A 55,892-nucleotide genomic window follows, 5' to 3' on the forward strand; every position below is an offset into this window, starting at 1 on the left:
GTTCGCCGATCTACCCCCGCTGACCACCCGCTCAGGGCCCCGCCTACAGACAGGACCGCCCAATGGCACTCGCCACCGCAACCATCCGCTTCAACCTCTCCGACCTGCTCGGCGAGACGTTCGATGCGCGCCGCACGAAGGTGTGGCTCACGACGAACATCCCGAACGACACCATCGTGGACAAGTCTTCCGGCAAGCAGGTCCACCTCGGTGGCGGGCGGATCACGCTCAACCCTGACGGGACCGGCGAGGCTGTCGTGCCCGTGCCTGGCCCCGACTCCAGTCCCGCGACGTGGCAGACCAGCATCCACATCACCTACATGGACCCCGCGAAGATCCAGAACACGTGGAAGGTGCGCGTCTTCGGCCCCTTCACGATCGCGGGTGACGCCCACCTCGCGGACCTGATCGAGGAGCAGGAGATCCCGCCCGACTTCGGGGCTGCCGGGTTCATTGCGCAGGTCGAGGCGATCCGTGACGAGACGGCGCAGATCAGCGGGCTCGAGACGGTGGAGCAGGCTGTCGACCTCGCGCTGCCCGCCAAGCTCGCGCCCATCGAGGCCGAGTTGGGTGGGCGGCTGTCGCAGGCCGCACTAACTGCCACGTTTGTCCGCTTCGTCGACCTCGCCGGACAGCCCCTTCCGGCCGGGAACGTCGTCATCAAGGTCGACACCGCCAACGGCAACGAGATCAACGACATCATCTGGGAAGCGAGCATCTGATGGCCTACATGAAGGACGCCAGTGGGCGCCGACTCGACACGATCGAGATCCCCAGCGCCTTCGAAGTGGCCCGCCCTCTGCGCAACGTCGCATCCCGAGGGTCGATCATCGACACGCGCTCCAACGGGGTCATCACGTCCCAGACCAGTCGAACCCGCCACGTCATCCGGGGTGGCGCCGCGCTGGTCCGCCTGGTGTACGCGAACTGGTACCTCCCTTCCGGGTCCTCCGAGCGGCCGATGGGCAACAGCTACGACGTCAAGGCGTCCATCGAGAACCCCGAGGCCAACGGCGGTCGCCCCACTGGCGACGTCGTGATCCCCGTCTTCTTCAACGGCAAGCGCACCGCGACCGTCGAGAACAACAGCATGATCATCTCGGACCCCGTGCTCATCAACGCCCCCAGCGACTGGGCGATCTTCGTCCGGTCCCTCGCCACCGTCTCGGCAGGGGGGTACTTCCCCACGAACTACGCCACGAACACCTCCGGCGTCCCGCAGGCCGACACCTCCGGCGTGGCTGAAGGCTTCGTCAACGACGCTGACGCCGTGGACTCCGGCACCATCAGCGCCGCCACCGGGTTCGTCTTCGGCCCAGTCGGCGTCCTCGTTGAAGCGACCGGCGACACCCAGCTCAACGGCACCGTCGTCATCGGCGACTCGATCGCGCGAGGCACCGGCATCATCAACCCCGTGGGCTCGTTCCTCGCGCAGTCCGCGATCAACGCCGGGCTGCCCGTCATCCGCGCCGCAGTCGGGGGCGAGTCGTTCGTCTACGCCAAGCGGGTCGTGAACATCTACCGCCGCATGGCCCTGGCTCGCTTCGCCCAGCACGCACTCGTCAACATGGGCATCAACGACATCAACACCGGCTCGACGCTGCCGGCCCTCAAGGCCGACGCGATCATCTTCTGGAGACTGCTGGCCGCGCAGGGACTCAAGGTCCACCAGGCCACCATCCTCCCCGCGCCGGGTGCCTCGACGGACGGCTATATCACCGCAAGCGGGCAGTCCATCGTCAACCCCACCCGCGAGGCGGTGCGCACCGGATTCAACACCTGGCTCCGCTCCGGCCAAGCCGAGACCGACGCGGCAGGCGCCCTCACCTCGGTCATCGACGCTGCCGCGCAGATCGAGGTCAACTCCGCCAACGTCCTCACGCTCAACGGCGGCTTCTGGAAGGCGGGCGGTCCCGTCTCCGACACGGGCACCGCCACGGGAGTCACCGCGGCAGCCCTGACCGACACTGGCAAAGCGTGGACTACCAACGAGCACCAGGGGAAGGTCATGCGCATCACGAGCGCCACGACCGGGGACGGGCAGATCGCCCGGATCACCTCGAACACGGCCACCACCCTGTCGCTCAACCCGGCCTTCGCCACGGTGCCCACCGGGGCCGTGAACTACCAGATCGCGCCCGCGTACTGCTGGGACCACCTGCACCCCACCGAGTCCGCGCACGTGCTCATCACCGCCGGGCTCGACCTGTCCGGGCTGCGCGCGATGTAGGAACGCCCACCAATGACCGGCCCCGGCCCTCGCTCACGCAGCGGGGCCGGGGCCTTCCGTCATTTCGCGCGGGTCCACGCCAAGCGCCGCGGCCATCCCCAACGCTTGACGGCGCCACCGATGTAACGCGCCAGGATCTCGTGCCCCTCGCCGTTCGGGTGCAGCTTGTCCGAGCCGATGTGCCGCGCGTTCTTTCCCGTCATCACGCGCGACACGTCCAGGTAGCGGACTCCCGCCCTCTTCGCCACGGCCTCGATGACGTCGCCCACCGCGTCCACGTCCGGGTCACCTGCCTTGAAGGGTGACAGCAACAGGATGTCCGTCGTCGGCATCGCCTGCCGGAACTCCGCGACCACCTCGCGCACCGCCGCCCGCAACTTCGGGGCCGGAACCTGCTGGTCGTTGATGCCGCCCGCGAGGATCACCAAGTCGGCCTTGTAGGTCCTGACCAGATCAGGGGCGCGCTCAGTGAACGGCAAGTGGTCGTCCTTGGCGCCCACGTATCCCGTCGCGCCCTGCGCCTCGGAGTAGACGAGCCAACCGAACTGCTCCGCCATCACGTCCGGCCACGTCGGTGACCCCTCGTTCATGGGGCTCCCGGCGACGAACGAGTCACCCATCACGAAGACCACGGTCGGGTCCGGCTCTGGGGGGCGGGGCTTGATAGGCGCGCGCTGGCTCTCGGCTGCGTTCGCGTCGATCCGGTCCTGCCACTGCACGTACCCAGCGCCCGTGCCGGCGAGCGCGGCAATAGCCGCGACCACTGCCACGACCGACCCCGCGCGCTGCCGACTGCGTTGCGTCCCCCTGCGCCTGCGCTTCACGGCGTCAGGCTAGCGCGAGAGTCGCACTTGGGGGCGAGCTCGCCCAATCTGCTCGATCCGCACGGCCACACTCGCCCCGCCACCCCGCTCACCCAGCGGCGGTGGCGGGGCGATTCGTGCGTTCGGGGGAGGTGGGGGCGCGTGTGTGGTTGGGGGTGGTGAGTGCACGGGGAGGGGTTGCAGGTCACCGCCCGGCGCCGCCCGATGGGTACCGCTGGCCGGGCATGGGTACGCCGTACCCACGGCAGCGTCTCGCCTTGCCGTTGCTTTCCACTAGCGGCAACTCATACGGCACTTACCTTGCGTTTCCGCAGGTCAGCGAGCACTATCGCACGAGTTCGAGTCTCGTCGTCCGCTCCACGCACCACATGAGCCGCTGGTCGGCCCGGACACCGGGCTCCGGCGGCTCACTGCATTTCGCCTGGCCCACGAATTACACGGTTGTCATTCTCTCGGCGTGTCGCTCTCGTGTTTCTCGTGTGACTGGTGGGAGACTTGACGACTTTTGGGGTCATTGGGGACAGTGGGGCAGTTCCACCTTCCCCCTGCGTTAGGCCTTCCCCCATGTCCCGCCGCACTTCCCTCGCCAGTCCCCGCCGCGGTCTCGTCATCGTCGCCTCCACCCTGACGCTCGCCCTCGCCCTGGTCCCCCTCCTCCCCGACGGCCAGGGCGACCGAGGCGCGATCGCCGCCGCAGCAGCGCCCGCGTCGCCGGCCGCGGCCGACGCCCTGGTCGCGGGGTCGGGCACGGTGACCCCGCAGATGCAGGCGGAGATCGATCGGGTGGTGTCGGCAGGCACGGCCAGCGCCCGCCGCAGCGGCAAGCTCGCACCCGAGCAGCTCGCCGCCGACGCGGTGCGGTGCGCGCAGTTCGAGGGACAGCGCTACTGCCTGAACACCGGCTGGACCACCGAGACCGAGCGCCAGGTCCAGGCCCGCGTCGCGGCCTCGGCGCGCACCGTCGTCAGCCGCGCCGCGCGGGGCCGGAAGCCGGAGAGCACCGGCGACCTCGACGCCCTCGCTCTCGCCCGTCGCGTCGCCTCGATGAGCCCCGCCGCCCGCGCCCGCGCCGAGCGCCGCGAGCTCGTGGCGGCGGCACGCTCGGTCGCCAAGGTCGTGCTGCTGCGCCACCAGGTCCAGGGCGCCCCGCTGCCCGCCGGTTTCCTGGCCCGCCACCCCGAGGTGACCCCCAGCACCGCACCCGGCGTCTCGGCCCGGACCACCGCCGCCGCCGGCCGGACCAAGGGCATCGCGGACTACCCCGACCGGGCGGTCGTGCTGCGCAACCGAGACACCGCCGAGCAGACCACGACGTACTGGTGCGGCCCGGCCAGCATGCAGATGATCGCCTGGGGCTGGGGCAACTACCGCGGCCAGGGCGCTTGGGCGAGCCGGCTCGGCACCACCCGCAGCGGCACGGCCATCACCGAGATGGTCCGCGTCACGAACGCCGCGACCGGCTGGGACCGCGCCGACCGCGCCGGCACCTACGTGACCCTCAGCATCGCCGGGTGGTCCTTCGAGCAGTGGGCGCTGCTGCAGATGCGCCACATCGCCGACTACCGCGCGCCGGTGATCCTGCACCCGGTGCTGCGCAAGCAGTACTTCCCCTACCTCGACGACGACGCCTCGGGGCACTTCCAGGTGGGCCGCGGCTACCGCAAGGGCAGCGGACCGATCAAGCTGGGCTACTTCGAGCCGTGGAACCAGCAGCGCTTCGACCCCTCCGAGCCCTTCCTGCGCCGAGTGCAGTGGCGCCACGCCTACCGCAGCTACCGGGCCAACCAGGCGCACTTCCAGCAGAACATCGGCGTCTGATGCGGGCTCGTCGCGCCACGGCGCTGGCCGCGCTGCTGCTGGTCGTCGGCGCCTGCGGCAGCGACTCCGACCCCGCCTCTGACCCTGCCCCCACCTCCGACCCGGCCCCCGACTCGGGCTCGGTCTCCGGGCCCAGCGACGACACCGTCGGCTCCAGCGCCTCCGGGCCCAGCGGCGGCACCGCCGCGGAGCCGGCGACCGCACGAGCGAGCACCGACCTCCTCGACTGGGAGCCGGTCGGCGGATCGATGGAGGACGTGGTGACCACGGGCGGCGACTGGACGCTACGGGTGAACCGGGGCGGGACCCAGGCGAGCCTGCAGGGCCCGAAGCCCACCACGATCCCCGCCGGCAAGGGCCGGCGGATCAGCGAGGCGCTGCTCGACGAGCGGTACGCCGTCGTGGTCGCCCAGGACAAGCTCGAGGAGCGGGCGGCGGTGGCCACGGTGATCGAGCTCGACACCGGTCGGCGCACCGTCCTCGACGACCGCTCCACCCCGCCGACCGTCAACGGCGGCACCTGGGCCCTGGGTCCGGGCGTGACCGGCGGCAGCACGCTCGCGCACGCGACGTACGGCGAGGGCGGCAGCTACTGCCTGGCCCGCGTCGACCTCGGCTCCGGCGACTCGGAGTCGGCCTGGTGCGCCCCGAAGCGGCACGGCTTCACCAACGCCCGGATCACCCCGGCCGGCACCAGCCTGCTCTCCTTCGACGACTCCCGGCCCTCCTGCTTCACGGTGCTCGAGCTGAGCGACCAGGAGGCGACGCCGTTCCCCGACGTGACCGACTGCAAGGGCTGGGACGGGCTGCTCCTCGAGGACGGGCGCGCCTGGTCGGTGGTTCCGAAGGCCAACCAGATCGAGTCGGCGCACTTCTACGCCAGCAACGCGCGGGGCCACTTCGACCTCGGCGCGGGCACCTCCGGCAGCCTGACCTGGTGCGCCGGCGCGGCGTACTTCGCCCAGGACCCGCAGCGCGACGGCGACCCGGCGCGGTTGATGCGCTGGGACGGCGACGAGCTGAGCGTCGTCTACGAGACGCCCGGCGAGCCGGGCCTGGTCGGCGAGCCCCGCTGCGGGGGCGACCGGCTCACGCTCAGCGCGCTCAGCGAGGGCGGCGACGAGCAGGTCAGCGCGCCCGTCGGTTGAGCCGCTCGTAGGCTCTGGGGCGTGGAGTTCACCGGTTTCCCCGTCGCCGCCCTCGACTACTTCGACGACCTGGAGATGGACAACACCCGGTCGTTCTGGGAGAAGCACAAGCAGGTCTACCTCGACTGCGTGCGCGCGCCGATGGTCGCGCTGTGCGCGGCGCTGGCCCCGGAGTTCGGGGAGGCCAAGGTGTTCCGGCCCTACCGCGACGTGCGCTTCGCCAAGGACAAGACGCCCTACAAGGAACATCAGGGCGCCTTCGTCGCGGTCGGCGAGGCCACCGGCTGGTACGTCCAGCTCTCGGCGCGCGGGGTCTTCAGCGAGGCCGGCTTCTACCGCGCCTCACCCGACCGGCTCGCCGCGATCCGCGCCGCGATGGCCGACGAGCGCACCGGCAGCGAGCTGGCCCGACTGCTCGACGAGCTGCGCGGCCAGGGATTCGAGGTGGGCGGCGACCGGCTCAAGACGTCCCCGCGCGGGTACGACGCCAGCCACCCGCGCATCGAGCTGCTGCGCCACCGCAGCCTCGCAGTGGTGCACCACTACGGCTTCGACGACGTCATCCACTCCCCCGACCTCGTCGACGCGGTCCGCGCGGACTGGCAGGCGCTGCGCCCGCTGGTCGAGTGGCTCACCGCGGCCGCGCGCGACTGAGCCGGCTCACTCCTTGCGGGCGGTGGCCATCGACCGCTCGGGCTCCCAGAAGGCCCGCATCGACGCCACCTGACCCGCGTCGTCGACGGTGTAGACCATCACCAGGTCGGTGTCGACGACCGTGCCGTCGGCGAACCGGGCGGTGATCGTGCCGACGTTCGCGCAGGTGGCGCCGTTGGCGTGGGAGTCGTGGATGGTGAACGTGAACCGCTGGACCGGGGCGATCGCCTTGTCCCAGAAGGCGCGCATCCCCGCGTGCCCCCGGTGTCCGGCGCCCTCGGGGTCGAACCACGACGGCCCGACCGGGTCCTCCACCACGGCGTCCTCGCGGTACGCCGCCAGCCACTCCTCCAGGTCGCCGTGGCAGGCCGCGGAGTACGAGCGCTGTGAGGCGCGCCGGGCCGGGTGCTCGCCGTCGGGCGCGTTCCAGATGACGTCGTCGGAGGTGATCATGGGGGCATCGTAGAGGACGGCTGAAACGTGTTCTAGTTCCGGCGCTCGCTCGCGACCCCTGCCGCGGTCAGTGCGGCTGCCAGGCGTCCTCGTCGGCGGTACGGGTAGTCACCGCGTCGGGCAGCGCGCGGTCGGCGAGGTGCTGGATGCTGACCTGCTCGAAGACGTCGCGCAGCGAGCGGCGGGCGGCGATCCAGACGTGCTGGAGGACCTCGGCGGACTCGTTGTAGCTGACCGCCTCGGGGCGCAGCCCGTACACCGAGACCAGCGGACCGTCGACGGCGCGGATCACGTCGGCGACCGACACGCTCTGCGCGGGGCGGGCCAGCCGCCAGCCGCCGGACTGGCCGCGCTGCGACACCACGATCCCGGAGCGGCGCAGGTCCGCCAGGATGGCCTGCAGGAAGCCGTGCGGGATGTCCTGGAGGCGGCCGATCTCCTCAGCGCTCACCGGCACCCCGTCGGTGCGCCCTGCCATCTCGATGAGGGCACGCAAGGCGTAGTCGGACTTGGCGGAGACGCGCATGGGGCCAGTCTGTCAGATTTGTCGAGAGGTCCACTCGACTCAGTGGCTCTGGGACCCCGCGGCGCTGCCTCACACCGAGGCGAGCGCCTCCTCTACCGGCTCGGCCTGGCGGGCCAGGCGCTCCTGACGCACCGCCCACACGATGCCGGCCACCCAGGCCACGAACAGGACGACGGCCAGGGCGACGACCTGCTGGCCGGAGGCACCCAGCGTCTCGGCGATCGTCTTGGAGTTGGTGAGGATGATCAGGCCGCCAGCCGCGACGCCGAGCACGCGCGCCGCCAGCTTGCGCACCAGCCAGGCCGCGACGGGCGCCGCCACCACGCCACCGGCGAGCAGCGCGCCGGCGATCGTCCAGTCGATCCCCGAGGAGCCCAGCGCCAGGATGAAGCCCAGCGAGCCGCCCACGGCGACCACGAACTCGGAGGTGTCGATCGAGCCGACCACCTTGCGGGGCTCGAGCCGGCCCGAGGAGAGCAGCGTGGTGGTGCCCACCGGACCCCAGCCGCCGCCGCCGATGGCGTCCAGCGCTCCGCCGACCAGGCCCATCGGAGCCAGGAAGCCCGCGGAGGGGCGGCTCTTGAACTGCGGCCGGCGCCCGCCCAGCGCCAGGAAGCGCCAGATCACGTAAACGCCGAGCACGAGCAGGATGCCGGCCACCCAGGGCTTGGCCGTCCCGCCGTCGATGTTGGACAGGAACGTCGCCCCGGCGAAGGCCCCGACGAAGCCGGGGAAGGCCAGGATCGACACGGTGCGCCAGTCGACGTTGCCGAGCTTGTGGTGGGAGAACCCCGAGACCAGCGAGGTGCCGATCTCGGAGAAGTGCACGGCGGCGGACGCGGCCGCGGGGGCGACCCCGGCCGCGAGCAGCAGCGTGGACGAGGTGACTCCGTACGCCATCCCGAGCGAGCCGTCGATCAACTGAGCCAGCAGGCCCACGAAGGCCAGGACGATCAGCTTGCGCATTGCGGTTCCATCCGGTCTGACGAGGCGTCGACTTCGTCGCTTAAGTACATCGAGTTCATTTCCTTACTGTCTTAGTAGAGTTACTTCCGCCTGGGTTGTCAAATGAGCGCGCCCACCGCCGCCCGACTAGGCTGGTGGCATCGGTCGCGCGCCCCGACCCCTGCTCCCGTGCGTCCGTCCACACGCCCTTGACAACCCCACGGACCGCGAAGGCCCCCGCTTGCTCACGATCGTCGGCGTCCACTTCCTCGTTGCCGCACTCGCGCCACCGCTCATCGGCGCCCTCGGACGCCGCGCCTTCCTGGCCCTCGCCCTGGTGCCCGCCGGGGCCACCGCCTGGGTGCTCGCCCAGGCCGGCGCGGTGCGCGAGGGCGACACACTCGACGAGGTGGTGGGCTGGGTGCCCAGCCTCGGTCTGGACCTCGCCTTCCGGCTCGGGGCCCTGCAGTGGGTGCTGGCGCTGGTGGTCGTCGGGATCGGGGCCCTGGTGCTCGCCTACTGCCGTTGGTACTTCGCCGAGGACGACCCCGGCCTGGGCCGCTTCGCCGGCGTCCTCACCGCGTTCGTCGGGGCGATGCTGGGCCTCGTCCTGGCCGACGATCTGCTCCTGGTCTACGTCTTCTGGGAGTTGACCACCGTCTTCTCCTACCTGCTGATCGGCCACTCCCCCGAGAAGCGCGCCAGCCGTCAGGCCGCGACGGAGGCGCTGATCGTGACGACGCTCGGCGGGCTCGCGATGCTCGTCGGGATGCTGCTGATCGGCAGCGCGGCCGACACCTACCGGATCAGCGAGATCCTCGCCGACCCGCCCAGCGGCACCGCGATCACGGTCGGGGTCCTGCTCGTCCTGGTCGGCGCCCTGAGCAAGTCGGCGCTGGTGCCGTTCCACTTCTGGCTCCCGGCCGCGATGGCGGCCCCGACGCCGGTGAGCGCCTACCTGCACGCCGCCTCGATGGTGAAGGCCGGCGTCTACCTGGTCGCGCTGCTCGCACCCGCCTTCGCCGGCAGCCCGGGCTGGCGCGGCGTCGTACTCACCCTGGGCGTGCTGACCATGCTGGTCGGCGGCTGGCGGGCGCTGCGCCAGATCGACGTCAAGCTGCTGCTCGCCTACGGGACCGTCAGCCAGCTCGGCTTCCTGCTGGTCGTGCTCAGCCTCGGCACCCGCAGCGCGGCGCTGGCCGGGGTCGCGCTGCTGCTCGCCCACGCCCTGTTCAAGGCCACGCTGTTCCTCGTCGTCGGCATCGTCGACCGCAGCACCGGCACCCGCGACCTGCGCGAGCTCTCCGGAGTGGGGCGCACGATGCCGGTGGTGGCCGTCGCCGCCTGCATCGCGGCCGCCTCGATGGCCGGTCTGCCACCCGCGCTGGGCTGGGTCGCCAAGGAGAGCGTGTTCGCGGCGCTCCTCGACGTCGCCCAGAGCAACGGCGACGGCACCGGGCTGTCCAGCCTGGCCGGCTGGGCGCTGCTGGCCGGCGTCTTCGCCGGCTCCGTGCTGACCGTCGCCTACTCCGCCCGCTTCGTGTGGGGCACGTTCGCCACCAAGTCGCGGGTGATGAACCCCGAGCCGACCCCGGCGCAGCCCGTGCCCGCCGGCTTCGCCGCCGCCCCGGTGCTGCTGGCCGGGCTCACCCTCGTGCTGGGCCTGGCCGGCCACCCGCTCACCGAGCAGGAGGCGCCGTACGCCGACACCTTCCCGATGGGCGTCCACGACGCCGAGCTGGCCCTGTGGCACGGCTTCGGGATCCCGCTGGCGATCTCGCTGCTGGCCGTGGCCCTGGGCCTGGCCGCCTTCGCCGGGCGCGGCTCGGTCGCCCGGCTCCAGGCCCGGATGGCCCACGCCTGGAGCGCCGAGCGTGGCTACCGCTGGACCATGCGCAGCGTCGACCGGCTCGCGGTCGAGGTCACCGGTACGACGCAGCGCGGCTCGGTGGCGGCGTACCTGGCGATCATCCTGGTCGCGGTGCTCGTCTTCCCCGGCTGGACGCTGGTGGCGGGGCTGTCCGGAGAGATCGACGTGGTGGCCTGGGACACCCCCGCACAGGCCCTGGTCGCGATCGTGATGGCCGCATCCGCCCTGATGGCGACCCGCTCTCGCCGCCGACTGCGCGCCGTCCTGCTGGTGGGCGTGACCGGCTACGGCACCGCGATGCTGTTCGCGCTGCACGGCGCCCCCGACCTGGCGCTCACCCAGGTGCTGGTGGAGACCGTCTCGGTGGTGGTCTTCGTGCTGGTGCTGCGCCGGCTGCCCGAGTACTTCACCGACCGCCCGCTGAGCCGGAACCGCTTCTGGCGGATGGCGCTGGGCGCCGCGACCGGGATCGCGGTGGCCGGGTTCCTGCTGGTCGCCACCGGAGCCCGCACCGCGATCCCGGTCTCCGCCGAGTTCCCCAAGGAGGCGGTCGACTACGGCGGCGGCAAGAACATCGTCAACGTCATCCTCGTCGACGTCCGGGCCTGGGACACCCTCGGCGAGATCTCGGTGCTGCTCGCGGCTGCCACCGGCGTGGCCAGCCTGATCTTCCTCGACAGCCGCACCTCGGGCATCCGCCGGGTGCACGAGATCCCGCAGCCGCCGACCGTGGAGAAGGTCCCCACCGCGCCCGGACGCCGGGTCTGGCTGCCGGGGCCGCGCACGATGCGCCCGGACCGCCGCTCGATCATCTTCGAGGTCGTCACCCGGCTCGTCTTCCACACGATCATCGTGTTCTCGATCTACCTGCTGCTCGCCGGGCACAACCTCCCCGGCGGCGGCTTCGCCGCCGGCATGGTGACCGGCCTCGCCCTGATCGTGCGCTACCTCGCCGGTGGGCGCTACGAGCTGGACGAGGCAGCGCCGATCGACGCCGGCCGACTGATGGGGGTCGGGCTCGCCGTGTCCGCGCTGGCCGGGCTGGCCCCACTCGCCTTCGGCGGCGCGGTCCTGCAGAGCGCGCTGGTCGACCTGCACATCCCGGTGCTCGGCGACGTGCACCTGGTGACCTCGACCTTCTTCGACGTCGGGGTCTACCTCGTCGTCGTCGGCCTGATCCTCGACCTGCTGCGAGCCCTCGGCTCCCGCATCGACCGCCAGATCCTGCGCGAGGAGCAGGACCGCGCACACACCCAGGAGGTGAGCAGCTGATGGAGGCCAACCTGACCCTGGTGATCACCTCGGCGGCATTGATCGGCTGCGGGGTGTACCTGCTGCTCGAGCGCAGCCTGAGCCGCGTGCTGGTGGGACTGATCCTGATGAGCAACGGCGTGAGCATCGCGTTCCTGGTCTCCGCCGGACCGGCCGGGGACGCCCCGATCGTCGGGGCGGGCGACCCGGGCGACCCGCTCCCCCAGGCGATGGTGCTCACCGCCATCGTGATCACGCTGGCGACCACCGCCTTCCTGCTGGCGATGGCCTACCGCAGCTGGCAGCTCAACGCCCACGACGACGTGCAGGACGACGTCGAGGACGCCGCCATCCGCCGGCTCGCCGCCGCCGACGACGCGTCCGACAGCTACGACCTCAGCTCGGCCGGAGAGACCGACGAGCAGCCGCTGGAGGAGGGCGCATGAACGAGATCGTCCCGCTCCCGGTGATCCTGCCCCTGCTGGGCGCCGGCGCGACGCTGGTGCTCTCGCGCCACCCGCAAGGCCAGCGCGCGGTCAGCTTCGCCACCCTGACCGCGGTCGCCGGCATCGCCGCGGTGCTGCTGGTCCAGGCCGACCGGCACGGGCCGCAGGTGATCTGGGTCGGCGGCTGGCCCGAGCCCCTGGGCATCTCCCTGGTCGCCGATCGGCTCTCGGCGCTGATGCTGCTGGTCTCGGCCGTGGTGACGCTGGCCGTGCTCGCCTACTCCCTGGGCCAGGGCATGACCGGCGACGACGAGCGCGAGGCGCCGCTGTCGGTCTACCACCCGACGTTCCTGGTGCTCGTCGCCGGCGTCTCGAACGCGTTCCTGGCCGGCGACCTGTTCAACCTCTTCGTCAGCTTCGAGATGCTGCTGTTCGCCAGCTACGTGCTGCTGACCCTCGGCGGCACCGGGGCCCGGATCCGGGCCGGCACGATCTACGTGGTCGTGAACCTGCTGTCCTCCACGCTGTTCCTGATCTCGCTGGCCACCATCTACGCGGCCACCGGCAGCATGAACCTGGCCCAGCTCGCCGAGCGCATCAGCGACCTCCCCGGCCACGTCAGCCTGATGCTCCAGCTGCTGCTGCTGGTCACGTTCTCGATCAAGGCCGCCATCTTCCCGCTGTCGTTCTGGCTGCCCGACAGCTACCCGACCGCCCCGGCTCCGGTGACCGCGGTGTTCGCCGGCCTGCTCACCAAGGTGGGCGTCTACGCGATCCTGCGGGTGCAGACCCTGCTGTTCCCCGAGAGCCCGCTCACCGACCTGCTGATGTGGGCCGCACTGCTCACCATGGTGGTCGGGATCCTGGGCGCGGTCGCCCAGTCCGACATCAAGCGGATGCTGTCCTTCACGCTGGTCAGCCACATCGGCTACATGATCTTCGGGATCGCGCTGGCCACCGAGGCGGGCCTCTCGGGCGCCATCTTCTACGTCGCCCACCACATCACCATCCAGACCTCGCTCTTCCTGGTGGTGGGCCTGATCGAGCGCCGCGCCGGCAGCACCTCGCTGGTCCGGCTCGGCGGCCTGGCGGCGCTCTCACCGCTGCTCGGGCTGCTGTTCTTCGTCCCGGCGATGAACCTGGCCGGGATCCCGCCGCTGTCGGGCTTCCTGGGCAAGGTGGGCCTGCTCCAGGCCGGCCTCGACACCGGGACCCCGCTGGCGCTGACCCTGGTCGCGGCGGGCACGGTGACCAGCCTGCTGACCCTGTACGCCATCGCCAAGACCTGGGGCCTCGCCTTCTGGCGCACCCCGGAGCAGGCGCACGCGATGGCGCAGGCGCTGCCCGACCCCGGCTTCGACGCGGGCGATCGTCCCCGCCCGGCCACCGCCCTGGAGGCCACCGTGCTCTCGGTGCTCGACCAGAGCAGCGGGCCGATGGTGCGGCACCGCAGCCACATCCACACCGGCGGCGGCACCTTCAACCACTCCGACCTCGAGGCGGCCCGCCGCCTGCGCGACGACGACGAGCCCGACCGCGACCTCTACCAGCTGATCCGCGACGGCGACCAGCCCGACCGGCTGCCGCTGGCGATGGTGCTGCCGACGGCCGGCCTGGTGGCCTTCAGCCTGCTGCTCACCGTCGTCGCCGGCCCGCTCTTCGGGTTCACCGACCGGGCGGCCGAGGACCTGCTGCAGCGCGACATCTACATCGGCGCTGTGCTGGGAGACGGCCGATGAGCCCGGTGATGCGCACGCGCCGCGACGGCAGCGTCAGGCCGGCCCGCTACCGCGCCGTCCAGCTCCCGGTGGTGGCCTGGCTGACCTTGGTGTGGCTGGTCCTGTGGGGCGACGTGACCCTGCTGCTGGTCGTCGGCGGGATGCTCGTCGCGGTCGGCGTCTGCCTGCTCTTCCCGCTGCCGCCGGTGCGGATGGGGGTGCGTCCGCGTCCCTGGCCGCTGGCCGTCCTGGTGGCGCGGTTCCTGCGCGACGTCGTCGTGGCCAGCGTCCAGGTCGCCGGCGTGACGCTGCGGCGCGACCAGGTCCTGAGCAACGCCGTCATCGCGGTCTCGCTGCGCACCCCGTCGGACTTCGTGCTCACGGTGGTCGCCGAGATGGTCTCGCTGGTCCCCGGCAGCATCGTGGTCGAGGCCCGACGCTCCACCCACACCCTGTTCCTGCACGTGCTCGACGTGGCCGACCTCGAGGGCGTCGAGCGGTTCCGGGCCAGCGTCCTGGACCTGGAGGCCCGCGTCGTGCACGCCCTCGGCGCGGACCGGGTGCCGCTCCCCCCCACGAAGGAGAACGCCTCGTGACCCTCGTGCTGATCCTCTGCGCCGCGATGCTGGCGGTCGCCGGGTTCCTGCTGGTGATGCGTACGACGATCGGGCCGACGCTGCTGGACCGCACGGTCGCCCTCGACGTGCTGGTGGCGGTGCTGATCTGCTCGGTCGCCCTGGAGGCGGCGTACAACGGGCACACCTACACGCTGCCGATCCTGCTGACGCTGAGCCTGCTCGGCTTCGTCAGCTCGGTGAGCATCGCCCGCTTCACCAAGGGCAGCGACGACATCGAGGCCGAGCAGCGGGACCGGGAGAACCCATGAGCCAGATCGACTGGAGCACCGTCGCGGACGTCGCGGCCGCCGTCTGCCTGCTCACCGGCGCCCTGCTGGCGCTGACCGCGGCGATCGGCGTGCTGCGGCTGCCCGACCTGCTCAGCCGGATGCACGCCGCCACGAAGCCGCAGGTCCTCGGCCTGCTGCTGGTCCTGACCGGCCTGGCCCTGAGGCTGCGCGAGCCCGAGGTGATCGCCTTCCTGGCGCTGGTGGCGCTGATGCAGATGATCACCACCCCGGTGGCCAGCCACATGGTCGGGCGCGCGTCGTTCCGGGCCGGCCAGGTGCGCCATGACCTGCTCGTGGTCGACGAGCTCACCGAGGCCCTGGACCGCCCCGAGGAGCCCCGCGGGGCCCCCTGAGACCTCGCCCCGCGGCGGGGCCTGCGTCACGTTCGGGGGTGATCTGTTGCGCGAACCCGGCCACACGAGGCACCATTAGGTTACTGGCGAGTAGCAGAACTGCTCTGTGCCGTCTCCAGCTGCGGCTCCCGGCCGCACCGAAACACCCAGGACCGGATTCCCGTGACCGGTACCCCGACGCGAAAAGGTGGGTCAGTGAGCCACTACAAGAGCAACCTGCGCGACATCGAGTTCAACCTCTTCGAGGTGTTCGGCCGCGAGGAGATCCTCGGCCAGGGTCCCTTCGCGGAGGTGGACGCCGAGACCGCGCGCGAGGTTCTCGCCGAGGTCGAGCGGCTCTCCCGCGAGGATCTCGCCGCCTCCTACGAGGACAGCGACCGCAACCCTCCGGTGTTCGACCCCAAGACCCACACGGCTCCGGTCCCGGCGTCGTTCAAGAAGAGCTACCGCGCCTGGATGGACGCCGAGTTCTGGCGCCTGCAGATCCGTGAGGAGCTCGGCGGGACCCCGGCCCCCTCGTCGCTGAACTGGGCGATGGGCGAGATGATCCTGGGCTCGAACGCGCCGGTGTGGATGTACGCCGCCGGCGCGCCGTTCGCGGGCGTCATGTACGACAACGGCAACGAGCGCGACAAGCGCGTCGCGCAGTTCATGGTCGAGCGCCAGTGGGGCTGCACGATGGTCCTCACCGAGCCGGACGCCGGCTCCGACGTCGGCGCGGGCCGCGCCAAGGCCGTCCCCAACGAGGACGGCACCTGGAACATCACCGGCGTGAAGCGCTTCATCACCTCCGCCGAGCACGACATGAGCGAGAACATCATGCACCTGGTGCTCGCCCGCCCCGAGGGCGTCGAGGGCGTCGGCGGCCCGGGCACCAAGGGCCTCTCGCTGTTCTGGATGCCCACGCACCACTTCGACCTGGAGACCGGCGAGCTGACCGGCGAGCGCAACGGCGTCTACGTGACCAACGTGGAGCACAAGATGGGGATCAAGGTCTCCAACACCTGCGAGGTCACCTTCGGCGACCCGCAGGTCGGCGGCGGCGAGCCTGCGAAGGGCTGGCTGCTCGGCGAGGTCCACAACGGCATCGCCCAGATGTTCGACGTGATCGAGAACGCCCGGATGATGGTCGGCACCAAGGCCATCGCGACCCTGTCGACCGGCTACCTCAACGCGCTGGAGTACGCCAAGGAGCGCGTCCAGGGTGCCGACCTCACCCAGTCGGCCGACAAGACCGCGCCGCGCGTCACGATCACCCACCACCCCGACGTGCGCCGTTCGCTGATGACCCAGAAGTCCTTCGCGGAGGCGATGCGGGCGCTGGTGCTCTACACCGCCACCTGGCAGGACGACGTCCAGATCGCCGCGCACAAGGGCGAGCGCAACGAGCTCGCCGAGGCGATCAACGACCTGCTGCTCCCGATCGTCAAGGGCTACGGCTCGGAGCGCTCGTGGGTGCTGCTCGGCACGGAGTCGCTGCAGACCTTCGGCGGGTCGGGCTTCCTGCAGGAGTACCCGATCGAGCAGTACGTCCGCGACGCCAAGATCGACACCCTCTACGAGGGCACCACGGCGATCCAGGGCCAGGACCTGTTCTTCCGCAAGATCGTCAAGGACCAGGGCCGCGCGCTGGGCCACATCGCGGGCGAGATCGAGAAGTTCCTCGCCTCCGAGGCGGGCAACGGTCGCCTCAAGGCCGAGCGCGCGCTGCTCGCCACCGCGCTGGAGGACACCAACGCGATCGTCGGCGCGATGATCAACGACCTGATGTCCTCCGACGCCCGCGCCGAGGGCGGCGACCCGCGCAACATCTACAAGGTCGGCCTGAACACCAGCCGCCTGCTGATGGCCCTGGGCGACGTGGTCTGCGCCTGGCTGCTGCTGCGCCAGGCCGAGGTCGCGCTGGCCAAGCTGGCCGGTGACCCCGGCAAGGACAAGGCCTTCTACGAGGGCAAGGTCGCCGCTGCGCAGTTCTTCGCACAGAGCCTGCTGCCGAAGATCAGCGCCGAGCGCGCCATCGCCGCCGCCACCGACCTGTCGGTGATGGACCTCGACGAGGCTGCGTTCTGATCGACTGAGAGAGCGCTCGTGTGAGCGTGCGGGCGCCGAACCCGCGAGCAGGGCCGTCCCGTCGGGGCGGCCCTGCTGTCGTTGGCGCCCAGGTGACCGACAGGTAACTGGAGGTTCCCGTGCACCTGGTGCGTGCGATCCACCAGTTACCTGCGGGTAGCAGACGCGCCGGGTGCGGCGTGGACCGTCTGCGGCCCGAACGAGAACGAGCCCCCGCCCCGTGAGGGGCGGAGGCTCGTGGTGTCAACGCGTCACCGGAGCGTGTCCGGGCGGCCCCTGGTGGGGGGCAACGTCAGCTCGCTGCTCAGAAGGAGCGGCGACGCTCATGTCCGCGTGAGTCGTTGCGGCCGCCGGAGCGGCCTTCGGGGCGCCGCGCGCCGCCGGCGTACGGCGGGCGACCGCCCGGGGCCGGGCGGCGCGAGGAGGACGAGGACGAGGGCCGCGGCGCGTTGGTGTCGCCGGAGACGGCCAGCGCCTCGGCGGTCATCGGCTGCGGGGCGGTCCGGATGTCGTGGTGACGCACCTGGACGCCGGCGCTGCGCTGCAGGCGCACCAGCTGGTCGACGAACTTCGGCGTCGAGATCGTGATGACGCACCCGCTGCTGCCCGCGCGCGCCGTACGGCCCGAGCGGTGCAGGTAGGCCTTCGGGTCGTTGGCCTGGTCGAAGTGGATGACCAGGTCGATGCCGTCCACGTGGATGCCGCGCGCGGCGACGTCGGTGGCGACGACGGCCTGCACCTTGCCCGAGGAGAACTTGTGCAGGTTGCGCTCACGCACGCGCTGCGAGAGGTTGCCGTGCAGGTCGACCGCGTCGACGCCCGCGGCGGTGAGCGCCTCGGCCAGCTCGACGGCACCGTCGCGGGTCCGGGTGAAGAGGATCGTGCGGCCGTTGGCCGTGACCAGCTTGACCGCGGCGTCGACCTTGTCGCGGAAGCCGCCGACGACCATCGTGTGGTGGGTCATCGTGGTGACCGCGCCGGAGTTGGGGTCGAGCTGGTGCACCTTCGGGTCGCGCAGGTGCTTGCGGACCAGGCGGTCGACGTCGCCGTCGAGCGTGGCGGAGAGCAGCATCCGCTGGCTGCCGGCCGGCGTCATCGAGACCAGCTTGTCGATGGCGGGGTAGAAGCCCAGGTCGCACAGGTGGTCGGCCTCGTCGAGGACGGTCATCTGGATGTCGTCGAGCTTGCAGTGGCCCTGCTTGATCAGGTCGTCGAGACGGCCCGGGGTGGCCACGACGATGTCGGCGCGGTTGCGCAGCGCCCGGACCTGGCGGTCGTAGGGCGTGCCGCCGTACACCGTGGTCATCTTCAGGCTCAGCGAGTTGGCCAGCGGGTTGAGCGCCCGGCTGACCTGCTGGGCCAGCTCGCGGGTCGGGACCACGATGATCGCGCGGGGGAAGTTCGGGCGGCTGCGCTCACCCTCGAGCCGGGCGAGGACGGGCAGGCCGAAGGCGAGGGTCTTGCCCGATCCGGTCTGCGCGCGACCCAGCAGGTCGTGGCCGGCGCGGGCGTCGGGGATCACCGCGGCCTGAACCGAGGTCGGCGCGGTGATGCCCTGCACGGCGAGCGCGGCGATCAGCGCGTCGGGCAGGTCGGAGAAGGCGGTGCTGGCGGTGCTGGCGGCCGTGGTGTCCGGCGCGGGGGAGGAAGAGGGTGCAGCAACTACGGACGCAGACATGCGTGGGAGAACTTTCGCGTGGAGAAGCGCCTGCGCGACGGAGCCACGGCGTGGTCCGGTGAGCCTTGCGAGACGCGTTGTCTCTGGGCACCCGACTCGACTGGTCTTCGCGCGATCGAGAGCTGCGCACCACACCGGGAACAAAGAGAATGAGCGGCCACTCCTCGATCGAGGGGCCACTGGCTTCTCCCTACCCTACGGACCCCACCCCCTGCCCGACGAATCCCCGCACGCCCCGCAACCCCTTGTAACGCGGGGTTATGTCCACTGCCACAGCGTCATTTCGCTGTGGTGGAGCGCATAACCCCGCGTTACAGCTCGGGGGTGCGCCCACCCAGCGGGAGGGCGAGCGTGGCGGCGCCGTCGGGAGTGAGGCGGACCGGGACGCCCCAGTCCTGCTGGTGCATGTGGCAGGCCGCGCCGTCGGCGGCGGCTCCGTCGGCCACGACGTCGCAGGAGGCGGCCCGCGCCGCGACGTGCAGTACGCCGTCGCCGACGGCCGGGTCCAGGACCAGGGTGCGGGTCAGGTCGGTGCCGCGGCCGTCGCCCTCGCGGATCAGCGCCGTCGGGGTCGCGCTCACCAGCAGCTGCGAGGGCGGCCCGAAGCGGTCGTCGACCTTCTGCCCGGGCGGCGGCGTGAACACCACCGCGAGCTCCAGTCGGGCCGCGACCTCGGTGACCGGCCGCTGCGTCGAGTGCGCGAAGCCGTCCACCGGCACCGCGGCCGCGCCCAGCGGCACCCGGGTCAGCGCATGGGCGCCGGACTCCACGACCACCAGGTGCTCGCCGTCCACGAACGCGCCGCTCGGCTCGACCAGTCCGGTGGCCAGGGTCGAGACCTCCCCGCTGGCCGGGTCGAAGCGGCGCACCGCGCCGTTGTAGGTGTCGCACAGCGCCACGGTGCGATCGGGCAGCACGCTCACCCCGAGCGGATGCTGCAACAACGCCTGCGCGGCCGGGCCGTCGCGGAAGCCGAAGTCGAACAGGCCCGAGCCGACCGCGGTGTGCACCCGCGGCGCGCCGCCGGGCCCCGGGTCGCGCTCGACCCAGCGCAGCGAGGACGTCTCGCTGTCGACCAACCACAGCCGGTCCTCGTCGGCGGCCAGCCCGGAGGTCTGGGCGAACCACGCCTCGGGCAGCGGCCCGTCGAGCAACCCCTCGTTGGCGGTGCCGCCGGCGACCTCGACGCAGCCGGTGCGCGGGTCGAACGTCCACAGCTGGTGGATGCCGGCCATCGCCACCCAGACCCGCTCCTGCCACCACGCGACGTCCCAGGGGCTCGACAGGCGCGTGGTCGCGTCGCCCTCGAACCACTGCCGCCCGTCCCCGGCGAGCACCCGTACGGCGCCGGTGGCGAGGGTGAGGCCACGCAGCTGGTGGTGCACGGTGTCCGCGACCACGACGTCGTAGCCGACCTCGGCGGCGACGTCCTCGGGCAGCAGGCACAGCCCGTTGGGCTCCGCGAAACCGCCGATGCGGCGCACCACGCGGTCCTCGGCGTCCAGCTCGACCACCTGGTCGTGGCCGGCGTCGGCGACCAGCGTGTGCCCGCCGGGCAGCCGCACCGCCTTGGCCGGGAAGCGCAGCTCGGTCGGCTCCACCACCGGCGCGACGTACGGCGAGTCGCCCGGCTGCAGCGTGCCGCGCTCGCGGTGCTCCGCGACCAGCTCGCCGAGCAGCCGATCGATCGCGTGCACGTGGCCCTCGCCGGCGTAGTGCGCCACCACGTATCCGGTCGGGTCGACGAGCACCAGCGTCGGCCACGCCCGCGCGGTGTAGGCCTGCCAGGTGACGAGCTCGGGGTCGTCGAGCACCGGGTGATGCACGCCGTACCGCTCGACGGCCTGGGCCAGCGCCACCGGGTCGGCCTCGTGGGCGAACTTCGGCGAGTGCACGCCGACCACGACCAGCTCCTCGGCGTACTTCTCCTCCAGCGGGCGCAGCTCGTCGATCACGTGCAGGCAGTTGACGCAGCAGAACGTCCAGAAGTCCAGCAGCACGAACCGCCCGCGCAGGTCGCTCAGGGCGAGCGGGCCGTCGGTGTTCAGCCAGCCGCGGCCGCTCAGCTCGGGGGCGCGGACGCGGGGGCGGGTGCTCATGGGGTCATTCTCCCCGGCCCGCGGCGGACCCCTCCTCGAGGGCGTCCAGGCGCTCCCGGATCGCGCGCAGCTCGCCGAGCATGGCGCCCGGACGGCGGGGTACCAGGGCGCATGGCGCCACCGGTTCGAGCAAGTGTGGCCGCGACCGGCTCCTGGACGGACCCGGACGGCTTCCGCACCCCCGCCGGCGAGGTCCACGCCTGGATCCCCGGCACCAACCAGACACTGTGCGGGCTCTCCCTGCATCGTTCGCAGCTGGCCCGCTTCTCCCACGTCGACTGGGGCGACGCACAGCCCGAGACGGGCCGTGACGCGGACCAGGTCGCGGTGGTGTGCCCCCGCTGCGCCGCGGGCATGGGTCGCCGCCGCGACTCCCGGCCCTGGCGGCGCACCAACCCGCGTCCGTGACGGGTACGGCGGCCGCCACCCGCCGTGCGGGCCTCCCCAGCTGTCCGTGCCCGCCACTAGGGTGTCGCGCATGAGCGAGACGACCCCTGAGTCCCAGCGCCTGGCCGGCCTCGTCGACGTGTGGTGGGACGCCGTGGACGACTTCACTGGACTGCTCGAGCAGCTCTCGCCCGAGCAGTGGCGCGCGCCGACCGACCTGGCCGGCTGGGACGTGCACGCCGTCGCCGCGCACATCGCCCATCTGGAGTCACTGCTCAACGGCGTCGCCGGTGAGCCGGTCGACGTGGGGCGGCCCGCCCACGTGACCAGCGCGATGGGGACCTTCACCGAGCAGGGCGTCGTCGCCCGCCGGGGCCGGACCCCCGACGACCTGATCAACGAGATCCGGGAGATGGCGACCCGTCGGCGCACCGAGCTGCTGGCGACCCCCCCGACCGACCCCGCGGCGCCCGCGCAGTCGCCGTTCGGCGACCTCGGCTGGAGCGTGGACACGCTGCTGCGCAACCGCCCCCTCGACCTGTGGATGCACGAGCAGGACATCCGCCGCGCGGTCGGGCTGCCGGGCAACCTCGACTCGTCCGCGGCGCGGCACACGGCCGACTACCTGGCCGAGAGCATCGGCTTCGTACTGGCCAAGAAGGTGCGTGCGCCGGCCGGTACGACGGTGCTCCTCGCCGTCGAGGGCAGCGAGCCGGTCGCCGCCACGGTCACCGAGCAGGGCCGCGGGGAGCGGCTCGCCTCCGCTCCGGCCGAGCCGACCGTGCGCCTGAAGATGGACCGCGAGACGTTCATCGTGCTCGCCGGTGGCCGCCGGACCCCCGAGCAGGCCGGCGCCGACGAGCGGGTCACCATCGAGGGGGACCACGACCTCGGCAGGCGCATCGTCGCGGCCCTCACGGTGACCCCGTGAGCGTGCGACCCGAGCCCTGGGAGCTCGCGGACATGCCCGACCAGGCCGGGCGGACCATCCTGGTCACCGGGGTCACCAGCGGGCTCGGGCACCACACGGCGCTGGAGCTGGCGCGCCGCGGCGCCCGGGTGGTGCTCGCCGCCCGCGACGAGAGGCGCCTGGCCGAGACCGCGAGCCGGCTCGAGCGTGAGCACCCGGGCGCCGCCCTCGAGCAGCTGGTCGTGGACCTCGCCGACCTGTCCGCGGTGCGCGGCGCCGCCGCCCGGGCGGAGGCGTTCGGGCCGATCGACGTCCTGGTCAACAACGCCGGCGTGATGGGCACCGACTACCAGCGCACCCGGGACGGGTTCGAGCTGCAGATGGGGACCAACCACTTCGGGCCGTTCCTGCTCACCGGGCTGCTGCTGCCCCAGCTGGTGGCCAGCGGCGCCGGCCGCGTCGTCACGGTCTCCTCGCAGATGCACCGCCTCGCCCGCCAGGCGCCCCTCGACGACCCGCGCACGCCCCGCCCGCGCTACCACCGCTGGGTCTCCTACGCCGAGAGCAAGCTCGCGAACCTGCTCTTCACCGCCGAGCTCGATCGGCGCGCCCGCGAGGCCGCCATCCCGGTGCGGGCGCTGGCCGCCCACCCCGGGTTCGCGGCCACCCACCTGGCCGCCAACGGCCGCTACGGCCGCCCCGCCGGAGGCCGCGCCTCGATCCTCAACGCCACCATCGGCGCGGTCGCCCAGCCGGCGGCCGACGGCGCGCTGCCCACCTTGATGGCGGCGACCGCAGACCTCCCCGGCGGCACCTACTGCGGCCCGGACGGGTTCCAGCAGGGCCGCGGCCGGCCCCGCGTCGTCGAGGGGAACCGCCTCTCGCGCGATCCCGACGCCGCCCGCCGGCTCTGGGAGCTCAGCGAGGACGCGGTCGGGCTGCGCTGGCCGTGAGGCTCAGCCCAGGCAGGCCTGGATCGCGCGCAGGTAGGCCTCGGAGCGGTCCGAGCCGATGATGCCGGGCGCCATCTTGTTCATCGCGTACGCCACGGTCGTGCGCGCGTCGAGATCCATCGCGATCAGCGAGCCGCCCCAGCCGCCCCAGTAGCAGGACCGTCCCTGGGAGACGTAGGGCACGGTCTGGGTCTCGGGCAGCGCGAAGCCGATGCCGAAGCGCAGGTTCACGCCGAGGACCAGGTCGGGCCCGTGGCTCTGCTCGTCGAAGATCAGCTCGAGGGTGTCGGGCGAGAGCAGCCGTACGCCGTCCACGGTGCCGCCGAGCGAGACCGCCCGCAGGATCCGCGCCACCGAGCGGGCGTTGCCGTGGCCGTTGGCCGCCCCGATGTCGGCGCGGCGCCACCCGGGGGTGTTGGCCACGCCCGCCTCGGCGACCGGGCCGGTGAGCGTCTTGAAGGCGGGGCCGTCCAAGTCGATCGCCGAGAAGTCGATCTCCAGCGGCGGGGGCGGCACCACGGCGGCGATGCGGTCCCAGTCCGACTCCGCGGCACCGATCTGGAAGTCGGCCCCCAACGGGCCGGCGATCTCCTCGGCGACGAACGTCTTGAGCGGTCGACCGTCCACCCGGCGGAGCACCTCGCCGACCAGGTGACCCTGGCTCAGCGCGTGGTATCCCGACGCCGTGCCCGGCTCCCACCACGGTGCCTGACCGGCCAGGCGACGCGTCGAGGCCTCCCAGTCGTACATCTCCTCGACCGTGAACGGCGCCTGCCAGCCGGAGACCCCGGAGGTGTGGCTGAGCAGGTGGCGGACCTCGATCAGGTCCTTGCCGTTCTCGGCGAACTCCGGCCAGTACTTCGCCACCGGCGCGTAGGGGTCCAGCTGGCCGCGGTCGACCAGCATCAGCGCGGCCAGCGCCGTCAGGGTCTTGGTGGTCGACCAGACGTTGGTGATCGTGTGCTCGTCCCAGGGGACGCTCCGGGCGACGTCGCGGAAGCCTCCCCAGAGGTCGAGGACCGTGTGGCCGTCGATGTCCACGACCAGGCTCGCGCCCAGCTCGTTGCCCGAGTCCAGCTGGCGGGCGAACTCGTCGCGCACCGGCTCGAACCGGGCGTCGGTCCTGCCGTGCACCTCGGCCATGGCCACACCCTCCTCGCGAAGCGGCGCCGCGCCGCCACCTGGCGCGACCCTAGGCCGCACCGCTCCCCGGCCACCATGGGCGCAGCGCCCAACATCCCCACGGGCCCGCGCCCGCCGTACGCGCCGCGCGCCACGCGCGCCGCGCGCCGCGCCGCGCCGTACCCCTCCGGCTGTAACGCGGGGTTATCACCACCACCACAGCGTTAGAGCGCTGTGGTGGATGGCATAACCCCGCGTTACAGCTGGTCGTACGGCGCGGGGCGCGCGGCGGGCGGGGCGTACGGCGCGGCGCGCCGCGGCCGGGGTCAGGCGGTGAGGTGGTGGACGTAGCACCAGCGCCAGTCCTCGTCGGGCTCGGCCGACTGCACCACCGGGTGTCCGCTCTCGTGGAAGTGGGCGGTGGCGTGCTGTCCCGAGGAGGAGTCGCAGCACCCGACGTGAGCGCAGGTCAGGCACTGGCGCAGCGCGACCCACACCGTCCCCTCGTCCAGGCAGCGCTGGCAGAAGGGCTCCGCCACGGTCTCGATCGCCGGGTGCGCCCGCAGGTCCGCGCAGCTCTCCCCCGCGGCGGCGGGGACCAGGCGTCCGCTGTCCCTGCCGGCGAGCCGCAGGTCCTCGTGCTCGGGCTGGGTGGAGTCGAGGGTGGACTCCTCGACGTCGAGCATCGCCAGCACGTCGTCGATCACCTCGGCCGGGGTCTGCCCGACGTCGCGCACCTCCAGCACCCGTCGCCGCTCGGCCTGGATCATCTCCAGGCGCACCCGCGCGTAGAGCGCACTGGGGCTCTCCTCCCCCGGCTTCGTGGACAGCCGCTCCCAGGCCGCGAAGTTGCGCTGGTCGACGCGCTGCCGGATCAGCTCGCCGACGCCGTGGGGGTCCTCGACGGCCAGCTCGTCGAGGCGGGCCAGTCCCGCCTGGCCGGCCTGCTGCAGCACCGTCGCCCGGGCCAGGGCGTCCTCCATCGGGTCGGGCGCGGGCACCCGCAGCCGGCGGGCCAGCCAGGCCAGGGTGCTGCCCTGGCCGAACAGCGTGCCGGCCACCACGGTGAAGGCGACCAGCAGCAGGATCTCGCGGTGCTCGGTGTCGCCGGGGATCACGAACGCCGCGGCCAGCGTCACCACTCCGCGCATCCCGGCCCAGCCGAGCAGGAAGGTCTGGGTCCACGGCGGATGGGCTCCGCCGCCACGCTCGAGGGCGTAGCGGGCCGCACAGACCCACACCATCCGCAGCACCACCACGGCGGCGAGGGTGGCCGCGCACAGCAGCGCGATGCGCCCCGCGCCGAGGTCGCTGGCGCCGACGTCCTCGAGGATCCACCTCGCCTGCAGCCCGATCAGCAGGAACACGGTGTTCTCCAGCACGAAGGCGATCGTGCGCCAGGTGACCCGCTCGATGATCCGGGACTGCGCCGTCTGCAGCACCGGGGCGTTGTGCCCCAGCAGCAACCCGGCGATCACCACCGCGATCACCCCGGAGGCCTCCACCCGCTCCGCGACGAGGTACGCCGCGAACGGGGTCACCAGCGAGATCGCCCCGTCCAGCAGCGCGTCCTCGAGCCCGCGGCGTACCCGCGCGACGAGGAGGTAGACCAGCACGCCGATCAGCAGCCCACCGCCGGCGGCGATGAGGAACTCGACGCCGACCTCCCACAGCTCCACGCCCCCGGCGGCGACGGCTATGGCGGTGCGCAGCGCGACCAGGGCGGTGGCGTCGTTGAGCAGCGACTCGCCCTCCAGGATGGTCACCACGCGCCGGGGCAGCCCGATCCGGCGGCCGATGGCGGTCGCCGCCACGGCGTCCGGCGGCGCGACCACGGCGCCCAGCGCCAGCGCCACCGGCCACGAGACCCCCGGCAGCAGCGCGTGCACCACGACGCCGACGCCGAACGTGGTGAAGACGACCAGGCCGACCGAGAGCAGCAGGATCGGGCGGCGGTTGGCCTTGAAGTCCACCAGGGACGTCTGCAGCGCGGCCGCGTAGAGCAGCGGCGGCAGCAGGCCGAGCAGCACCACGTCGTGGCTCAGGTGCAGCTCCGGCACGCCCGGGACGTACGACGCGGCGATGCCGCCGGCGATCAGCAGCAGCGGCGCCGGCACGTCCAGGCGCCGGGCGAGACCCGCGCCCAGGAGCACGCCCAGGGCCAGGGCGACGAGGACGAAGGCGATCTCCACATCGACCATCCTGCCCCCGCCCGGCCACGCAGGACCGGCTCCGCGCCCCCGTGAGGGGCCGCGGAGCCGGTCAGCCGAGCGAGGTCAGGCGGCGGTCTGCTGCTCCGCGCGACGCGCCTCCTGGCGCGAGCGCGCGTCCAGGGCACGACGGACCTTGGGCCCGCCGGTGGTCATCTTGTAGAGCTTGGCGAGCTGCTTGGTGGCGTTGGCCGGCTTGGTCTCGGCCAGCCAGCCGTTGGGCAGCGAGAGCCGGACCACCTTGTGCCAGGCCGACGCGACCTGGTTGACCAGCGGCGCCTCGTGGTAGTTCAGGCCGTACTCGTCGAAGATCGCGCGCACCTTCGGCGCCACCTCGGCGTAGCGGTTGCTGGGCAGGTCGGGGAAGAGGTGGTGCTCGATCTGGTGGGAGAGGTTGCCGGTCATCAGGTGCATGGCCTTGGACCCGGAGATGTTGGCCGAGCCGAGCATCTGACGCAGGTACCACTGGCCGCGGGTCTCGTCGGCGGGGATCGACTTCTTCTCGAAGGTCTCCACGCCCTCGGGGAAGTGCCCGCACATGATCACCGAGTGCGACCACAGGTTGCGCACCAGGTTGGCGGTGAAGTTCGCGGCCAGCGTCGGCAGGAACGAGCCGGTCGGGATCGACAGCGCCGGGTGCACCACGTAGTCCTTGGTGGCCTGCTGGCGGATCTTGCGCAGCGTGTTCTTGGCGTTGCGCTTGAACGTCTCGCTGCGCTTCTCCTTGGGGATGCTCAGGTTCTTGCCGAGCTCGAGGTCGTAGGCGGCGATGCCGTACTCGAAGAAGCAGGCGTTGATGAAGTTCCACAGCGGCTGGCCGAGGTACATCGGGTGCCAGCGCTGGTCCTCGTCGACGCGCATGATGCCGTAGCCGAGGTCGTTGTCCTTGCCGACGATGTTGGTGTAGGTGTGGTGGATCTCGTTGTGCGAGTGCTTCCAGCCCTCGGCGGTGGAGGCGTTGTCCCACTCCCAGGTCGTGGAGTGGATCTTCGGGTCACGCATCCAGTCCCACTGGCCGTGCATGACGTTGTGCCCGATCTCCATGTTCTCGAGGATCTTGGCGACGCTGAGCCCGATCGTGCCGGCGATCAGCGCGGGCGGGAAGGACGAGGCGAGCAGCACCGCACGGCTGCCGAGCTCGAGCTTGCGCTGCACGTCGACGACCTTGCGGATGTACGCCGCGTCGCTCTCGCCGCGGGCGTCGAGGATCTCCTGGCGGATCGCGTCGAGCCGGCGGCCGATCTCCTCGATGTCCGCCTCGCTGAGGTGGGCGGTGGGGTTCTCGGGCTTCTTGGTCATCACGGTCATCGGATGTCCTTTCCGTTCGCGGGAGCGGGCGGTGGGGCGGGGGGCAGAGGGGTCAGGGGGGTCAGTGGTTGATCTGGCAGTCGCCGGCGGCGGCGCTGATGCAGGTCTGGATGGGCACGCCCCCGGGGTCGGTCTCGCCGGGGACGGCGACGGTCAGCGCGCCGTTGCGCAGGTCGCGCACGGCGCCCTCCTTCATCGGCAGCACGCAGCCCATGCAGATGCCCATCCGGCAGCCGCTGGGCATCAGCACGCCGGCGCTCTCGGCGGCGTCGAGGATCGGCGTGGTGGCGTCGGCCTCGAGGGTGGTGCCGTCGGCGAAGGTGAGCGTGCCTCCGCCCTCGCCGTCGGTGGGGGTGACGACCACCGGGCGGAAGCGCTCCAGGTGCAGCGGCAGGCCGCGCTCGCCGTGGTGCGCCTCCAGCGCGTCGAGCAGACCGACCGGCCCGCAGGCGTACGTCGTGCGCTCGGCGAGGTCGGGCACGATGGTGTCGAGGTCGGCGACGTCGAGCATCCCGTCCACGTCGGTGTGCAGCTCGACCAGGCGCAGGCGCCCCTCGGCGGCGTAGCGGCGCAGCTCGTCACCGAAGATCACCTCCGCACGCGTCAGCGCGGAGTGCAGCAGCACGATCTGGTCGGGGTGCGCGGCGCCTCCCGCGGCGGGGACCGCCCGGGAGAAGAGGTTGCGCAGCATCCCGATCACCGGGGTGATGCCCGAGCCGGCGGTGACCAGCAGCAGCTTCGCGGGCAGCGGGTCGGCCAGCACGAAGTCGCCCTGCGCCTGGTCCAGCTGCAGCATCTGCCCGGCCCGGGCGCGGTGCACGAGATAGGTGGAGACCACGCCGTCGGGGATCGCCTTGACGGTGATGCTGATGCAGCCGTCCGGACGCGGGCCGTGGGTCAGCGAGTAGGTGCGCCACAGCCGGATCCCGTCCACCTCGGCGCCGACGCGGACGTACTGGCCGGGCACGTGGCCGGCCCAGTCCTTGCCCGGCTTGATCACCAGGGTCGCCGACGAGGACGTCTCCGGGCGGACCTCGACGATCCGCCCGCGCAGCGGGGCGCCCGCGCGCAACGGGTGGAAGACGTCGAGGACGTCGTCGAGCTCCAGCGGCGTGACCGCGGCATCGGCGACGCGGCGCAACCCGTCGCGCAGGCCGCGCGGCAGCCCCAGCGGGGCGCGACGGAGGGGGACGGCAAGACTCATGGGTTCACTCTCCTGCATCGCCGGGTGTAAAGTCCTGACCAATTCGCGTGAACCGATCGGACTGCCTTGTTCGATCCGAACAATCTTCCGAGAGTTTCCAGGTCGCGGGGAGTCCTAACCTTGACCGAGCATGGTGCCCGTCACACTTCCGGCCCTGCCGTCGGCCGGGTCTCCCGGTTCGGCGTCGCGGCCATCGAGGAGATGCGCGCGAGCCTGCCCGCGGTCGCCGACCGCGCCGTCGAGGCCATCATCTCCGAGGTGCCCAGCTACGCCGGCGCGTTGAGCGGGGACATGGGCTCCACCATCCGCAACGCGGTCCAGCTGGCACTGGGCGGCTTCATCTCCCTGGCCTCGGGGCGTCACGGAGCCGACCCCCGGACCCCGGCCGCCCCGGCCGTCGAGGGCGCCTACCAGCTCGGCCGGGGCGAGGCCCGCTCCGGGCGCTCGATGGAGGCGCTGCTGGCCGCCTACCGGATCGGCGCCCGGGTGTCGTGGCGCGAGATGTCGGGGACGGCGGTGCGTGCGGGGATCGGCGCGGAGACCGTGGCCGACTTCGCCGAGCTCGTCTTCGCCTACATCGACGAGCTCTCCGCCGCGAGCGCCGCCGGCCACACCGACGAGCTGGCCTCCTCGGGCCGGCTGCGCCAGCGGATGGTCGACCGGCTGGTCCGGCTGCTGGTCGACGAGGCCCCCGCCGACGCCCTGCACGCCGCCGCCGAGCGGACCGAGTGGGTGCCGCCGGAGACGCTGACCGTGGTGCTGGTGCCCGAGGACCAGCTGCGCGCCACCCTGCCCGCGCTGGACCCGGCGACGCTGCAGACCGGCGAGGACCTGCCGGGGCTCGGCGACCGGATCCTGCTGCTGGTCCCCGACGCCCACGGCCGGCGTCGCGGCGCCCTGCTGCGCGCCCTGGCCGGGAGCCGGGCGGTGGTCGGCCCGGCGCGCCCCTGGACGTCGGTGCGGGCCTCCTACACCCGGGCCGTGGGCACGGTCGAGCTCGGCATCACCGGCCCCGACGCCGTCGACACCGACGACCACCTGCCCGAGCTGCTACTGGCCGCCGACCCCGCGCTGCGCGCCGACCTGCGCGCCCGCGCCCTGGCCCCGCTGGAGGGGCTGCGGCCGGCGACCGCGGAGAAGCTCGCCGACACGCTGCGCTCGTGGCTGCTGCACCAGGGCCGCCGCGAGGAGATCGCCGCCGAGCTGTTCGTTCACCCCCAGACCGTCCGCTACCGGGTCGGGCAGCTGCGCGAGCTGTACGGCGAGCGGCTCGAGGACCCGCGCACGCTGCTGGAGCTGACCCTCGCCCTGGCCTGAGGGGGCGCGTCGTACGGTCGGGGCATGGAGCGCACGAGCCGGCTGCTGGCTGCCCTCGTCCTGGCGGCGGCGCTGGGCGCCTGCGGCCAGGGCGGGGACGGCCCACAGGCGGAGCCGAGCCCGGCCGCCGGCGCCGAGGCGTCGCCCGCCGAGGCCGCCCCCGAGTACGACGCGTACGTCGCGCTGGGCGACTCCTACACCGCCGCGCCGTTCGTGCCGACCACCGAGCTCAGCGGATGCCTGCGCTCCACCGGGAACTACCCCCAGCTGGTGGCGGCCGAGCTCGAGGTGCCCTCGTTCGAGGACCGCAGCTGCAGCGGCGCCGACACCACCCACCTGCTGGCCCCGCAGCCGCTGCTCGGCGGCGCGGCGCCCGCTCAGCTCGACGCCGTCGACGCAGGAACCGACCTGGTCACGCTCGGGATGGGCGGCAACGACTTCGCCGTCTTCACGACGCTGGTCGGCCGGTGCACCTCGCTGCGCGACGTCGACCCGGACGGCACGCCGTGCGCGCAGACGCTCACCCGGGAAGCCGGCGGCCGGGACCCGCTGCTGAGCGCGATGGCCGAGATCCGCGGCCGGCTCGCGGCGGGCGTCCAGGAGATCCGGCGGCGGGCGCCCGAGGCCCGGGTGCTGCTGGTGGGCTACCCCCAGATCGTCCCGGAGTCGGGCACCTGTCCGCGGCTGCTGCCGCTCGCCGAGGGCGACTACGCCTACGCCCGCCGGGTCAACGAGCGCCTCGCCGAGACGGTCGCGGGCGCCGCGCGGGACGCCGGCGTCGACCACGTCGACGTCTGGGCGGCCAGCGAGGGCCACGACGTCTGCGCCGAGACGCCGTGGGTCGCCGGGGTCGAGAGCGACCCCACCCGCGCGCTGGCGTTCCACCCCTACGCCGTGCAGCAGCAGGCCGTGGCCGACCTCATCCTCGACCTGCTCTGAGGACCCTGACCGCTCTGAGGCTCCCGCCCACCCCGGCGCCGCTGCCGCCGAGGCGGCGGGTCACAGGGTGCTGTGCACGTTGATCCCGGCGACCCAGGTGGCGGCGACCGACATGTGCCGCAGTCGGGCGGCGGCGCGCTCGGCGCCCTCGGGGCCCCCGTCGTCCCCGGCCTCGAGCGGGTCGGCGTCGAGCAGCGCCAGGTCGCCGCGCGAGCCGGGCTGGACGGTGGGCTGACCGTCGACCGAGGCGGCGAGCGCCTCGGCGGCGCTGAGCGCGTGCTCGGGGTGCCAGGCGTCGCGCTCGTCGGCGCTGCGGTGCACCGCGGCCGCCATCGCCAGCCACGGGTCCAGCGGCGAGACCGGCGCGTCGGAGCCCATCGCCAGCGTGACGCCGTCGTCGAGCATCCAGCGGAACGCGAAGCACCGCGCGGAGCGCTCCTGCCAGATCTTCTCGGTCAGGTCGCGGTCGTCGAGCAGGTGCGCGGGCTGGATGCTGGCACGCACGCCCAGCTCGGCCATCCGCCGTACGTCGTCGCGGCCCACCATCTGGGCGTGCTCGATCGAGCCGCGCGCGCCGGTGTCGCCGTACGCCGCCAGCGCCTCGGCGACGGCGGCGTCCCCGATCGCGTGGGTGGCGACCTCGATGCCGGCTGCGTGCGCCCGGGACAGCAGCCCGCGCAGCTCCTCGGGCGAGACGTTGGGCTGCCCGCAGGGGTACTCCAGGCGGTGCGCGTCGGCGTAGGGCTGGCAGCACCACGCCGTCCGGGTGTTCAGCGAGCCGTCGGAGATGATCTTCAGCGGGCCCATCGTCGCCCGGTCGTCGCAGCCGGGGAGGGTGTCGCCGGTGCGCAACCCGGCCGCGATGACCGCGTCCAGGGTGTCGGCGTAGGCGGCCACCCGGACCCGCAGCGGGTCGCAGTCCTGCCCCCAGCGCTCGGCCCACTCCAGCGGCCCCCCGCTGAACTCGAAGTCCACCAGACCGGTCACCCCGATCGCTGCGGCCGCGTCGAGGGTACGGCGGTAGGCCTGCGGCGAGGTGCCGTCGTTGCCGACCAGCGTGGCCAGCCGGGGATAGACCGCGAACCACTCCGCCTCGCGCACCACCGAGTCCCGCACCGGCAGCGCGAGGTGCATCAGCGCGGTCGTGTTGAGCCAGGCGTGGTGCCCGTCGCCGCTGATCAGCACGACCGCGCTGTCGCCGGAGACGGCGTCGAGCTCGGAGACGGTGACCTCCCGCTCCCAGCCGCCGGAGCGATGCCCCCAGCCGATCACCGGCTGGCCGGGGTACTCCGCGACCCGGCGCGCCACCATCCGGGTGGCGTCCTCGGGCGAGCGGGTCCGGGCGAGGTCGAGGCGCTGCGAGGCCAGCGTCCACTGGCCGAGGTGGACGTGGGCGTCCCACAGGCCCGGGATCAGCCAGCGCCCGCCGGCGTCGACCTCCTCCAGGCCGGCCGGACGCGGCAGCTGCGGGCCGACCGCGCGCACCGTGCCGTCCTCGACGAGCACGTCGACGGGGGCGTCGGGGACAGCCACGGCGCCAATCGGCACCAGCCGGGCCTGGCGCAGCAGGAAGCTCGTCATGGGGCTAACGCTAGGCGCGTCGCCGTCCCCGCCCCACCCCGGCCCGGCCGCTACCGTGTCGCCATGACGGCGAGGGCGCGGGGATGACCAGGCGGGCACGGAGCGTCGTCGCGGCGTCCGGGCTCGCCCTGAGCGTCGTCGTGCTGCTCGGCGTGAGCGGCGTCGTGCTCAGCCGCGGGGACCAGCGCGCCGGGGACGAGCCGCGCAGCGACGCGGGCCCGGCCCTGCACCCGGCCCGCGCCCCCGACCTCGCGCTGGCCGAGGACGAGCCGCGCGAGGACAGCCTCTACCCCGAGGTCGGCGACCCTGTCGTGGACGCCCTGCACTACGACCTGAGCCTCGACTGGACCCGCGCCACACGCACCCTCGACGCGGTGGCGCGGGTGCGGTTCCGGGCGACCACGGACGCCGCGTCGTTCCGCCTCGACCTCGGCGAGGCGCTGGAGGTGGCCTCGGTCGAGGTCGACGGCGTGGCTGTCGCGCACCGCCACGACGGCAAGGACCTGCGGGTGCTGGCCCCGGTCTCCCGCGACCGGCGCTACCTGGTGCAGGTGTCCTACTCCGGCTCCCCGCGCCCGGTGCGCGCCCCGACCCGCCGCACCGACTCCGCCCAGGTGGGCTGGCGGACCACGCCCGCCGGCGAGGTGTGGACGATGCAGGAGCCCTTCGGGGCCTACACCTGGTACCCGGTCAACGACCACCCCTCCGATGAGGCGTTCTACGACGTCGAGGTCACCGTCGACACGCCGTGGGTGGGCGTCAGCAACGGGCTGCTGACCGGCTGGGAGGAGTCCGCGGGGCGCACCAGGACCGGCTGGCAGCTCGACGAGCCGGCCGCGTCGTACGTGGTGACGCTGGCCATCGGCGACCTGGCGGCGACCTCGGCCACCTCCGCGGGCGGGGTGCCGCTGACCTACTGGACCCCGCGCGACGACGTCGCGGCCCGCGCGGCGGTCCAGCACACCGCCCGGGTGCTGGACTGGGTCGAGGAGCGGCTCGGGCCCTACCCGTTCTCCTCGCTCGGCGCGGTCGTGGTGGACGCCGCGAGCGCGATGGAGACGCAGACGCTGATCACGCTGGGCAACACCGACTACGCGCTGTCCACCGCGGTGCTCGTCCACGAGGTGGTGCACCAGTGGTACGGCAACCAGGTCACCCCCGCCGACTGGCGCGACCTGTGGATGAACGAGGGCATGGCGACCTACCTGCAGGGCCTCTGGGAGGCCGAGGAGGAGGGCCGCCCGGTGGACGCGGTGATGGACGAGTGGGCGGCGCTGGAGCCCGGGTTGCGTGAGGAGGCCGGGCCGCCGGGCGACTTCGACCGCGACGCGTTCGGGGCCAGCAACGTCTACTACTCCCCCGCCCTGATGTGGCACGAGCTGCGCGGCCGGCTCGGCGACGAGGCGTTCTGGGCGATGGTGCGGGCCTGGCCGCGTGAGCGGGACAACGCCCAGGCCACCCGCGCGGACTACCTGGCCTGGATCGAGGAGGAGACCGGCGAGGAGCTCACCTCGTTCTTCGACGCCTGGCTGCTCGACGAGCGGGCGCCGCGGGGCTCCTGAGCGCGGCGCCCGCTCCGGCTCCTCAACCGGCCGTGGCGTACGGCGCGGAGCGGGCCCCGCTGGCCGGCACCGGCAGGCCGTAGTGCTCGCGCAGCGTGCGCCCGGCGTAATCGCGGCGGAACAGCCCGCGCTGCTGCAAGATCGGCACGACGTGGTCGACGAACACCTCGAGGCCGACCGGCAGCGCCGGCGGCATCACGTTGAACCCGTCGGCCGCACCGCCGGTGAACCACTGCTCGATGGTGTCGGCCACCTGCTCGGGGGTGCCCACGAAGCTGCGGTGGCCGCGGCCGCTGCCCAGGCGCAGCAGCAGCTCGCGCACGGTGAGGTTCTCCCGGCGGGCGAGCCCGACGACCAGCTCGTAGCGGGTCTTGTTGCCCTCGATGGCGTCGGCGGGACGGATGTCGTCGGGCAGCGGCCCGTCGAGCTTGCCGGGGGCGCCGGGGCGCGGTTGTCTGGAGCCATGCGACTCCTGGTCCTGGGCGGCACCGTCTTCCTCTCCCGCGCCGTCGCGGCCGCCGCCGTACAGCGCGGTCACGACGTGGTCGCGGCCTGCCGGGGCAGCTCCGGCGCGCTGCCGGAGGGGGTGCGGCACGTCGCCCTCGACCGGGTCCGCGACGACGCGTCGGCGCTCGCGGCAATCGGCGAGGTCGACGCGGTCGTCGACGTCGCCCGCAACCCGGCCTGGGTGCGTGCGGCGGTGGCCGCGCTGCCGCGGGCGCACTGGGTGTTCGTCTCCTCGATCAGCGCCTACGCCGACCACGCGACCCCGAACGGACGACCCGGCCTCACCCCGCTGCTGGACCCGATCGACCTGGCCGCCGACGAGGACGCGATGACCTCCCCCGAGCGGTACGGCGCGGCCAAGGTCGCCTGCGAGCGCGCGGTGCTCGCCGGCGCCGCCTCGTCGTTGATCGTCCGCCCGGGCCTGGTCAGCGGCCCCGGTGATCCCTCGGGCCGGTTCAGCTACTGGCCGGCCCGGCTGGCCGACGTCGGGGCGCACCCGGAGGTGCTCGCTCCCGGCTCGCCCGACGACGTCGTCCAGATCGTCGACGTGCACGACCTCGCCGGCTGGATCGTCGACGCCGCCGCGCGTCATACCACCGGGCTCGTCGACGCCGTCGGCCCGCAGCTGACCCGCGCCGAGCTGCTCGCGCAGGTCGCCGCCGGCGTCGGGGTCGAGGCCACCCCGACCTGGGCGTCCCAGGAGTTCCTGCTCGCCCAGCACGTGGAGCCGTGGGCGGGGCCGCGCTCGCTGCCGCTGTGGCTGCCGTTGCCGGAGTACGCCGGGATGCTCGCCCACGACCCGGCCCCGGCCGCGGAGTCCGGCCTGGTCTCCCGCCCGGTCGCCGACATCGCCCGCGACACCCTCGCCTGGCTGCGCCGTACCCCCGACGCGCCCGTCGCCGGGCTGACCCGGAGCGAGGAGGCCGAGCTGCTGGCGGCGTGGGCGAGGTGGTGAGGCGTGCGTGAGGCGTGCGTGAGGCGTGGTGAGGCTTGGTGAGGCGTGGTGAGGCTTTCACACGTTAACTCGTGAAATCTGCGCCCCACGGGACCCCTGGGACCTGCGTGGCACTAGGTGCGCGAGGCCGGGAACTGACCACACGAAACCCGTACTTCCCACGTGTTCCTTCATGTGGGAAGTACGGGTTTCACGAGGTAACTCGTGAAACCCGCACCGCGCACCCGCCGACCCCACAGGCACAGGTCTGCCAATCGGCGCCCCCACTTTTCACCTGTTGTCGCCAGCGTCAGCGACCGGCGCGGTGCCCTAGCCTGCGGGCATGACCGCCCAGCCCCGCACCCGGCTCACCGCTCGCGACCTGATCGATCTCGTCCTCGACGACGGGTCCTGGACCTCCTGGGACGTCGCGCCGGTACGGGGCGAGCTCTCCGAGGAGTACGCCGCGGAGCTGGCCCGCGCGGCGCAGAAGAGCGGCGCCGACGAGTCGGTGCTGACCGGCGAGGGCCTGCTGCGCGGTCGGCGGGTGGCCGTCGTGCTGGGCGAGTTCGGGTTCCTGGCCGGCTCGATCGGTCGCGCCGCCGCCGACCGGCTGGTCGCCTCGATCGAGCGCGCCACCGCCGAGGGGCTGCCGCTGCTGGCCGCCCCGGTGAGCGGGGGGACCCGGATGCAGGAGGGCACCCCGGCGTTCGTGCAGATGGTCCGGATCACCGCCGCCGTGGCCGCGCACAAGGAGGCGGCTCTGCCCTACCTCGTCTACCTGCGCCACCCCACGACCGGCGGGGTGATGGCCTCGTGGGGATCGCTGGGCCACGTCACGGTCGCCGAGCCCGGCGCGCTGGTCGGCTTCCTCGGGCCGCGGGTCTACGAGGCGCTGTACGGCAAGCCGTTCCCCGCCGGCGTGCAAACCTCGGAGAACCTCTACGCGCACGGCATCATCGACGCGGTGGTGCCGCCGGAGGAGATCGGCGACATCCTCGACCGGGCGCTGCGCATCCTGATGGCCCCGCGCACCGGCATCGCCGCCGTCCCGGCCCCCGCCGACGAGGCGGTCCCCGACGTCGAGACGTGGGACGCCGTCACCCGGTCCCGGCGTCAGGAGCGCCCCGGCGTACGACGCCTGCTGCGCCACGCCGCCACCGACGTCGTACCGCTCAACGGCACCGGCCAGGGCGAGGCCGACCCTGGCCTGCTCATCGCGCTGGCCCGCTTCGGTGACGCGCCGTGTGTGTTCCTGGGCCAGGACCGTCGCGGCCAGACCAAGGACCACCCGATGGGCCCGGAGGCGCTGCGCGAGGCACGGCGCGGGATGCGGCTTGCCTCGGAGCTCGGGCTGCCGCTGGTCACGGTCATCGACACCCAGGGCGCGGCGCTGTCGGTCGACGCCGAGAACGGCGGGCTGGCCGGCGAGATCGCCCGGTGCCTGTCCGACCTGGTCACCCTCGACGCACCCACGCTGTGCCTGATGCTCGGCGAGGGCAACGGCGGGGGCGCGCTCGCGTTCCTCCCCGCCGACCGGGTGATCGCGGCGCAGCACGCCTGGCTCTCCCCGCTGCCGCCCGAGGGGGCCAGCGCGATCGTGCACCGCGACCTCGACCACGCCCCGGAGATGGCCCGCGCGCAGAAGGTCCGCGCGATCGATCTGCACGCACGCGGGATCGTCGACCGGATCGTCGCCGAGCAGCCGGACGCGGCCGACGAGCCGGAGGCGTTCTGCCGGCGCCTCGGTCTGGTGCTCGAGCACGAGCTCGCCGGGCTGCTCGAGCGCGGCGCGGGCACCGCCGAGCAGCGCAGCCAGCGCTACACCTGAGCGATCACCCGAGTCGTCACCCGAGCCGTCACCAGCGGTTGCGGGCCTCCTCGGCCCACCCGACCAGCCCGTCGAGGGCCACGGTGGCGCCGTCGTCGGTGGCGGCCCACCCGCTGAAGTGCCCGAACAGCTGGTGGGTCTCCGCGCCGACGACGCCGAGGTTGGTGCGCGAGACCCGCTCGTGGAACGGCGTGAGCGTGGCCTCGACGCGCGGCCCGCGGATGCGCCACGGGCGGGTCCAGTCCTCGCGGTCGTAGTCCCACGCGAGGTCGTCGCCGATCTTGTGCAGCCGGCCGTCGACCAGCAGCGCGTTCTCCGTCGAGCCGGTGCCGTCGGTCCACCGGCCGCCGAGCTGGATGCCGAGCCGGCGCCCCGCGACCAGGCCGCTGCCCGCCGCCCAGTTCCAGGTGATCACGTAGGGCCAGCGCCCCCGGCCGTGGTCGAGTACGGCGAAGGAGTCCTGCGCGTCGACGTCGTGCGCCTGGCCGTCGACGACGATCCGGCCGGTGACCGGGCGGGCGACGTCCTTGACGGTGTACTGGAACAGCCGATCGCTCCAGGGCACCACCACCCCCAGCGCCTCGTGGCCGGGCACGCTCGGCGCCACCAGGTCGACCTGCAGACCCGGCGCCACGGCCAAGATCCTGACGCCGGTGGGCGTCTGCCGGAGCTCGATGTCCAGCCCCGCGCCGCCGCCGCGCGCCGTACCCTCCCCGCAGCGGTCGGCCAGCACCACGCCCCGAGCCAGCGGCACCGTCGCCTCGGCCGTGCGCTCACGCCCGGTGGCGCGCTCGAGCAGGTAGAGGCTGTGCACCCCCGCGTAGTCCAGGGAGGAGACCACCAACCCGAGCACGTGGGTCGGCGTGATCACGCCCCAGTACTCCCAGCGCTTGGTGCGCCCCCACCCACGCAGGTTGGCCCGATGCAGCGGCGTACGGGTCCAGCCGACGGCCGCCGGGTTCAGGCGCCCCGACGGCAGGCACAGGTCGACGGGCTCGGTGATCTCACGCTCTGCGGTGGTGGAGGGCATCTGACTGATCTACCAGAGCGGCGGGCGTCCGGCTGACGAACCCCCGCCGCCCACCCCTCTGCCGTTTGGTCCCCAACGGAGAGAAATCGGCGCGAGAACCCTCCGTTTCTGACCAATCGGCGCCCGCTCCGACGCCGGCAGGACCTCACGTCGCTGAACCCCGCGAAGCAGACGCCGTTTGGTCCCCAACGGAGGGAAATCCGGCGAATCACCCGCCGCCTCTGACCAATCGACGATGCCCCCGACCGCAGCCCCGACGTCCCGCAGCCCGACGCCCCGACGCCCCACCGCCCCACCCACCTCAGAACAACAGCGCAGTCCCCGGGTCCTCCAGGATCCCGGCCACGTCGGTGAGGAACCGCGAGCCTTTCTCCCCGTCGATGTGGCGGTGGTCGAAGGCCAGCGCCAGCGTCGTCACCTGCCGTACCGCGATCTCGTCGACGCCGTCGCGCTCGACCACCCAGGGCTGCTTGCGCACGGCTCCGAAGCAGAGGATCGCCGACTCGCCAGGGTTGATGATCGGCGTGCCCGCGTCGACGCCGAAGACGCCCACGTTGGTGATCGTGAACGTCCCGCCGCTCATCTCGCCCGGCTGGGTGCGGCCCTCGCGGGCGGTCGACGTGAGCTCGCCGAGCGCTGCGGCCAGGTCGGACAGCGCCAGGTCCTGCGCCTCCTTGACGTTCGGTACGACGAGCCCGCGCGGCGTGGCGGCGGCGATGCCGAGGTTGACGTAGCTGCGATAGACGACCTCCTGGGCGGCCTCGTCCCACCAGGAGTTGATCTCCGGCGTACGGCGCATCGCGAGCATCGCCGCGCGCGCCAGCACCAGCAGCGGCGACACCTTCAGTTCGCGCAGCTCACGGCGCTCGCGCAGCCGTTCGACCAGCTCCATCGTGCGGGTGATGTCGACGGTCACCCACTCGGTGACGTGCGGGGCGGTGAAGGCCGAGCCGACCATCGCGGACGCCATCATCTTCCGCACGCCCTTCACCGGCTCGCGCCACTCGCGCCGCTCACCCACGTCGTACGACGTCGCCGGCGCGGCCCCGGGAGCAGAAGCGGTCGCGGCGGCCTGCTCCACGTCGGCGCGGCTGACCGTGCCGTGCGGCCCGGTCGGGGTCAGCGTGGCGAGGTCGATGCCCAGGTCCTTGGCCAGCTTCCGCACCGGCGGCTTGGCCAGCATCCGGACCGACCCGTCACTGACGCCGCCAGCCCCCGGCGTGTTGGTCGAGGGAGTGACGGGTCGCGCGGGGGTGGGGGGTGGGGCTGGGGTGGGGGTGGGGGTGGGGGGTGGGGCTGGGGTGGCGGGGACGGCGGGCTCGTCGCCCTCGACGACGGCGTCGGACTGGGCGCCGCCGGCGGCGAAGGCCCCCTGGACCTGCATCTGGGTGGCGGCGGCGGCCGGGCTGGAGGGCGAGGCGGAGCCCTTGCGGGCGCGGCGGCGGGCGACGACCTCGCGGGGGCCGTAGCCGACCAGGGTGGGGTTGCCCTCCGGGGGGACGTTGGTGTCGATCGGGTCGGTCGAGGGCCGCGCGGCGGGCTCGCCGATCGCGATGATCGGGGCGCCCACGTCGACGGTCTGGCCCTCCTCGACGAGCAGGGCGGTGACCCGTCCGGCGTACGGCGAGGGCAGCTCGACCAGCGACTTGGCGGTCTCGATCTCGACGACGACGTCGTTGATCGCCACGACGTCGCCGATCTTCACCTTCCAGGAGACGATCTCGGCCTCGATCAGGCCCTCGCCGACGTCGGGCAGCAGGTACTCGGGCATTCAGGCTCTCCTGCTCAGAACTCGAGGGAACGGTCGACGGCGTCGAGCACCCGGTCCACGTCGGGGAGGAACGACTCCTCGATCCGGGACGGCGGGTAGGGGGTGTCGAAGCCGCCGACGCGCAGAACCGGGGCCTCCAGGGAGTAGAAGCACTGCTCGGTGATCCGCGCCGAGAGCTCGGCGCCCAGCCCCAGGTTCACGTGCGCCTCGTGGGCGACCACGGCCCGCCCGGTCCGGGTCACCGACTCCAGCACCGGCTCCATGTCCAGAGGCGAGAGCGTGCGCAGGTCGATCACCTCCACCGAGCGGCCCTCGCCGGCGGCGACCTCGGCGGCCTTGAGGCACGTCTTCACCATCGGGCCGTAGGACAGCAGGGTCAGGTCGGAGCCGCGGCGCACCACCCGCGAGGTGAACAGCGGGGCGGCGCTGCTGAGGCTCTGCGTCTCGTCCAGGTCGGCCTTGTCGGCGTGGTACTGCCGCTTGGGCTCCAGGAAGATCACCGGGTCGTCGCAGGCGATGGCCTGTTGGATCATCCAGTAGCCGTCGACCGGGTTCGAGCAGGCCACCACCTTGAGCCCTGGGGTGTGCGCGAACTGCGCCTCTGGCGACTCGGAGTGGTGCTCGACCGCGCCGATGCCGCCGCCGAACGGGATCCGGATCACGATCGGCATCGGGACCTTGCCCTGGCTGCGGAAGCACAGCTTGGCGACCTGGCAGACGATCTGGTCGTAGGCGGGGTAGACGAACCCGTCGAACTGGATCTCCACCACCGGGCGGTAGCCGCGCATCGCCAGGCCCACCGCGGTGCCGACGATGCCGGACTCGGCGAGCGGCGAGTCGATCACCCGGTCCTCGCCGAAGTCCTTCTGCAGCCCGTCGGTGATCCGGAAGACGCCGCCGAGCTTGCCGACGTCCTCGCCCATCAGCAGCACCTTGGGGCTGTCCTCCATGGCGCGGCGCAGGCCCAGGTTGAGCCCCCTGGCCAGCGTGATCCGCTGCGTGCTCATCGCAGCGCCTCCTCGGTGCCGTCGCCCTCGAAGCCGTCCAGGTACGCCGCGTACCCGGCCCGCTGCTCGGCCAGCTCGGCGGTCTGCTCGGCGAAGACGTGGTCGAAGATGCTCAGCGGTCCCGGATCCGGCAGCGCCTTGCACCCGTCGCGCAGCCGGGCGCCCAGGTCGTCGGCCTCGTCGCCGACGGCGTCGAAGAACGCGTCGTCGGCCAGCCCGTTGCGGGTCAGGTAGACCTTGACCCGCGCGATCGGGTCCTTGAGCTTCCAGCGCTCCACGTCGTCGCTGACCCGGTAGCGGGTCGGGTCGTCGGTGGTGGTGTGCGCGCCCATCCGGTAGGTGTAGGCCTCGACCAGCGTCGGGCCCTGGCCGTCGCGGGCGCGCTGCAGCGCCGCCTGCGTCACGGCGTACGTCGCGAGCACGTCGTTGCCGTCGACACGGACCCCGGGGAAGCCGAAGCCGAGCGCCCGCTGGTAGAGCGGGATCCGGCTCTGGCGCTCGATGGGCTCCGAGATCGCCCACTGGTTGTTCTGGCAGAAGAACACCACCGGCGCGTTGTAGGAGGCCGCGAAGATGAACGCCTCGTTCACGTCGCCCTGCGAGGAGGCGCCGTCGCCGAAGTGGGCCACCACCGCGGTGTCGCGCTCGGGGTCGCCGGTGCCGACCGCGCCGTCTCGCTGGACCCCCATCGCGTAGCCGGTGGCGTGCAGGGTCTGCGCGCCGATCACGATCGTGTAGAGGCCGAAGTTGTGCTCGGCGGGGTCCCAGCGCCCCTGGTCGACCCCGCGGAACAGGCCCAGCAGGTCGAGCGGGTCGACCCCGCGGCACCAGGCCACGCCGTGCTCGCGGTAGGTCGGGAAGACGAAGTCCTGAGGCCGCAGCGCGCGTCCCGCGCCGATCTGGGCCGCCTCCTGGCCGAGCAGCTGGGCCCAGATCCCGAGCTCGCCGTGGCGCTGCAGGGCGGTGGCCTCGGTGTCGATGCGGCGGGTCAGCACCATGTCGCGGTAGAGCCCGCGGATGGTGGCCGCCTCCTCCTCCGCGCCCAGCCCGGCGCCGAAGGCGAAGTCGGCGTGCTCGACGCGCTCGCCCTCGGGCGTCAGGAGCTGCACCAGCTCCGGTCCACCGTCGTGCTGCGAGGGACCGAAGGCCTCGACCAGGTCCGGGCCGAACGGACGGGTGTGGCTCACGATGCACTCCTTCGGGTCACCGCCGACGGGGTTCCCGTCGCCGGGCGGGAAGCCGGAGTGGCCGACACGGGGGTGGTGTGCCGTCGCACCCGGACCTGACTGCTCCTGCGGGTGAAGCCCACGGTGTGACCCCGTCAGCGTGTGAGCGGGGCCACACCGTGCGCTCAGGGAGAACGTAGCGCTCCGTGCCCGCGCGCGCGAATCCCTCCCGGCGCCCGGCCCCCTACAGTCGGAGGATGACCACACGCATCGTCTCCTCGTCCGCCACCGTCACCGCGCCGCCCGCGACGGTCTTCGAGATCCTGGCCGACCCGCGCCAGCACCCCCGCATCGACGGGTCGGGCACCGTCCGCAAGGTCCACACCGGTCCCGACCGGCTCACCCAGGGCGCCCGCTTCGGGATGGACATGAAGCGGGTCGCGCCCTACAAGATCACCAGCGAGGTCGTGGAGTTCGAGGAGGGCCGCCGCATCGCCTGGCGCCACCCCGGCGGCCACGTGTGGCGCTACGAGCTGGAGCCGGCCGGCGCGGGCACCCGCGTCACCGAGAGCTTCGACTACTCCGACGTGCCGGGCGCGCAGGCCAAGCTCTACGAGCTGCTCGGCGTCGTGCGGGGCAACCGGCGCGGCATCGAGAAGACCCTGGAGCGGCTCGCCGAGGCCGCCGAGCAGGACGCCCGCTGAGCCGACCCGCTCAGTGCGACCCGCTCAGTGGGTCTCGCCGAGATCCTCGTGCTCGAGGTGGCTCTCGGGCTCGACCTGGAACGTCGCGTGCCGCACGTCGAAGTCGCTGGCCAGGCACGCGCACAGCCGGTCGAGGATGCCGCCCAGGCCGTGCTCGGCCAGCGCCTCGTCGGTGACCGTGACGTGCGCGGACAGGCTGGGCAGCCCGCTGGTGATCGTCCAGGCGTGCAGGTCGTGGACGTCGGTGACGCCCGGCATCGCCAGCAGGTGGGCCCGCACCACCTCCAGCGGCAGGTCGGCCGGGGCGATCTCGAGCAGCACCGTGCCCGCCTCCTTCGCCAGCCGCCAGGCCCGCGGCAGGACCAGCACCGCGATCAGCAGCGAGGCGATCGCGTCGGCGCGCTCGAAGCCGGTGGTGAGGATGACGATGCCGGCCACGATCGCCAGCACCGAGCCCCACAGGTCCGCCAGCACCTCCGCCGCCGCACCCCGCAGGTTCAGCGAGCCGGTCTCGGAGCGGCTCAGCACCAGCAGCGACACCGCGTTGGCGATCAGGCCGACCGCGGCGAAGGCGACCATCGGCCCGGCATCGACCGGCCGCGGCTCGGCCAGCCGCGAGATGCCGGCCCAGGCGACGTAGCCGCAGACCCCCAGCAGCACCAGCGCGTTGAGCAGCGCCGCCAGGATCTCGGCGCGGTGGTAGCCGAACGTCGAGCGCGGGCCGGGCCGCAGCGCCGCGACGTACGACGCCCCGAGCGCGAGCACGACCGCGCCGGCGTCGGTGGCCATGTGCCCGGCGTCGGCCAAAAGGGCCAGCGACCCGGTGACCCACGCGCCCACCAGCTCCACGACCATGACGACGCCGGTGACCAGCAGCACCAGCCGCAGCCGGGCCCGGTCCTCGGCACGGCCGCGCGCGTGGCTCCCGTGCCCGCGCCCGCCGTGCCCGTGCCCAGCTCCCATGGGCTCAGCCTAGGGACGCGCGCCCGTGCTCGCTGGTCCAGCCCGACAGATCGGGACCCTTCGGGACGATCCCGGACGGGTTGATGTCGGTGTGCACCACGTAGTAGTGCGCCTTGATCTGCTCGAAGTCCACGGTCTCCCCGAACCCGGGGGTCTGGAAGAGGTCGCGGGCGTAGCCCCACAACGCCGGCATCTCGCTCAGCTTCTGGCGGTTGCACTTGAAGTGGCCGTGGTAGACGGGGTCGAAGCGGACCAGCGTGGTGAACAGCCGGACGTCGGCCTCCGTGATCGCCTCGCCCATCAGGTAGCGGCGGGTGGTGAGCCGCTCCTCGAGCCAGTCCAGCGCGGTCCACAGCCGGTCGTAGGCGGCGTCGTAGGCCTCCTGGGAGCCGGCGAACCCACACCGGTAGACGCCGTTGTTGACCTCGGTGAAGATCCGCTGCATCACCTCCTCCATCTCCTCGCGGCAGTCCTCGGGCCACAGGTCGGGCGCGCCGGGCTTGTGGAAGTCGCGCCACTCGAAGAAGAGGTCGTGGGTGATCCACGGGAAGTCGTTGGTGACGACCTTGCCGCTGCTCACCTCGACCATCGCCGGCACGGTGATCCCGCGCGGGTAGTCGGGGTAGCGGGCGAAGTAGGCCTCCTGCAGCCGTTGGATGCCGAGCACCGGGTCGACGCCGCCGGGGTCGAGGTCGAAGGTCCAGCTGCGCGCGTCGTGGGTGGGCCCCGGCGTGCCCAGCGAGATCACGTCCTCGAGCCCGAGCAGGTGGCGCACGATGATCGCCCGGTTGGCCCACGGACATGCGCGCGCCGCGATCAGCCGGTAGCGGCCCGGCTCGACCGGCCAGCCATCGCGCCCGTCGCGGGTGATCCGGTCCGGGATGTAGTTCATGTCCCGGTCGAAGGGCTTGCCCTTCTCGACGTACGTCGGGGTGTGCTCACTCATGGCCCCATCGTGCCAGCCCCCGCCACCTCGTCATTCGCAAAGATTCGTTTGCAAAGAAGTATTTGCAAACGAATCTTTGCGATCTACGGTGATGCCATGCAGCTCTCCTCGATCACCCCCGACGCCACCGCCCTCAAGGCGCTCAGCCACCCGGTCCGGCTGCGGATGCTGGGCCTGCTGCGCTCCGACGGGCCGGCCACCGCCACCACGCTCGCGGCCCGGCTCGGCCTGAACTCGGGCGCGACCTCCTACCACCTGCGCCAGCTCGCCCAGCACGGCTTCGTGGCCGAGGACACCGAGCGCGGCAACGGCCGGGACCGCTGGTGGAAGGCCGCCCACCAGTACACCCGGACCAGCCTGCCCGCCGCGCCCGAGGAGCGCGAGGCCCACGACGCCTTCGCCCAGGCGGTCGCCGTCGTGCACACCGAGACGCTGCAGCGCGCCGTCGAGGAGCGGCCGCTGGTGCCGGCGGAGTGGCAGGACGTCTCCACGCTGAGCGACTGGAGCATCCGACTCACCCCGCGCCGGGCGAAGGCGCTGCTCGAGGCGCTGGACGCGGTGATCGAGGACGTCGAGGAGGAGCCCGAGGAGGAGGGCGCCGCCGACTACACCGTGGTCCTGCACGCGTTCCCCCGGCCCGGACGCATCGCCGCGTCGGGACCGGTCGCGAGCACGGACGAGAGCACGGACGCGCCATGACGGCCCGGGTGGCGCGCCACCACGTGCCGCTCTACGGATGGCTCACCTCCGAGGCGATCTCGCTGACCGGCACCCGGGTCTCGATGGTCGCGCTCCCCTGGTTCGTGCTCACCACCACCGGCAGCGCCACCCAGACCGGCCTCGTCGTGTTCGCCGAGATGGCTCCGCTGGTGCTGCTCAAGGCGCTCGGCGGACCGATCATCGACCGGCTGGGGCCGCGCCGGGTGAGCATCGGCTGCGACCTGGCCAGCGTGCTGGTGGTCGGGTCGATCCCGCTGCTGCACTCCCTGGGCGCGCTCTCGTTCCCGCTGCTGCTGGTGCTGGTCGCGCTCGCGGGCGCCTTCCGCGGCCCCGGCGACGCCGCCAAGCACGCCTACGTGCCGGTGCTGGTGGAGCACTGCGCGGTGCCGATGGAGCGCGCCACCGGGCTCTCCTCGACCGTCGAGCGGACCGCCGGGATGCTCGGCGCCGCCTTCGCCGGCGGACTGGTGGCCTGGGTCGGGGCCGCCAACGCGCTGATCGTCGACGCGCTGTCGTTCGGGGTCGCCGCGCTGGTGCTGGCCTGGTCCACCCGGCGCGTCGGCCCGCCGCGCCGTACGCCGGAGCCCGGCGCGGGTGCCGACGCAGGCGCGAGTGCGAGTGCCGAGGCAGGCGGCTACTGGACCGACCTGCGCCTGGGCTGGGACTTCCTGCGCCACGACCGGGTGCTGGTGGCGATCTCGGCCATGGTGGCGCTCACCAACCTGCTGGACATGGCCTACTCCGGGCTGCTGGTGCCGGTGTGGGCGAAGGAGTCGGGGGCCGGCGTGGAGATGGTCGGCCTGGTCTTCGCGGTCTTCAGCGGCGCCTCGATCGCCGGCTCCCTGGCCGCGGCGGCCTGGGGCGCGCGGCTGCCTCGCTTCCGCACCTACCTGTTCGCGTTCCTGCTCTGCGGGGCACCCCGGTTCGTGGTGCTCGCCCTGGAGGCTCCGCTGTGGGCGGTGCTGGCGGTCAGCGTCGTCGGCGGTGCGGCCGCCGGCTTCATCAACCCGGTTCTCGGCGCGGTGATCTTCGAGCGGATCCCCTCGCACCTGGTCGGCCGGGTGACCTCGCTGACCACCGCGCTGTGCTACGTCGGGATGCCGTTCGGCGCACTGGTCGCCGGCGTCCTGGTCAGCTGGCTCGGGTTAGGCTGGGCGCTGGTCGCCTGCGGTGCCGCCTACTTCCTGGCCACGATGGCGCCCACGGTCGACCCGGCCTTCCAGGGCATGGACCGGCGTCCGGCGGCGCTCCGCAGCGAGGAGTCGGCGGCGCGCTGAGGTCGTGCCCGGCTCAGCGGGCGAAGCGCCGCGCGACCTCGACCAGCCGGTCGTTGCCCTCGGTCTCGCCGATGCTCGCCCGGACGCCCTCCCCGGCGAAGGGGCGGACCGTGATCCCGGCCTCCTCGGCGGCCGCGGCGAACTCGCCGGTGCGCTCGCCCAGCTCCAGCCACACGAAGTTGCCCTGCGCCTCGGGCACGTCCCACCCGGCGGCCGCCAGGGCCTCGACGACCCGGTCCCGCTCGACCACCAGCGCCTCGACCCGGGCGAGCAGCTCCGGCTCCGCCTCGAGCGAGGCGATCGCCGCCGCCTGGGCGACCCCGGAGACGCCGAACGGCAGCGAGACCGCGCGCAGGGCCGCCGCGAGCGGCGCCTGCGCCACGGCGTACCCGACCCGGAACCCGGCCAGCCCGTAGGCCTTGGAGAAGGTGCGGGTGAGCACCACGTTGGGGTGGGCGCGGTAGGTGGCCAGGCCGTCGACGGGGTCGTCCATCCGGACGAACTCGGTGTAGGCCTCGTCGACCACGACCAGCACCCGCGCCGGCACCCGCGCCAGGAAGGCGTCGAGCTCGGCCTGGGTGAGCGAGGGCCCGGTGGGGTTGTTGGGGGTGCAGACCAGGACCACCCGGGTGCGCTCGGTGATCGCCTCGGCCATCGCGTCGAGGTCGTGGCGGCCCTCCGCGGTGACCGGCACCTGCACCGACGTCGCGGCCGAGGCGGCGACCGCGATCGGGTAGGCCTCGAAGGAGCGCCAGGCGTAGACCACCTCGTCGCCGGGGTCGCAGAAGGCGCTCAGCAGCTGGTAGATCAGCGCCACCGAGCCGGTCGCCACCGAGAGGTCCTCGACGGGGACCTCGAGCCGCTCGGCGAGCGCGGCGTACAGCGCGGCGTTGCCCATGTCGGGGTAGCGGTTCATCTCCGCGACGGCCCGGTGTGCCGCCTCGACCACCCCCGGCAGGGGCGGGTAGGGGTTCTCGTTCGAGGAGAGCTTGTACGACGTGAGACCGGGCCGCACGGTGGGCGGACGCCCCGGCACGTAGGCCGGGATCCGCTGCACGTTGGCGCGGGCCCGGGGGGCCTCCTGCGCGGGCTGCTGCTCGGGCGACGTCGGGGCGGACATGCGCCTCAGGCTAGTACCCGGCTCACCTGCGGGGCCGCCAGGTGCGGCGGAACTCCCAGGGCCTGAGCACCAGCGCGAGCACCAGCCCGACCCCCGCGCCGAGGACGGCGCCGGTGACGTTGTCGATCACGTCGGTGACGTCGCAGGCCCGGTCGAGGCGGGCCAGCTCGAGCTGGGTGTACTCGATGCCGGCCGAGTACAGGGCGAGCAGGACCAGCCCGAGCGGGACCAGCACCCAGCCGCTGCGCCAGCGCGCCGCGGTCAGCACCAGCAGGGCACCGGAGGGGACGAAGAGCGCGGTGTTGAGCGTGCGCTGCCCGCCGTCGAAGATCCAGAAGCCCTCCGGGGCGGGTCCGCCGATGTCCCACGAGCAGCCCGGCAGGCGGCCCTCGGGCGAGACCACGTCGGTGGCCGACTCCGCCGGGACCAGCGTGACCAGGGCGATCACCACCAGCGACCACAGCAGGCCCGGCAGCGCCCACCCGGTGACCCAGCCGACCCAGCGCTTGAGCAGCAGGGCGAGGAGCGCGAAGAAGAGCCCGGACACGGCGGCGGCGAGCACCATGAACTCGACCCCACCCACCGGCACGCCGCTGGCCGCGGTCACTGTCATGGCGCCTGGCGTCATGGCGGCGAGGCTAGCGTGATGGCCCAGACCACTCAGGCGGCGACCTCCGCCTCGTCGTCCAGCACCGCGGCGGCGATCGGGCCGGGCAGCACGACCTCACCGCCGGGCACCAGCGGCAGGTCCCGGCCGAGGGTGACGTCGAGGGGGTTGGTCAGGCAGCGGATGGAGCCGCCGCCCTTGTGGAACTCGGACAGGTCCAGCACGACGATCTCGAAGCCCCACTCCTCCAGCTGGGCGCGGACCCGGTCGGGGCAGGCCGGCATCACCACCGTGCGCCCGACCACCACGGAGTTGGCGCAGAACGTCAGCGCCTCCTCCTCGGTGAGCACCAGCGGCTCGGGCACCAGGTCCAGCAGGGCCTGCGCGCTCTCCGCGTCGAACGCCGAGGGGCAGACCATCGCCCGGCGCTGGTCGAGCGGGTGGAAGGCGAGGTCGAGGTGGTACATCCCGGGGTGGGTGATCCGCACACCGCGGACCCGGACGCCGAGGTCGGCGGCCAGGTGCTCGAGGCCGAGCTCGTCGGTGCGGGGGCCGTGGCCGACGACCAGCGCGTCGCCGAACGCGAACGCGTCGCCGGCCTCGAAGTGCGCGCCGACCCCGTCGCGACCGACGTACGACGTGCTCCAGCCACGCTCGGCGAACCACGGCTGAGCGCTGGCGCCCTCCATCCGGCGCTCGGGGAAGCGCATGTGCGACATCACCACGTGGCGCCCGCCGTCCGCCCGGACCACGCCGAGGCCCAGGTTCATCGCGTAGACCATGTCCGGGGCGTCGGCGCGCTGGGCGATCACGTCGACCTCGGCGCCCAGCGCGCGCAGCGTCGCCACCAGCGCGTCCCACTGCCGGCGCGCCAGCGCGGGGTCGGGCTGGTCACGCACGTCCATGAACGGGTTGATCACGTAGTCCACCCGGAAGTAGTCGGGCCGCACCATGGCGTAATGGCGGCCCCAGGCCAGGGCGCCCCGGTCGTGTGCGCGTGCGGTCATGCGTCCCCCTCGGGTCCGAGTGTCGGATTGTCTGACAATCAGACAGGAAGGCTCAGTGTGCTGGTCCCGCGTGCATGTGGCAAGCCGGTGTCGGACAATGTGGGCCCAGCCCATTCGCCGTCCCCGGGGAAGAGAGCCATGACCGAGCAGTTCGGCACGCTTCGCCTGGACCACTCCTCCACGGTCGACCGGGCCGTCGGCGAGCTGCGCCGCGCGGTCTTCGACGGCGAGCTGGCCTCCGGCACGCCGCTGCGCGAGGTGGCGCTGGCCGAGTCGCTGGGCGTGGCGCGCTCCACCGTGCGCGAGGCGCTGGCGATCCTGGTCGCCGAGGGCATCGCCACCCGCGAGCCGCACCGCGGAGTGTCGGTCGCGACGACCCACCCCGACTCCGTGCGCGACGTGATCCGCGCCCGTGCGGTGCTCGAGGGGGCCGGCGTACGGCACTGGCGCGAGGCCGACCCCGAGCACCGCCGCGCGGTCCGCACCACGCTGGAGGCCTACACCGGCGCGGTCCGCGACGGCGCGTCGTACCAGCAGCTCAACGAGCGCCACCTGGCCTTCCACGTCTCGCTGGTGGGCCTGCTCGGCTCGCCGCGGCTGGTGCACATGGCCGACACCCTGGTCACCGAGCTCAAGCTCGCGCTGGCCCAGATCGACCGGATCCGCCGCAACGCCCACGACCAGGCCGACTCGCACACCCAGCTGGTGCTGCTGCTCGAGGCCGACGACGTGGACGGCGCCGCCGCGTACCTCGATCAGCATCTCGCCGACGCCGAGCGGGACATCCTCTGGGCGCTGGGACTCAGCCTAGGATCGGCCACGTGAAGAAGACCCTCCTGTGGCTGGTGACCAATGCGATCGCTCTGGCCGTGGCCGCCTGGCTCCTGGACGGGATCTGGTTCGACGGGCCCTCCTCGGGCCAGGACGAGGTCACCGAGAAGATCGGCCCGCTGCTGCTGGTCGCCCTGATCCTGGGGTTGGTCACGGCCTTCGTGGAGCCGGTGGTGAAGGTCCTCTCACTGCCGTTCATCGTGCTCACCGTGGGGCTGTTCCTGCTGGTGATCAACGCCGCCATGCTCGAGCTGACCTCCTGGATCGCCGGCCAGGTCGGCATCGGCTTCCACGTCGACGGCTTCTGGACCGCGGTGCTCGGCGCGGTGGTGATCACGCTGGTGACGGGCTTCATCGACGTGGCCGTGGACGATGACTGAGCCCGCGCCCGAACGGGCCGGGGCGACGCCGCCCGCGCCGCCCGCGCTGCCCGCGCCGATCGACGGGCCGCCGTACCGGATCGTGCTGGTCTGCCTGGGCAACATCTGCCGCTCCCCGATGGCCGACGTGGTGCTGAGTCAGCGCGTCGCCGAGGCCGGGCTCGCGGAGCGGGTGGAGGTGATCAGCGCCGGCACCGCCGACTGGCACGTCGGCAAGCCGATGGACCGGCGCGCGGCGGCCACCCTGAGCGCCGCCGGGTACGACGCGACCCGGCACCGCGCGCAGCAGTTCGAGTCGGTCTGGCTCGAGGAGCACGACCTGGTGCTGGCGATGGACGCGCAGAACCTGTCCGACGTGCTGGACCTCGCGGTGTCCAGCGACGTGGACCGGGTCCGGCTCTTCCGGGACTTCGATCCGCGTGAGCCGGGTGGGGAGGTTCCGGACCCGTACTACGGTGGGGACGACGGGTTCGAGGAGGTGCTGAGGATGGTCGAGCGGACGTGCGCCGCCCTCGTCACCGCCTTGGAGCGGGACCTGCCTCGATGACCCGCCAGCCGTTGGTCGCCCGTCGCGCCGAGGAACTCCTCGGCTGCGCGGTCGCGGCTACGGCTCCGGTCGCCGGCGGTGACGTCGCGACGGCCACCCGGCTGCGGCTCAGCGACGGTCGCAACGCCCTGATGAAGACCCACCCCCATCCGCCCGCGGGCATGTTCGCCGCGGAGGCGCGCGGGCTGCGCTGGCTCAGCGCCGCCACCGGTGACGGCGGCGTCGCCGTGCCCGAGCTGCTCGCCGCCGCCGACGACTGCGTGATCCTGCGCTGGATCGAGCCGGGCAAGGTCAGCACCGACACCGCCGCGGCGTTCGGCCGGGCGCTGGCGATCACCCACCTCGCCGGGCACCCGACGTACGGCATGGAGCACGACGGCTACATCGGCCTGCTCCCGCTGCCGAACCGCCCGGCCCCGACCTGGGCGGAGTTCTTCGCCACCCGGCGGGTGCTGCCCTACCTCAAGCTCGCCTACGGCCGCGGGGCGGTGAGCGACGAGCAGGCCGCGAAGATCGACCGGCTGGCGCACCGCCTCGGCGAGCTCGTGCCCGAGGAGCCCCCGGCCCGGCTGCACGGCGACCTGTGGAGCGGCAACGTGCTGTGGGGCAGCGACGCCACGCCGTACCTGATCGACCCCGCGGCCCACGGCGGGCACCGGGAGAGCGACCTGGCGATGCTGGCGCTGTTCGGGCTGCCGCACCTGCAGCGGGTGCTCGAGGCGTACGTCGACGAGGCCGACGCGCGCGGACGCCCCCTCCAGGATGGCTGGCTCGAGCGCCAAGGGCTGCACCAGCTCCACCCGCTGCTGGTGCACGCCTGCATGTTCGGCGGCGGGTACGGCGCGCGGGCCGCCGCGGTCGCCGACGCGTTCTAGCGCTCTCTAGCCCGCCGCGCCGGGCCGCTCCGGGCACCCGCGCGGCAGCGGCCCGCGCGGCCTCAGCCGGGCGCCCCCAGGTGGGCGCCCCCAGGTGACCGACGGGTAACTGGAGATTCCCATGCACCAGGTGCGTGCGATCCACCAGTTACCTGCGGGTAGGCCTTCGGAGGGCGGGTAGCGGGCCGACTCGAGGGGATCCGAGTGGGGCCCGCGGAGCTCGGGGCTTCGCCGGCCGGCTCAGCGGACCATCGCCGCGGGCCAAGCCACTCCGGACACCCGCGCGCCATCGCCCACCTGCCCCCGGGGGCGCCCCCCAGGTGACCCACAGGTAACTGGAGATTCCCGCGCACCTGGTGCATGCGATCCACCAGTTACCTGCGGGTAAGCGGACGGGGCGCGGGTCGTCGTACGCCCGTGGAGAAGCCCACCCAGCCCGCCGACGCCCCCACCAGTCGCGAGTTCACGCCGACTCGCGCCCACCCAGTCGCGAGTTCACGCCGACTCGCGCATCTCCGCGCGCGAGTTCACGCCGACTCGCGCCGGGCGGGGGTCAGGCTAGGGCGGCGGCGGTGAGCTCTACGGAGCGGAGGCGGTCGGAGAGCACGGTGGACTGGTGGGCGACGATCAGCTCGTCCGCGGCGGCCTCGGCGGCGAACGTGGTGAGGTAGTCGCGCACCTGCTCCGGGGTGCCCACGGCGCTGTAGCGCAGCATGTCCGCGAGCTGGCGGCCGTCGGGGGTGGTCAGGAAGACGTCGATCTGCTCGTCGCTGTACTCCGGCGCGTCAGCCCCCGGGGCGGCCGGGCGGCTCACCATCCCGCGGACGAAGTCACGGCGGCGCCGGTCCAACTGCTCACGCGCGTGTGCCTCGTCGTCGGCGGCGACGACGTTGACCCCGGCGATCACGTACGGCTCGGCGAGCTGGCGCGAGGGCTTGAAGTCACGGCGGTAGGTGGCCACTGCGTCGTGCAGGGCGGCCGGGGCGAAGTGCGAGGCGAAGGCGTAGGGCAGACCCAGCGCGGCGGCCAGCTGGGCGCCGAACAGCGACGAGCCGAGGATGTAGAGCGGCACGTCGGTGCCGGCCCCCGGCACGGCCTGCACGCCCGGGATCAGCGACTCGCCGCGCAGGAACCCCTGGAGCTCCTGGACGTCCTGGGGGAACCCCTGGGCGGAGGCGGGCGAGCGCCGCAGCGCGCGCATGGTGTTCTGGTCACTGCCGGGCGCCCGCCCCAGGCCGAGGTCGATACGTCCGGGGTGCAGCGTCTCGAGCGTGCCGAACTGCTCGGCGATGGTCAGCGGGGAGTGGTTGGGCAGCATCACCCCGCCGGCGCCGAGCCGGATGGTGCGGGTGTGCGCGGCCACGTGCGCGATCACCACGGCGGTCGCCGAGGACGCGATGCCGGGCATGTTGTGGTGCTCGGCGTACCAGACCCGGCGATAGCCGTGCGTCTCTGCGGCCTGCGCCAGGCTGACGCTGGCGGCGAGACTCTCGGCGGCGGTCTCGGTGGGGGCGATGGGAGCGAGGTCCAGGATCGAGAGCGGGAGAGCCATACCCCCCACCGTACGAACTTGCTCCAACCAAGCAACCGCCACGGTCGCCGGCGGCGCGGGCAAGGAACGGGCATCGTGATGTGACGCGGCGTACATTGGGCGGTGTCCGCGAGTGCTGCTTGGGTGCGGCCCGGCCGGCAGAGAGGTCGTTGCAGATGCGTAAGCAAGGTGACGGTTCCACCCCGCGAAACCAATCCGGTGCAGGCGCCGAGGCGTCGGCGGCCGAGTTGTGGGAGGCGGTCCTGCGTGCTCGCGAGGTGCTCGCCTACGAGCGCACCCAGCCCCGCAGCTCGTCGGCGACGCAGGCGCGCGCGGCGCTGCTCGCGGCGCTGGAGGCGTACGTGCAGCACCTGGAGCGGGCGCGACGCCCGATCCCCTACGCGATCCGCGACGAGCTGCGCCTGCAGCGCCTCACCTCCTCCTGAGCAGTCGCCTCGACGCGCCGCGCTCTCAGACGTGGCTCAGGCTGGGCTGGCACAGTGGTCGGCGTGAGTGCCGCATCCGTCGGGGGTCTCAAGCACGGACCCAAGCCCGACTCGAAGCCCCGCGTGCTCGTCGTCGACGACGACAAGGCGGTGCGCGAGTCGCTGCGCCGCTCCCTGGAGTTCAACGGGTACGACGTGGCGCTGGCCGCCGACGGCGCCGAGGCGCTCGCGGGCTTCGCCGCCGCCGCACCGGACGTCGTGGTGATGGACGTGATGATGCCGCGCCTCAACGGCCTGGAGGCGACCCGCGCGCTGCGGGCCGCCGGCCACGACGTACCGATCCTGGTGCTCACCGCGCGCGACGCCGTGGGCGACCGGGTGGACGGGCTCGACGCCGGCGCCGACGACTACCTCACCAAGCCGTTCGCGCTCGAGGAGCTGCTGGCCCGGCTGCGCGCGCTGCTGCGGCGCGTCGTTCCGCGCGACGCCCCGGACGAGGTGCTCTCCTTCGCCGACCTGAGCATGGACCTGGCCACCCGCGAGGTACGCCGCGGCGAGCGGCTGATCGAGCTCACCCGCACCGAGTTCACCCTGCTGGAGATGTTCCTGCGCCGCCCCCGCCGGGTGCTGGAGCGGGCCTTCATCCTCGAGGAGGTGTGGGGCTACGACTTCCCCACCACGGCCAACTCGCTGGAGGTCTACGTGGGCTACCTGCGGCGCAAGACCGAGGCCGAGGGCGAGCCGCGCCTGCTGCACACGGTGCGCGGTGTCGGCTACGTGCTGAAGGAGACATGAGCACCCTGCTCGGCCACGACCGCACCGACCCCGGCAACCGGTGGGAGGGGCGCCGCTGGCACTACCGCCGCTCGCTGGCCAGCCGGGTCACGCTGCTGAGCACGATGGCCGTCGCCTTCGCCGTCGCCTTCGTCGCCCTGGGCGCCTACGCGACGGTGCGCATGCAGAGCATGGAGGCGCTCGACGAGTCGCTGCTCGAGCGCGCGGAGCGGGCCGCGGAGGCCGACGTGCTGAGCGGCACCCAGGTCCCGTCGTGGGCGCTGGGCGCCGCGGACGTGCAGATCCTCTTCATCACCGAGGACCGCCGCTGGCGCGCGCTCGGCGACGTCTCCGAGCTGAACCTCGGCGAGCCCGAGATCGCGGTCGCCTCGGGCACCCGGCCGCACTCGATCCGCACGCTCACCGCCAGCGACG

General features: G+C 73.0%; 52 protein-coding genes (1 of these 52 running past the window's edge). 30 read left to right on the forward strand and 22 right to left on the reverse strand.

Going from position 1 to position 55,892, the window contains the following annotated elements:
• The first annotated feature begins 62 nt into the window (after positions 1-62).
• Entirely contained in the window at positions 63-722 is a 660-nt protein-coding gene (locus AC6EH9_RS00925) for a hypothetical protein (protein WP_498419665.1), read from the forward strand.
• Entirely contained in the window at positions 722-2,230 is a 1,509-nt protein-coding gene (locus AC6EH9_RS00930; RefSeq protein ID WP_498419667.1) for an SGNH/GDSL hydrolase family protein, read from the forward strand. The genes AC6EH9_RS00925 and AC6EH9_RS00930 overlap by 1 nt, the downstream gene beginning before the upstream one ends.
• 59 nt (positions 2,231-2,289) lie before the next feature.
• Here AC6EH9_RS00930 and AC6EH9_RS00935 read toward each other — a convergent pair whose 3' ends face one another.
• Positions 2,290-3,054: an SGNH/GDSL hydrolase family protein gene (locus AC6EH9_RS00935; RefSeq protein WP_498419669.1), complete on the reverse strand. Its 765-nt coding sequence runs from the start codon at positions 3,052-3,054 to the stop codon at positions 2,290-2,292.
• 564 nt (positions 3,055-3,618) lie between these two features.
• Here AC6EH9_RS00935 and AC6EH9_RS00940 point away from each other — a divergent pair.
• From AC6EH9_RS00940 to AC6EH9_RS00950, 3 genes are read left to right on the forward strand one after another with little or no spacing between them, the layout of a single operon-like run.
• Positions 3,619-4,872: a C39 family peptidase gene (locus AC6EH9_RS00940; RefSeq protein WP_498419671.1), complete on the forward strand. Its 1,254-nt coding sequence runs from the start codon at positions 3,619-3,621 to the stop codon at positions 4,870-4,872.
• Positions 4,872-6,020, forward strand: coding sequence for a hypothetical protein (locus AC6EH9_RS00945; protein ID WP_498419673.1), 1,149 nt, complete (start codon positions 4,872-4,874; stop codon positions 6,018-6,020). The genes AC6EH9_RS00940 and AC6EH9_RS00945 overlap by 1 nt, the downstream gene beginning before the upstream one ends.
• Positions 6,021-6,041: 21 nt before the next feature.
• Positions 6,042-6,674 (forward strand): DUF2461 domain-containing protein, encoded by a 633-nt coding sequence (locus AC6EH9_RS00950; protein WP_498419675.1) that lies wholly within the window; start codon positions 6,042-6,044, stop codon positions 6,672-6,674.
• A 6-nt stretch (positions 6,675-6,680) separates the two neighbouring features.
• On the opposite strand, the gene AC6EH9_RS00955 is transcribed toward AC6EH9_RS00950, so the two are convergent.
• The 3 genes from AC6EH9_RS00955 to AC6EH9_RS00965 form a co-directional block, all read right to left on the reverse strand.
• Entirely contained in the window at positions 6,681-7,127 is a 447-nt protein-coding gene (locus AC6EH9_RS00955) for a nuclear transport factor 2 family protein (RefSeq protein ID WP_498419677.1), read from the reverse strand.
• A 67-nt stretch (positions 7,128-7,194) separates the two neighbouring features.
• Positions 7,195-7,653, reverse strand: a complete 459-nt coding sequence (locus tag AC6EH9_RS00960) for an RrF2 family transcriptional regulator (RefSeq protein ID WP_498419679.1) — start codon at positions 7,651-7,653, stop codon at positions 7,195-7,197.
• Positions 7,654-7,722: 69 nt separating this feature from the next.
• Complete coding sequence (locus AC6EH9_RS00965) at positions 7,723-8,619, reverse strand: sulfite exporter TauE/SafE family protein (RefSeq protein WP_498419681.1); 897 nt, start codon at positions 8,617-8,619, stop codon at positions 7,723-7,725.
• Between the two features lie 220 nt (positions 8,620-8,839).
• Between AC6EH9_RS00965 and AC6EH9_RS00970 the strand changes: the two genes are divergently transcribed.
• From AC6EH9_RS00970 to AC6EH9_RS01000, 7 genes are all read left to right on the forward strand, one after another.
• A complete protein-coding gene (locus tag AC6EH9_RS00970; RefSeq protein WP_498419683.1) occupies positions 8,840-11,740 on the forward strand; it encodes a Na+/H+ antiporter subunit A in 2,901 nt (966 codons plus the stop codon).
• Positions 11,740-12,165 carry a Na(+)/H(+) antiporter subunit C gene (locus AC6EH9_RS00975; protein ID WP_498419685.1) on the forward strand — a complete coding sequence of 142 codons (426 nt, stop codon included), beginning with the start codon at positions 11,740-11,742 and terminating at the stop codon, positions 12,163-12,165. Before AC6EH9_RS00970 ends, AC6EH9_RS00975 begins: the two co-directional genes overlap by 1 nt.
• Positions 12,162-13,904 carry a Na+/H+ antiporter subunit D gene (locus AC6EH9_RS00980; protein WP_498419687.1) on the forward strand — a complete coding sequence of 581 codons (1,743 nt, stop codon included), beginning with the start codon at positions 12,162-12,164 and terminating at the stop codon, positions 13,902-13,904. Before AC6EH9_RS00975 ends, AC6EH9_RS00980 begins: the two co-directional genes overlap by 4 nt.
• Complete coding sequence (locus tag AC6EH9_RS00985; protein ID WP_498419689.1) at positions 13,901-14,479, forward strand: Na+/H+ antiporter subunit E; 579 nt, start codon at positions 13,901-13,903, stop codon at positions 14,477-14,479. Before AC6EH9_RS00980 ends, AC6EH9_RS00985 begins: the two co-directional genes overlap by 4 nt.
• The gene (locus tag AC6EH9_RS00990; RefSeq protein ID WP_498419691.1) at positions 14,476-14,769 is read left to right on the forward strand and encodes a monovalent cation/H+ antiporter complex subunit F; all 294 of its coding nucleotides are present in this window, start codon (positions 14,476-14,478) and stop codon (positions 14,767-14,769) included. The genes AC6EH9_RS00985 and AC6EH9_RS00990 overlap by 4 nt, the downstream gene beginning before the upstream one ends.
• The gene (gene mnhG, locus AC6EH9_RS00995; protein WP_498419693.1) at positions 14,766-15,143 is read left to right on the forward strand and encodes a monovalent cation/H(+) antiporter subunit G; all 378 of its coding nucleotides are present in this window, start codon (positions 14,766-14,768) and stop codon (positions 15,141-15,143) included. The genes AC6EH9_RS00990 and mnhG overlap by 4 nt, the downstream gene beginning before the upstream one ends.
• 195 nt (positions 15,144-15,338) lie before the next feature.
• Entirely contained in the window at positions 15,339-17,213 is a 1,875-nt protein-coding gene (locus AC6EH9_RS01000) for an acyl-CoA dehydrogenase (RefSeq protein WP_498419694.1), read from the forward strand.
• A 304-nt stretch (positions 17,214-17,517) separates the two neighbouring features.
• Here the strand turns inward: AC6EH9_RS01000 and AC6EH9_RS01005 are convergent, their stop codons facing one another.
• Positions 17,518-18,891, reverse strand: coding sequence for a DEAD/DEAH box helicase (locus AC6EH9_RS01005; RefSeq protein ID WP_498419696.1), 1,374 nt, complete (start codon positions 18,889-18,891; stop codon positions 17,518-17,520).
• 311 nt (positions 18,892-19,202) lie between these two features.
• A complete protein-coding gene (locus AC6EH9_RS01010; protein ID WP_498419698.1) occupies positions 19,203-20,990 on the reverse strand; it encodes an NHL domain-containing thioredoxin family protein in 1,788 nt (595 codons plus the stop codon).
• Positions 20,991-21,125: 135 nt separating this feature from the next.
• Between AC6EH9_RS01010 and AC6EH9_RS01015 the strand changes: the two genes are divergently transcribed.
• The 3 genes from AC6EH9_RS01015 (at position 21,126) to AC6EH9_RS01025 (ending at position 23,240) form a co-directional block, all read left to right on the forward strand.
• Positions 21,126-21,398 carry a hypothetical protein gene (locus tag AC6EH9_RS01015; protein WP_498419700.1) on the forward strand — a complete coding sequence of 91 codons (273 nt, stop codon included), beginning with the start codon at positions 21,126-21,128 and terminating at the stop codon, positions 21,396-21,398.
• A gap of 70 nt (positions 21,399-21,468) precedes the next feature.
• Positions 21,469-22,308 carry a maleylpyruvate isomerase family mycothiol-dependent enzyme gene (locus AC6EH9_RS01020; RefSeq protein ID WP_498419702.1) on the forward strand — a complete coding sequence of 280 codons (840 nt, stop codon included), beginning with the start codon at positions 21,469-21,471 and terminating at the stop codon, positions 22,306-22,308.
• On the forward strand, positions 22,305-23,240 hold the full coding sequence (locus AC6EH9_RS01025) for an oxidoreductase (protein ID WP_498419704.1): 936 nt from the start codon (positions 22,305-22,307) through the stop codon (positions 23,238-23,240). Before AC6EH9_RS01020 ends, AC6EH9_RS01025 begins: the two co-directional genes overlap by 4 nt.
• Before the next feature lie 3 nt (positions 23,241-23,243).
• Here AC6EH9_RS01025 and AC6EH9_RS01030 read toward each other — a convergent pair whose 3' ends face one another.
• The 4 genes from AC6EH9_RS01030 to AC6EH9_RS01045 all read right to left on the reverse strand — a co-directional run bounded on the left by AC6EH9_RS01030 (position 23,244) and on the right by AC6EH9_RS01045 (position 29,084).
• Positions 23,244-24,383, reverse strand: coding sequence for a serine hydrolase domain-containing protein (locus AC6EH9_RS01030; RefSeq protein WP_498419706.1), 1,140 nt, complete (start codon positions 24,381-24,383; stop codon positions 23,244-23,246).
• Positions 24,384-24,688: 305 nt separating this feature from the next.
• Positions 24,689-26,563 (reverse strand): Na+/H+ antiporter, encoded by a 1,875-nt coding sequence (locus tag AC6EH9_RS01035; RefSeq protein WP_498419708.1) that lies wholly within the window; start codon positions 26,561-26,563, stop codon positions 24,689-24,691.
• Between the two features lie 75 nt (positions 26,564-26,638).
• Entirely contained in the window at positions 26,639-27,880 is a 1,242-nt protein-coding gene (locus AC6EH9_RS01040) for a fatty acid desaturase family protein (RefSeq protein WP_498419710.1), read from the reverse strand.
• Between the two features lie 61 nt (positions 27,881-27,941).
• A complete protein-coding gene (locus AC6EH9_RS01045; RefSeq protein ID WP_498419712.1) occupies positions 27,942-29,084 on the reverse strand; it encodes a ferredoxin reductase in 1,143 nt (380 codons plus the stop codon).
• Positions 29,085-29,204: 120 nt separating this feature from the next.
• On the opposite strand from AC6EH9_RS01045, the gene AC6EH9_RS01050 reads away from it, so the two are divergent.
• Together AC6EH9_RS01050 and AC6EH9_RS01055 are read left to right on the forward strand one after the other, a co-directional pair.
• The gene (locus tag AC6EH9_RS01050; protein WP_498419714.1) at positions 29,205-30,401 is read left to right on the forward strand and encodes a PucR family transcriptional regulator; all 1,197 of its coding nucleotides are present in this window, start codon (positions 29,205-29,207) and stop codon (positions 30,399-30,401) included.
• Positions 30,402-30,425: 24 nt separating this feature from the next.
• Positions 30,426-31,340: an SGNH/GDSL hydrolase family protein gene (locus AC6EH9_RS01055; RefSeq protein WP_498419716.1), complete on the forward strand. Its 915-nt coding sequence runs from the start codon at positions 30,426-30,428 to the stop codon at positions 31,338-31,340.
• Between the two features lie 60 nt (positions 31,341-31,400).
• Here AC6EH9_RS01055 and AC6EH9_RS01060 read toward each other — a convergent pair whose 3' ends face one another.
• On the reverse strand, positions 31,401-32,921 hold the full coding sequence (locus AC6EH9_RS01060) for an amidohydrolase (RefSeq protein WP_498419718.1): 1,521 nt from the start codon (positions 32,919-32,921) through the stop codon (positions 31,401-31,403).
• Positions 32,922-33,004: 83 nt separating this feature from the next.
• On the opposite strand from AC6EH9_RS01060, the gene AC6EH9_RS01065 reads away from it, so the two are divergent.
• Positions 33,005-34,483: a M1 family metallopeptidase gene (locus AC6EH9_RS01065; RefSeq protein WP_498419720.1), complete on the forward strand. Its 1,479-nt coding sequence runs from the start codon at positions 33,005-33,007 to the stop codon at positions 34,481-34,483.
• A 22-nt stretch (positions 34,484-34,505) separates the two neighbouring features.
• On the opposite strand, the gene AC6EH9_RS01070 is transcribed toward AC6EH9_RS01065, so the two are convergent.
• A complete protein-coding gene (locus tag AC6EH9_RS01070; protein WP_498419722.1) occupies positions 34,506-35,021 on the reverse strand; it encodes a hypothetical protein in 516 nt (171 codons plus the stop codon).
• On the opposite strand from AC6EH9_RS01070, the gene AC6EH9_RS01075 reads away from it, so the two are divergent.
• Positions 34,947-35,945, forward strand: a complete 999-nt coding sequence (locus AC6EH9_RS01075) for an NAD-dependent epimerase/dehydratase family protein (RefSeq protein WP_498419724.1) — start codon at positions 34,947-34,949, stop codon at positions 35,943-35,945. The genes AC6EH9_RS01070 and AC6EH9_RS01075 overlap by 75 nt on opposite strands.
• A 322-nt stretch (positions 35,946-36,267) precedes the next feature.
• Positions 36,268-37,755 carry a carboxyl transferase domain-containing protein gene (locus tag AC6EH9_RS01080; RefSeq protein ID WP_498419726.1) on the forward strand — a complete coding sequence of 496 codons (1,488 nt, stop codon included), beginning with the start codon at positions 36,268-36,270 and terminating at the stop codon, positions 37,753-37,755.
• Positions 37,756-37,783: 28 nt separating this feature from the next.
• Here AC6EH9_RS01080 and AC6EH9_RS01085 read toward each other — a convergent pair whose 3' ends face one another.
• The 4 genes from AC6EH9_RS01085 to pdhA all read right to left on the reverse strand — a co-directional run bounded on the left by AC6EH9_RS01085 (position 37,784) and on the right by pdhA (position 42,750).
• Positions 37,784-38,785: a DUF2804 domain-containing protein gene (locus AC6EH9_RS01085; protein WP_498419727.1), complete on the reverse strand. Its 1,002-nt coding sequence runs from the start codon at positions 38,783-38,785 to the stop codon at positions 37,784-37,786.
• Between the two features lie 301 nt (positions 38,786-39,086).
• Complete coding sequence (locus tag AC6EH9_RS01090; RefSeq protein WP_498419729.1) at positions 39,087-40,556, reverse strand: dihydrolipoamide acetyltransferase family protein; 1,470 nt, start codon at positions 40,554-40,556, stop codon at positions 39,087-39,089.
• A gap of 14 nt (positions 40,557-40,570) precedes the next feature.
• Positions 40,571-41,563 (reverse strand): alpha-ketoacid dehydrogenase subunit beta, encoded by a 993-nt coding sequence (locus AC6EH9_RS01095; protein WP_498419731.1) that lies wholly within the window; start codon positions 41,561-41,563, stop codon positions 40,571-40,573.
• Positions 41,560-42,750 carry a pyruvate dehydrogenase (acetyl-transferring) E1 component subunit alpha gene (pdhA, locus tag AC6EH9_RS01100; protein WP_498419733.1) on the reverse strand — a complete coding sequence of 397 codons (1,191 nt, stop codon included), beginning with the start codon at positions 42,748-42,750 and terminating at the stop codon, positions 41,560-41,562. The genes AC6EH9_RS01095 and pdhA overlap by 4 nt, the downstream gene beginning before the upstream one ends.
• A gap of 236 nt (positions 42,751-42,986) precedes the next feature.
• Between pdhA and AC6EH9_RS01105 the strand changes: the two genes are divergently transcribed.
• Positions 42,987-43,433, forward strand: coding sequence for an SRPBCC family protein (locus AC6EH9_RS01105; protein ID WP_498419735.1), 447 nt, complete (start codon positions 42,987-42,989; stop codon positions 43,431-43,433).
• Between the two features lie 24 nt (positions 43,434-43,457).
• Here the strand turns inward: AC6EH9_RS01105 and AC6EH9_RS01110 are convergent, their stop codons facing one another.
• Both AC6EH9_RS01110 and AC6EH9_RS01115 read right to left on the reverse strand, forming a co-directional pair.
• A complete protein-coding gene (locus AC6EH9_RS01110; protein WP_498419737.1) occupies positions 43,458-44,396 on the reverse strand; it encodes a cation diffusion facilitator family transporter in 939 nt (312 codons plus the stop codon).
• Positions 44,397-44,400: 4 nt separating this feature from the next.
• Positions 44,401-45,342 carry a glutathione S-transferase family protein gene (locus AC6EH9_RS01115; protein WP_498419738.1) on the reverse strand — a complete coding sequence of 314 codons (942 nt, stop codon included), beginning with the start codon at positions 45,340-45,342 and terminating at the stop codon, positions 44,401-44,403.
• Positions 45,343-45,438: 96 nt separating this feature from the next.
• Between AC6EH9_RS01115 and AC6EH9_RS01120 the strand changes: the two genes are divergently transcribed.
• The gene (locus tag AC6EH9_RS01120; RefSeq protein ID WP_498419740.1) at positions 45,439-46,041 is read left to right on the forward strand and encodes a helix-turn-helix domain-containing protein; all 603 of its coding nucleotides are present in this window, start codon (positions 45,439-45,441) and stop codon (positions 46,039-46,041) included.
• A complete protein-coding gene (locus AC6EH9_RS01125) occupies positions 46,038-47,339 on the forward strand; it encodes an MFS transporter (RefSeq protein WP_498419741.1) in 1,302 nt (433 codons plus the stop codon). The genes AC6EH9_RS01120 and AC6EH9_RS01125 overlap by 4 nt, the downstream gene beginning before the upstream one ends.
• Positions 47,340-47,352: 13 nt before the next feature.
• Here the strand turns inward: AC6EH9_RS01125 and hisC are convergent, their stop codons facing one another.
• From hisC to AC6EH9_RS01140, 3 genes are read right to left on the reverse strand one after another with little or no spacing between them, the layout of a single operon-like run.
• The gene (hisC, locus tag AC6EH9_RS01130) at positions 47,353-48,459 is read right to left on the reverse strand and encodes a histidinol-phosphate transaminase (protein WP_498419742.1); all 1,107 of its coding nucleotides are present in this window, start codon (positions 48,457-48,459) and stop codon (positions 47,353-47,355) included.
• 22 nt (positions 48,460-48,481) lie between these two features.
• The gene (locus tag AC6EH9_RS01135) at positions 48,482-49,087 is read right to left on the reverse strand and encodes a VanZ family protein (protein WP_498419743.1); all 606 of its coding nucleotides are present in this window, start codon (positions 49,085-49,087) and stop codon (positions 48,482-48,484) included.
• Positions 49,088-49,119: 32 nt separating this feature from the next.
• Positions 49,120-50,073 (reverse strand): dimethylarginine dimethylaminohydrolase family protein, encoded by a 954-nt coding sequence (locus tag AC6EH9_RS01140; protein WP_498419745.1) that lies wholly within the window; start codon positions 50,071-50,073, stop codon positions 49,120-49,122.
• A 138-nt stretch (positions 50,074-50,211) separates the two neighbouring features.
• Here AC6EH9_RS01140 and AC6EH9_RS01145 point away from each other — a divergent pair, with 138 nt between their 5' ends.
• From AC6EH9_RS01145 to AC6EH9_RS01160, 4 genes are read left to right on the forward strand one after another with little or no spacing between them, the layout of a single operon-like run.
• On the forward strand, positions 50,212-50,898 hold the full coding sequence (locus tag AC6EH9_RS01145; RefSeq protein WP_498419746.1) for a GntR family transcriptional regulator: 687 nt from the start codon (positions 50,212-50,214) through the stop codon (positions 50,896-50,898).
• Positions 50,895-51,284 carry a phage holin family protein gene (locus AC6EH9_RS01150; protein ID WP_498419748.1) on the forward strand — a complete coding sequence of 130 codons (390 nt, stop codon included), beginning with the start codon at positions 50,895-50,897 and terminating at the stop codon, positions 51,282-51,284. Before AC6EH9_RS01145 ends, AC6EH9_RS01150 begins: the two co-directional genes overlap by 4 nt.
• Positions 51,277-51,831: a low molecular weight protein-tyrosine-phosphatase gene (locus tag AC6EH9_RS01155; protein ID WP_498419749.1), complete on the forward strand. Its 555-nt coding sequence runs from the start codon at positions 51,277-51,279 to the stop codon at positions 51,829-51,831. The genes AC6EH9_RS01150 and AC6EH9_RS01155 overlap by 8 nt, the downstream gene beginning before the upstream one ends.
• Positions 51,828-52,706: a fructosamine kinase family protein gene (locus tag AC6EH9_RS01160; RefSeq protein ID WP_498419750.1), complete on the forward strand. Its 879-nt coding sequence runs from the start codon at positions 51,828-51,830 to the stop codon at positions 52,704-52,706. Before AC6EH9_RS01155 ends, AC6EH9_RS01160 begins: the two co-directional genes overlap by 4 nt.
• Before the next feature lie 553 nt (positions 52,707-53,259).
• On the opposite strand, the gene AC6EH9_RS01165 is transcribed toward AC6EH9_RS01160, so the two are convergent.
• Positions 53,260-54,258 (reverse strand): LLM class flavin-dependent oxidoreductase, encoded by a 999-nt coding sequence (locus tag AC6EH9_RS01165; RefSeq protein ID WP_498419752.1) that lies wholly within the window; start codon positions 54,256-54,258, stop codon positions 53,260-53,262.
• A gap of 227 nt (positions 54,259-54,485) precedes the next feature.
• On the opposite strand from AC6EH9_RS01165, the gene AC6EH9_RS01170 reads away from it, so the two are divergent.
• From AC6EH9_RS01170 to AC6EH9_RS01180, 3 genes are all read left to right on the forward strand, one after another.
• On the forward strand, positions 54,486-54,683 hold the full coding sequence (locus tag AC6EH9_RS01170) for a hypothetical protein (RefSeq protein WP_498419754.1): 198 nt from the start codon (positions 54,486-54,488) through the stop codon (positions 54,681-54,683).
• A 63-nt stretch (positions 54,684-54,746) separates the two neighbouring features.
• A complete protein-coding gene (locus tag AC6EH9_RS01175; protein ID WP_498419755.1) occupies positions 54,747-55,478 on the forward strand; it encodes a response regulator transcription factor in 732 nt (243 codons plus the stop codon).
• Positions 55,475-55,892, forward strand: partial view of a sensor histidine kinase gene (locus AC6EH9_RS01180; RefSeq protein WP_498419757.1) — the 5' end (the start) only. The gene runs 989 nt beyond the window's last position; only the first 418 of its 1,407 coding nucleotides appear in the window; its start codon is at positions 55,475-55,477; its stop codon lies off the right edge, out of view. Before AC6EH9_RS01175 ends, AC6EH9_RS01180 begins: the two co-directional genes overlap by 4 nt.

It is taken from the genome of Nocardioides sp. Z21_20, from assembly GCF_059766585.1.

Coding starts and splice junctions, on each gene's coding strand:
- AC6EH9_RS00925 (WP_498419665.1), top strand. CDS start 63: ATGGCACTCGCCACCGCAACCATCCGCTTCAACCTCTCCGACCTGCTC.
- AC6EH9_RS00930 (WP_498419667.1), top strand. CDS start 722: ATGGCCTACATGAAGGACGCCAGTGGGCGCCGACTCGACACGATCGAG.
- AC6EH9_RS00940 (WP_498419671.1), top strand. CDS start 3,619: ATGTCCCGCCGCACTTCCCTCGCCAGTCCCCGCCGCGGTCTCGTCATC.
- AC6EH9_RS00945 (WP_498419673.1), top strand. CDS start 4,872: ATGCGGGCTCGTCGCGCCACGGCGCTGGCCGCGCTGCTGCTGGTCGTC.
- AC6EH9_RS00955 (WP_498419677.1), bottom strand. CDS start 7,127: ATGATCACCTCCGACGACGTCATCTGGAACGCGCCCGACGGCGAGCAC.
- AC6EH9_RS00960 (WP_498419679.1), bottom strand. CDS start 7,653: ATGCGCGTCTCCGCCAAGTCCGACTACGCCTTGCGTGCCCTCATCGAG.
- AC6EH9_RS00965 (WP_498419681.1), bottom strand. CDS start 8,619: ATGCGCAAGCTGATCGTCCTGGCCTTCGTGGGCCTGCTGGCTCAGTTG.
- AC6EH9_RS00975 (WP_498419685.1), top strand. CDS start 11,740: ATGGAGGCCAACCTGACCCTGGTGATCACCTCGGCGGCATTGATCGGC.
- AC6EH9_RS00980 (WP_498419687.1), top strand. CDS start 12,162: ATGAACGAGATCGTCCCGCTCCCGGTGATCCTGCCCCTGCTGGGCGCC.
- AC6EH9_RS00985 (WP_498419689.1), top strand. CDS start 13,901: ATGAGCCCGGTGATGCGCACGCGCCGCGACGGCAGCGTCAGGCCGGCC.
- mnhG (WP_498419693.1), top strand. CDS start 14,766: ATGAGCCAGATCGACTGGAGCACCGTCGCGGACGTCGCGGCCGCCGTC.
- AC6EH9_RS01005 (WP_498419696.1), bottom strand. CDS start 18,891: ATGTCTGCGTCCGTAGTTGCTGCACCCTCTTCCTCCCCCGCGCCGGAC.
- AC6EH9_RS01010 (WP_498419698.1), bottom strand. CDS start 20,990: ATGAGCACCCGCCCCCGCGTCCGCGCCCCCGAGCTGAGCGGCCGCGGC.
- AC6EH9_RS01020 (WP_498419702.1), top strand. CDS start 21,469: ATGAGCGAGACGACCCCTGAGTCCCAGCGCCTGGCCGGCCTCGTCGAC.
- AC6EH9_RS01030 (WP_498419706.1), bottom strand. CDS start 24,383: ATGGCCGAGGTGCACGGCAGGACCGACGCCCGGTTCGAGCCGGTGCGC.
- AC6EH9_RS01035 (WP_498419708.1), bottom strand. CDS start 26,563: ATGGTCGATGTGGAGATCGCCTTCGTCCTCGTCGCCCTGGCCCTGGGC.
- AC6EH9_RS01040 (WP_498419710.1), bottom strand. CDS start 27,880: ATGACCGTGATGACCAAGAAGCCCGAGAACCCCACCGCCCACCTCAGC.
- AC6EH9_RS01045 (WP_498419712.1), bottom strand. CDS start 29,084: ATGAGTCTTGCCGTCCCCCTCCGTCGCGCCCCGCTGGGGCTGCCGCGC.
- AC6EH9_RS01055 (WP_498419716.1), top strand. CDS start 30,426: ATGGAGCGCACGAGCCGGCTGCTGGCTGCCCTCGTCCTGGCGGCGGCG.
- AC6EH9_RS01060 (WP_498419718.1), bottom strand. CDS start 32,921: ATGACGAGCTTCCTGCTGCGCCAGGCCCGGCTGGTGCCGATTGGCGCC.
- AC6EH9_RS01065 (WP_498419720.1), top strand. CDS start 33,005: ATGACCAGGCGGGCACGGAGCGTCGTCGCGGCGTCCGGGCTCGCCCTG.
- AC6EH9_RS01075 (WP_498419724.1), top strand. CDS start 34,947: ATGCGACTCCTGGTCCTGGGCGGCACCGTCTTCCTCTCCCGCGCCGTC.
- AC6EH9_RS01080 (WP_498419726.1), top strand. CDS start 36,268: ATGACCGCCCAGCCCCGCACCCGGCTCACCGCTCGCGACCTGATCGAT.
- AC6EH9_RS01085 (WP_498419727.1), bottom strand. CDS start 38,785: ATGCCCTCCACCACCGCAGAGCGTGAGATCACCGAGCCCGTCGACCTG.
- AC6EH9_RS01090 (WP_498419729.1), bottom strand. CDS start 40,556: ATGCCCGAGTACCTGCTGCCCGACGTCGGCGAGGGCCTGATCGAGGCC.
- AC6EH9_RS01095 (WP_498419731.1), bottom strand. CDS start 41,563: ATGAGCACGCAGCGGATCACGCTGGCCAGGGGGCTCAACCTGGGCCTG.
- AC6EH9_RS01105 (WP_498419735.1), top strand. CDS start 42,987: ATGACCACACGCATCGTCTCCTCGTCCGCCACCGTCACCGCGCCGCCC.
- AC6EH9_RS01110 (WP_498419737.1), bottom strand. CDS start 44,396: ATGGGAGCTGGGCACGGGCACGGCGGGCGCGGGCACGGGAGCCACGCG.
- AC6EH9_RS01115 (WP_498419738.1), bottom strand. CDS start 45,342: ATGAGTGAGCACACCCCGACGTACGTCGAGAAGGGCAAGCCCTTCGAC.
- AC6EH9_RS01120 (WP_498419740.1), top strand. CDS start 45,439: ATGCAGCTCTCCTCGATCACCCCCGACGCCACCGCCCTCAAGGCGCTC.
- AC6EH9_RS01125 (WP_498419741.1), top strand. CDS start 46,038: ATGACGGCCCGGGTGGCGCGCCACCACGTGCCGCTCTACGGATGGCTC.
- hisC (WP_498419742.1), bottom strand. CDS start 48,459: ATGTCCGCCCCGACGTCGCCCGAGCAGCAGCCCGCGCAGGAGGCCCCC.
- AC6EH9_RS01135 (WP_498419743.1), bottom strand. CDS start 49,087: ATGACGCCAGGCGCCATGACAGTGACCGCGGCCAGCGGCGTGCCGGTG.
- AC6EH9_RS01140 (WP_498419745.1), bottom strand. CDS start 50,073: ATGACCGCACGCGCACACGACCGGGGCGCCCTGGCCTGGGGCCGCCAT.
- AC6EH9_RS01145 (WP_498419746.1), top strand. CDS start 50,212: ATGACCGAGCAGTTCGGCACGCTTCGCCTGGACCACTCCTCCACGGTC.
- AC6EH9_RS01155 (WP_498419749.1), top strand. CDS start 51,277: ATGACTGAGCCCGCGCCCGAACGGGCCGGGGCGACGCCGCCCGCGCCG.
- AC6EH9_RS01160 (WP_498419750.1), top strand. CDS start 51,828: ATGACCCGCCAGCCGTTGGTCGCCCGTCGCGCCGAGGAACTCCTCGGC.
- AC6EH9_RS01165 (WP_498419752.1), bottom strand. CDS start 54,258: ATGGCTCTCCCGCTCTCGATCCTGGACCTCGCTCCCATCGCCCCCACC.